Here is a 57671-nt window from a genome sequence, read left to right on the forward strand (position 1 = left end):
GCGCCGGATAGAATTGGGTTCTCCCGCATATTGCGTGGTGATGCTCACTATCATTCTAGGTTGAGAACCCGAGCGCGCAGCAGTTCGAATCCTGCCCTCCCATACATGGATCTCTTTAGCATTTTGATACGACAGACATGCCCTTCGACCGGGCTGGTGGTCCAAGGTGATGTCACCGCAGCGTGGATTGCATCGTAGTCGCGGCGAAGGCTGATCGCGAAGCGAGCAAGCGGTGTTTCGGCTGCGTCCGTCAGAAGCTGGCTCAGGTCATCATGGCCACGACGCCGTAAAAGTCTGTTCATCCGTTTTGCCCATTTGATCGCAGCACCCAAAGCGGGTTCGGCGGCCAGAAGGTGGCGCTTGAACAGGCTATCTTCAGGGCTCAGGGCTCTGCGATCGGCCATCAACAGATGGGCAAGCCCATAGCCGCTTGGCACGGGCCAAGCCGGAGGCAACGGGAGGTCAGCGATTTCGGGAGCTTGAGCCTTTCCCCTCCGGATATTGGTCGCCCATTCCCGGACAAGAGAAGGCCGGCCACGAAAACCCAAATCGTTGAGTTCGCGCCAAAGCTGCGTCGCATTACGACACCCCTCACTCCAACGCCGCCCAAGGTAGAGCTTGAATGGGTCGAGGATGCTATCTCCCTTCGGTTGCAACCACCGTGGTGCATATCCAAGCCTCTGCCATCGCAGGATGGTCTTCCGGTCGATGCCAAGCTGCCCAGAGATCTGCACAGTCGAGATACCAATGTTTTTCAATCTGACCATCTCAGCATGGAGTTCCTCACGGCGGCTGTGTGACGCAAGGCCGGCGCGTTGCGCTCTCGTCGGCGCCGGGGGAAAGGCGTAAACAGCCTTCTGTGTAGTTAAGGGCTGTTTGGCAGCGAGATAGGAGCGCACCTGGCTCGCAGCACGGCGAGCAGCGGCATTATGCCGGGCGCCGAGAGCTTGAACGGCGTCACCCAGGTTACGCAGCAAATGCCAACGGTCGGCCACCTGGATAGCCGAGGGCGCACCCTGGCGGATTCCATCGGAATAGGCGCCAGCTCGGTCACGCGCGACAATCTCGACCCCAGGGTGACGGGTGAGCCATTTGGCAACGGTTGCGGCTTCTCTGTCCGGCAGAAGATCAATCACTTTATTTGTCTCGAGGTCGACGAGAACGGTGCCGTAAAACCGCCCACGCTTCCACGCCCAATCGTCGATGCCAAGCACGCGCGGAGTAGGCGTCACATCGGTTATACGGCGCCCGGACGCGAGACGAAGCAAGGTATCAGGACTGACGGGTGTCGACATGCGAGAGGCCAACCGGGCTCCAGCTTCGCCGCCAAGCGCTAAACCAAAATGACGTTGCAGGTCTCTCAGTCGGGCCGTTCGTTGGCTCGACCGCGGTGCGACGTCTGGCAGTGATTCTGCAAAAGTTCGCCTGGGGCACTGTCGGTTGAGGCAGTAATAGCGCTTGCCATGAACGCGAATGATCACAGAACGCCCTTGCCACGGCAAATCGTGCAGATGTCGAAAATACCAACTGTGCAACCGCCTGGATGGCGCGGAACACTCTGGGCAGCGAGCATTACGTTCGCGGCCAGTGGCTTCAATCATGACCGCTTCCGCCGTTGGCCTGACGCGGGTTACTTTGAGGGTTGGAGAGATGAACGGCAGAACCTTTTGCGACACCGGGCAACACCATGGACGTAAATCCATGTCTGTCTCCGATTCACGGCATCAGTACAAGCCCACCACCACGGAACCTGCGGGAGAACCAGTGTTGCTCCGGTATCAACAGCCTCCCGTTCCCACTACTTGGAATCGATGTCGACAACGACAGCGTCTTCATGAACGAAACCGTAAAGGACTATTGCACGCAGTATGGCATCGAACTAACGCGCTGCCGCCCATATCGCAAAAACGACCAGGCCTGGGTTGAGCAAAAGAACGGCGCAGTGGTGCGGCGTGCGATTGGCTACCGGCGATATGAGGGGTTGGAAGCTGCGCGTCTCTTGGCAAAGTTTTATTCGGCTTTCCGCCTCTATGTGAACTTCTACCAGCCTTCCTTCAAATTGCTCAGCAAAGCTCGGGACGGTGGGCGGATTATAAAGCGGTACCATACGCCAGCCACACCCCAGCAACGGGTCCACGACGATCGGCGCGTGACCGAGAGTGCCAAAGCAGATTTGTTGAAGGAGCGCGTGTTCCGGGACCCAATTGAGTTGTTGCGGTCTATACGCCAGCTGCAGGAGGAGTTGGTTAACCTCTCGGACGGGATCGTGCCGGGCAGCCATGGAGCCCCTGATGCGGTTACTCTGGAAAAATTCCTGGCAGGATTAAAGACCGCTTGGGAGAATGGCCCAGTGATCCGGCCGACGCACCGTCGGAAAGCAAGTGGGCCAAGAGGGCGGCGGCGCCCTGACCCAGTGGAAGCCGTCACAGCCGAATTAATGGGATGGTTTGCCGAAGAACCCTGGAAAACCGGGCGGCGGTTGCTGGAACGGCTTCAGACGACCTATCCCGACAAATACCAACCAGGGCTAATACGAACCATTCAGCGCAGGATAACAGGCTGGCGTGCACAGGCCGCAGACACTCTGTATGCCGCATCAGAGGATCCGTCCCCATTGCCGCCCGATCGGGCGGCAATGGGGACGGAGATGTGAGGCAACTGGTGCGATCGCGTGAGGCGACAATCAGACGCTCGGGAACATCTCTCAATGAGGCAATACGTTCTCACCTTGATCGCCGCGCTGCACTCACTTATCTCGCGTTACCATAATATTAAACGCTTCACGGCCCTTTTCGGATATTTGAGCCATGTCTGGTTCTCCAACAGCAAAACCGAGTTTAATCAAGTTGGAAATGGCTTTCCCACTCACATCAGTCGCACAAACAAAATGCTGATTATCTGGCAAGTTGTTTAAAGCGACGAGAGCGATCCATTCTTCATCGCAAATTTTGGGGACGGTCTGTTCAGACGTCTCGCGCAATTCAATAGCGCAATCTTCCTCAGAGGCATAGAAACTAGTCATTTTTGAAGCACCCTTAGCATCTGGCACCCAAGGAATTCCTGGGCAACGTCAGACCAGCAACCTAAAGTCTGAACTATGGAGCAAATTCGTCACTGCTCCGCAATTCATCAAAAGGCTTAAGGTCAACATCTTGACGACGTCCCCGTTGCGAATGCCGCAAGGAAAAAGTATTGCGAATAGCCGAATGACAACACACTCTGGCGATAGATCTTGCAAGATTTGTAATTTCCTGACTTGAAGCGATGAAAGAAGCACACTCGGCTTCATACAAGGAACACGCTTAATAATAGCCGAAAGAATCTTCCGTGTTGTAGGATCAATTTTTGATTTTCCGGGCCGAAAGGAATGGGAAGTGGTAAGCTTTGCCATGAGACGCTTAGACTTCATCACACGTCATGGGTAAAGACCCGCTCCGATGGGGAGGCGTTCCCGTATATCCAAATCGCTGGATCTCCGGCAGCGACAACCCTCCGATCCTGCAGCCCTCGCCCCAACAGACCCCACTAGCGGCATTCCCGTCACTCAAAGGCATTTGGAGGCAAAAAGGCGCACAGGTCCTCGGTTGGAGCTGGTTGCTTATAATATCTTAATTGTGGCTTTGATTTCTGCCGTGAGCGTTTGTCGGGGCATGATGCAAACTGATAGCGTATCTGCTTTAGCCGCAAAGCAGCGCAGGTTCACATCCTTTCGATCGGACCAATTGCGCGGATCAGACGCGCATGCCCCACAAAGACTTGGTTTACTCAAGATTGACACTAAATACTTCTAAATTTCAATCAACGTGCGTTGCTATTAGCTAACTACGCCACCGGCCGATCCTCGGCAAGGAAGTGTTCCTTAAGCAGTCCCCTTTCGTGGCGCTAAAGTACCTTCAGGTTCTCAGCGGCCATTTTTCCGCTACTATCGTGCGCAAAAGCGTCAAAATGGATTTTTTGGCCCTCGGTAAGACCTGATAAACCCGCTCGATGGACTGAAGCGATGTGGACAAACACATCTGGGCCAGGACTGACCGGCCGGATGAAACCAAAGCCTTTCTCCAAATTGAACCATTTTACGCTTCCTATGGCCACGATATTTCCCCTTTGAGCAGCTTATTGTTCTGACCGCTTAGCATAGCGAGATGCTTCATGCTTAGATTTTGACGGGCATTCGTCAAGCCGCGTTCACTCTTAAAAATGAACGGACGGCTAGTTATGCCGCGCCATCGCCCCGCTCTCACTGCGCCATAAACAAGTCGGTGTCGCAAGCGCGACGCTGTCCTTCAGCTCGGAGGGGTTGAAGGGGTTCGGTAGAAGGTCTATGGCTGCTTCGATGCAGTAAAACGTAATTTTAGACTTGCCGCATAGCACAAGAAAACCGTCAAGTTGATCTTTTCTGATCTCCTCTGACAAACGTGCCAAGATCGTTGCTGTCGCGATTACCTGCCGTTCGGAGATCAGTAACCAGGATTTCGAGTGCTTCGGAATGCCTCAGGTCGCGCCCTGCATCGTCGGCATCATTAGATCCAAGTTTCCGTTGGCGACTGGACGCGGGGTTTTGTGTCTGAGCCCTTCACTGGCACGTTACTTGAATGCCTGACGCACCAATCTGACATCTTTTTGCGCAATGGCACGAGCTTCCGCCGCAAACGCTTTGCCCGTCGTCGCCAAAGCGTAGCGAAGAAGCATTTGCCCAGGCCAGACAGTCTTGGGAGCACTCAGCCTGATAAGCTGCCGCGTATCAACCCGAGTTTTGCGGCTAAGCTCTGGCTCGACTAAAGAGAACGGGTCTGGCTCAGCTCTTCCTCACGGTCGCCCGCTAATAGCGATCTGAAGCGCAATGCCCGTTAAGAAGCCCTAGACGCCGGCACACCTTGTCGTCGCAACTTACAAAATAATTTGGCTGAGATTGCCATACGAAGATTATCGACTTTGGATAAATTTTGTCTCCAAGAACTACGCCGGCAGTTTGTTCAAGACAATGTCATGTTGCTAGCGCGATCCGACCAGTTATTGTTTTGCAATGATTTGATCCTAGCCTTTTATTCCATCTCGGCCGCCCCCTGTCAAAGTCTAGGCGTCTTTCGCAATGCTGCTTGAGAGCAAGAAACGATAAGGATTTTAACGTTTTGAGTCCCACGGCCCATCTTCCCGTTATGTTTGTCCAAATATCGCGAGCACGGCTTTCCACCACAACCTGGAAGCTACTCGCCCTAACCCAAAAAGCATGATCTTGAACGGTATTGTTTATGACTAGCACGGGCTGGCTTTCGAAAGACAAGAGCATGTCCTTTTTCAGCGGAATCATCTCGGCGCTTGTAAGACCTTGGGCTAAATTGAAAACGCCCACTCTCAACGAAATCGGGCCGAAGCTTGGAAAGGCTATTCTTCTTTTCGTCGCTATTCTTGCTGTCGAATATACGATTCTGCACTACATGGGAAATGACACGCCAATTTGGTTAACTAATGCGATCGCTGTTACCGCTGTATTCCGTAGCCCTACTAAATCTTGGCCCGCACTGATTCTGGCGGAATTCGGAGCGGACATAACAGCTGTCCTACTTTACGGCGACCCAGTCACCATCGCGGTCGGGACAGCCTTTACAGGATCGCTTGAAATCATTGTCGTATCCCTTCTCCTGAAGCGGATTTTCTCGCGTGCACCGCTGTTCTCAAATTTGGAACAAATTTCGTCCTTTGCCGCTGTTTGTATAACCGTTCCAATTGTCAGCACAGGTGCAGGAGCAGCAGTGGTGACATCATATTTCGGCGGTCACTTCCTTTCGACTTGGTTCAATTGGTATATCGCCGGCGCCTTCGACCTTTTAGTGATCACTCCTTTTTTATTGTTGTGGACGGATTCTGCGCAATGGCGCCAAATTTCCAAACAGGAATTGTTAAGAGTATCTTATTTGGGTCTTTTGGTTGGTTTAGTGGGATGGGTTGATTTTCGCCTAAATTTTGTTCCCGGCACCTATTTCAGCTTTCCTTTTCTTCTTCTTGCGGCCTTTCGTGGTGGAATTCTGGGCGCTGTCACGAGTTCCGTCGTCCTTACGATTGTGGCGACATCGCTGACTGTCACCGGATACGGCCCATTTCGACACTATCCAAACGTAAGCCATGAGGAGCAAGTGCTGTTTTTGCAGATTTACCTTGCCTTCGTGGTTTTATCGACGCTCCCGGTCGCCGCTATTTTGGAGCACCGTAAGTTACTCAACGCGGCTCAGGCGCTTGCAGACCAAACCCGCTTGGGACGGTACGATGTTCTAACGGATCTTCCGAATAGAGTATTGTTCAGTGAGCGTCTAAAGTTGGCGCAAGACCAGGCAGCTTACGAGCACGGGACAGCCTCGCTTTTGGTCATTGATCTAGATCGCTTCAAGCCGGTCAATGATTTGCACGGCCACATTGTCGGTGACCAATTGCTCCAACTTGTCGCGAAACGGCTGTCCGGCATCGTCGACAATCAAGAGACGACAGCAAGACTTGGCGGCGACGAATTTTCGATTGTCAGCTATCCTTCGAGTGAAGAGGCTGCAGAGCACCTTGCCGAGCGCATCATATCAGAAATAGGAAAGACTTTCGAAGTTCAAGGGCTCAGTATCCAGATCGGCTGCTGCATTGGTATCGCGATGAGTATGGGGGCGGCGATCGCCGAAACCACATTGATGACGCGAGCGGACGCAGCGCTTTACGATGCGAAAGCGGCCGGCCGGAACGGCTATCGGTTTTATGAACCTGGACAAGATATTAGATTGCGCGAACGTGCAGAACTTGAATCCGAACTAAGAGTTGCCCTGAAGCAACACGAAATCCAGCCCCACTATCAGCCTATTGTCGCTCTGTCTGACGGAACCCTGGTAGGATTCGAAATGCTTGCGCGTTGGAAACACGGAACCAAGGGCAATGTTCCGCCAAGCATCTTTATTCCGTTAGCCGAGGCCATCGGTTTGATTGAACAAATGACCGATCAGCTCATCCATCAGGCCTGCCAGGCAGCCTTAAGTTGGCCCGATCATGTCTTTATCGCGGTGAATGTTTCGCCCGTTCAGTTACGGCATCGCCGTCTTCCAGCCTTGATTGCGGCAGCCCTCACAGAGACGGGGATGCCAGCCACACGCCTCCATGTGGAATTAACGGAAAGTGCACTCATTGATGACTTTGAAATGGCAAGCAGTGTTCTTGCTGATCTCAAAGCCATGGGAATTTCGCTGTCTTTAGATGATTTTGGAACCGGCTATTCTAGCTTGCGGCATTTGCAAAGGCTACCGTTCGACAAGCTTAAAATTGATATGGAATTTGTGCGAACGATGAACTGCACTGAAGCAAGCCGCAAGATCGTAGCAAGTATAATAAATTTAGGACACAGTTTTGGTCTCCACATAGTCGCTGAGGGAATCGACAGTTTAAAAACGGCAGAGATGTTGAAACGGATGAACTGTGACTTTGGGCAGGGCTGGCTATTTGGCAAGGCAATGCCGCTCGATGAAGCGACATTGTTTTGTTCACAGGCGAATCACCTAGGAAAGTGATTTCCTTTGACTTGGACGATGACACCGCAAGCAACGATGCCAGCACAAGTAAGCGCGTGTTGACCCAAATGCCGGCACAGTGTCAGCGGCTTTTTCATGCAATTTGTGTGCACTCCAGAGGAAATTCAGGACATGGCGAATGTTTTGCCGATCTTATCGACGCCACTCGCGGGAGGATCACGGGGAAACGCGCCCACGACGGCGTCGATAAAGCTTCTAAGCTTCGGCGTCAGACGGCGATCGGGGCGAAATACGATGTGCATAGGCCGAGAGGGTGTCTCAAAATCCGGCAAGATCCTTACAAGTTGGCCCGCCGCCAAGGCCTGCCGCACGACGTCCTCAGCAATCAGCACAATGCCGAAGCCGTCGATTGCCGCCGACAACAGACCTTTTGCATCGTTCAACCGAAGCTGACCTCTGACTTGCGGTTCGTAGATCCGACCGCGACGAACAAAGCGCCAAGGGTAATCTGCAGGATGCGACCAATGTGCATGGCCAAGGCACTCGTGTGTCTTAAGGTCCGAAGGGTTTGTAGGGCTCCCCCTCTGACGCAGGTAGGTGGGTGACGCGCATGCAACCAAGCGAAATGGCGTTATTTCACAAGCTGAAAGCCCGTTTTCAGCGAGTGGTCCGGTTCGGAAGACGGCCTCGAAATCGTCATCTATCAGATCGACGAACCGATCACTGAGCACAAGATCGATGTCAACTGCCGGGTTTTCTCGAAGGTAGCGGGTCACCACAGGGATGAGACTGTCGGCCCCAAAAGATACCGGTGCGTTGACGCGCAGACGTCCCCGAGGCGTCCCATGCGCTTCCTCGGCGAGGGCGTAGGCCCAGTCGGTTTCAGCAAGCACTAGCTTGCATCTGTCGTAGAATTTTTTGCCGATCTCAGTGAGGCTCTGCTGTCGGGTAGTCCGGTTTATTAGCCGCGTGCCTAACCGCGATTCTAAATAATTGACATGCTTTGCGACCATTTGCGGCGAGATACCCAGACTGACGCCCGCCGCCGAAAAAGAGCCTAATTCCACAGTTTTCACATAGGCTGCCATGCCGGAAAGACGATCCATTCACTCCTCCTGGTTGAAAGTGTTATGGGCAAAAAGCCATTTATCTCAATTTGATTGATAATTACCTCTTCATTTAGCCGACGCAAGGCCGGCGATCAGAAAAAGGGCTTGATCATGAAAATCGGCATTATAGGTTCTGGCCAAATCGGCGGCACTCTTACCCGCCAATTCCGTTTGGCAAAGCATGACGTCTCGGTGGCCAACACACGCGGTCCAGCGTCGCTGGCGGCGCTGCTAGAGGAGACGGGCGCATTTGGAATCTCACTGAACGATGTCGTGAAAGGGCAAGACATCGCCGTGATTGCTGTTCCGACAAAGAGCATCCCGGATCTGCCTTCTAACTTGTTTGCTCATGCATCTCAAAACTTGGTTGTGATCGATGCCAGCAACTATTACCCGCAACAGCGCGACGGCTATATCGGTGGCATCGAGGGCGGCCTTACCGAAAGTGCTTGGGTTGAACAGCAGATTGGCAGGCCGGTTGTCAAAGCGTTCAATACGATCATCGCGCGCCATCTCCTCGAGCGCGGCAAGCCGGCTAGTGTGCCCGGCCGTATTGCACTGGCAATCGCTGGCGATAACCCCGCTGCCAAGCGCACAGTCGCACATCTTATCGATCAAATCGGCTTTGACGCAGTCGATGCGGGGCCAATAGCGGAGTCATGGCGCCAGCAGCCTGGTTCCCCCGGATATTTGAAGGACGGCGACGCCTACAATGTACAGAGCAATCTTTCGCAGGCAGAGAACCTACGCGCACCTGAATGGCGCGCCACCCCCAACAGCCCTGGCACCTACAACGCACCGGCGTGACGTCGGTAGCTCTTAATGTAAATCTTTCAGGTAATTCAAAAAATTCCCAACCCAACTGTGACACCATATAGGAAAAAAAGATGCTAGATCGTCGCCATTTCTTAGGGGCCACAGCCATTGGGGGAACCACTTTGGCCTCGCTTGTTGCGTCGCAAGCGATGGCACAGAGTGCCGGCACAACCGCCCCCTCTTCGGAGGAATCGTTGAGCGACCGGCTTAACAAGCCAGGCTCAGAGGCGGATTTTCTCGAGCGCCGAGCCGGCCTCTGGGATCTAAGGGAAACAGTATGGGCTGCTCCAGGGGCACATCCAACGACGAGCACCGGTTTAGTTGCCGAGCGGGTGATGATTGGATCATTGCTACAAGAGTTTATTCGTCCACTGGCCGATATGGCTCGCGTTTCAGTCAAGCGAACCGATCTTCTGTGCTACAATCGGTTGGACGGCAGGTGGGATTACGTGTCCTTCGACACACGGGATCCAGTTGGATTGATGCCAGCCTGGAGCCTCAGTCGCGGTGACCTTAACCAGATAGAACTCAGTTTTGCTCCCTTGGCGGTTGCAGGCGTTGGGAAAGACAGCACAGTCAGCTTCCTGCGGTTGCGACAGCTAACAATTAGTGATGGTCCCGATCGCGACAGGAAAGATCAGTATTTCACACTGGCCGACGGCACCGCCACTGAGTGGCTCGCTCACCGCTACCAATACGTTCGACGTCCATAATTTGTTCGCTGTCTAAAATATTTGGTCGTTTAGATTTCACCAGAAATTTCTTTTCGATTTCTGTTTTTAAATTGCTCCGATAGCAAGTGTAACTTTTCCATTTTTCTGATGAAGAAACTCAAAAGTGATTGCTCGCCCAAGGCTATAAATTGTCGGAAAATAGAGCTAGCATTTAACCAGTTCGAACATAATCAAAGATTAACAATAATAATATTAGCGAATTTCTGCCGCATACCGACAATTGCCTCAAAAGCAAATTGCACTCTTCTTCCAAAGCGACATCTTGCCATCCTTCCTGCCAGACTGGGTTGGTTAGAGTGCGGCATAGTAAATCCCTCGACGAAATGCATTTACGTCGACTAACCTCTTACTGAAAGAATAATCAGATGTCGGACGGAATCGTCGTCACTGCGGTTTGGATCATCAAACCCGACCGAGTTGATCAGTTTATCAACGCTCTAAAGCATATGTTACTTTGACCAAGACCCGGAAAGGTTTCCGGAAAAATTGAACTGATTCCTAGCGATTCCGATAACAACAGCTTCTTATTACTCGAGCACTGGGATAGCATAGACGATTTTCGGGCTTATACCTCTTTCCGAATCCAGACTGGGGATACGGATCGGCTGCTCGAAATATCGATCGACTTTGCAAAAATGGCTACCTGGCGTTGTCCACCTCTAGCTGCCGCAGCGAACTTGTGTCCTGGCCGAGAAAGACACCTCGGCGTGGCTATGATTCGCTGAGCTCCTGGCAGCACAGAAGGCAGCGCGTGGCGACACCCAAGGCGATTGCGATTGATTTGTGGGAGACTGAAGCAGCCGAGCTTGCCTCGCGGCTTCGTCGGCGCAAGGTATCTCGTGCGGATGCAATTCGGGCTGAGATCGTGTTGCTGGCGGCCGAAGGCGTAAGCAACCTTGCGATCGCGGAGTAGCTTGACGTGACCCGCGTGACAGTCACAACCTGGCGACGGCGCTTCGCCGAGAAGCGCTTGGATGGTCTTCTTGACGAGCCACGACCCGGGGCACTGCGGACCATCACAGACCAGAAGGTGCTGATGTGGTCACCGCAACACTGGAATGTTGAGTTTCAGTGAGAGCTGACCCGGGCGGATAGGATTGGGGATGCGGATAAAAACTTGGACTACATTTTAAACTCTAATGCCAAGACTTTGTCGATATTCAAGAGGACTGAGAGCGCCGAGGGATATTTTGATGCGCTTTCCATTATACCAGCGGTTGTAGGAATCAACGGCCTTAACGAATTGTTCTATTGTCGAGGTCTTCCAGTCTCGGGGATAGAATAGTTCAGTTTTTAGGCGTCCGAAGAATCCTTCACACGCCGCGTTGTCAGGTGAGCAACCCTTACGAGACATTGAACGAGTAAGATTGGCATCCGTCATCCGTGAGAGCCAACCTGGCCAACGATAGTGAGCGCCACGATCTGAGTGAACAACAGGCCGCGTGTCCATATCGAGCACCGTCTCGATAGCCGCATCCAGCATGGTGTTGACGAGCTCAGCGTCTGGATGCGCGCCGATGGACCAACTGATGACCAACCCATCGAAGCAGTCGATGATGGGTGACGGATAGACTTTGCCAGCCGGGATCTGGAACTCGGTTATGTCGGTCAGCTACTTCTCGTTCGGGGCAGTTGCCTGGAAGTCGCGATTAATAAGGTTCTCGGGCGCCGCGCTGATCTCCCCGAGATAGGACCCGTACCGGCGCCGCTTTGGTTTGGCAACGACCAGGCACTGCTGTTTCATTAGTCGCTGCACAACTTTCTCAGAGATCGTGACGTGCTGCCTGTCCAGCGACGCTTGCAGCCGACGATAGCCATAGCAGCGATGGTTCTGCTCGAAAATTTCAGTGATGCTGCGGCGAATATCACTATATTTGTCTGCTACGTTCACACGGGCCCGATGGTAGAAGTATGAGCTTCGCGCCAGCTTCAGCTGAGCAAGCAGGTCCGGCAGTCGATAGAGATCTTTGAGGGCGTCAACCAGCACTGTCTTTTCCCGATTACTCAGGAGGTGCAGGTCGACGCCCAGGCCTTTTTTTAGAAGTTCATTAGCCTTCTTCAAGAGATCATGTTCAAGCTGCAGTTGTCGCATATCGCCCCGCAGGGATTTGAGCTCGCGCTCTAATTCCTCTCGCTCCGGTGGTGATTTGTTATTGCTTTTCATAATTGCGGGAGCCTCACGGCCAAGGAGCTGGTTTTTCCAGCTATACAGTGTCGGCCTGCTTACGCCGAGCTTTTCAGCGACAGCCTGCGCACTTTCTTGTCGATTGCAGAGTTCGATGACACCCGCCTGCTTCAGGGCCTCGGCATACCTTGGACGGCCAGCAATCCCAACGGTAGCTTTCCTGCTCTCAGGAAGCGCCTCCCGAACCCACGCAGTCAGTCTCCCACGCCCGGGGTAGCCCAAGGCCCTCATTGTCGCAGCGATGCATCTGTCATGAGTGAGGTAGTGCTCAAGAGCCGCCTCCTTCTGCGCCTGCGTGAACTTGGGGTCTCGGACCTTACACCCCAGAGGCAAATCACGGCGTTGCTCGTATTCCCGGCACCAGCCCTTCAGGGCGTTCTTGGTCGGATAGCCCAGCTGACGAATTGTAGCACGGACACGTTTGCCGAGCTTGATGTAAAGCTCAACTGCCTGAAGTCTGTCTTTATACGAATACATAGACTACCCCCCACCTCCTAGGCAGTCCAAGTTTTTATCCGCGTCCCCTCACCGAGAACGTCCAAGAACCGTTGCGACTCGGATCCAACCATAATATTGTGGCGCCTCATGCATTTCGCGCCGGGGTCCATCATGGCACCAGACACTTCTGATGGCCCCCGCGGGGCAAAACCCCGTGCAAGCGTCCTCGTGACGGGTGCATCTAGCGGCATCGGCAGGGCGACAGCCCTCTATCTCGCGTCCCAGGACATGCAGGTTTTTGTCGCCTGCCGCCGTCTCGCGGATGGCGAGGCGCTTGCACGTGGCTTTTCGGACGGCCGGATCGTTCCAGTAGAAATGGATGTGACGCTGCCGGAAACGATCCTCCAAGCGCGCGCGGCAGTCGAGGACGTCTTAGGGGCGGGTGGCCTCGACGGCCTGGTTAATAACGCTGGTATCGGCTTTTCCGCGCCGATGGAGGTTGTTAGCCTAGCCCGGGTCCGTGATGCCTTCGAGGTTAACTTGTTCGGGCAGCTTGAAGTAATCCAGGCATTCCTTCCGCTGTTGCGCCCCGGCCCCGGCCGGATCATCAACCTTGGTTCGGTCGGCGCGCATATCACTATTCCCTTTGGCGGGGTTCTTTGCGCAACTAAAGCCGCTTTCACTTCTTTCAATGATGCATTGCGGCAAGAGCTACATTCCTCAGGCATTCGAGTTTGCCTGATCGAGCCGGGATCGATCCACACCCCGGCCGTTGAGAAAACTCTGGGCGGTCCCGACGAAGCCATCGCCTCATGGCCGGCAGGCGCGGCCGAGCGCTACGGCGACATGTTTCGGCGTTTTACCCACAGCGCACTAGCACGCGAGAATGCAGGAAGCCAACCTGATGTCGTTGCACGCGCAATCTATCATGCCTTGAGCAGCAAGCGCCCCAAAGCCCGATACCCTGTGGGGAAAGACGCTCGCCTGCTCGTAACTCTACCACGTGTCCTATCGACATCGATGCTCGACGGGTTGCGCCGCCACCTGTTCGGCATGCCGACAAGATTTGGTGGATGTTCGCCAAGCAAGGGAAATATCAACGACTAAGGTCTTTGTTTTCGGGACGTGTCCCATCCTATGTGATGCAGCATGAATTTGTGTGTCGATTGCAAGAGACACACAGACTTCACCGACTTGGCGACTTAAAACTAGCATGAGCCTGCGTCAGATAGCGAGGTTGCACTGCTGCAGCATCCGCGTGCCCAAATGCGGATCTCGGACATTGGGATTCAGGAACCGCGTGTCATGAGTATCACCATGATCGCCTTCGCCATGGCCTAATCCGCTTCTCAGATTCGCGCGGTTGCTTGCGGTTTGGTTCATCCCGCGTAGAAGGTCGGAGGCCGGCGATGTCTGCTAGAACGAGCCTATAAGGCGCGCCGGCACCCCCTGACATCAAGCTCCCAATACATGCTGGGCGGCATGGCATTCGCTATGATCTCGATGACGGAGTTGATTCGCCTCCTCCCCATTCATCGGTGCATGCTGAGCGGCGACGTGGGTAGCAAGACTGTATAACCTGCCCTTGCGACGTAGATTTCAGCCGGTCAACCTAATTATTCAGACCTAAAATCTTATTTGATATTTCTTTTTTTATTTAGGATTCGATTTTCTTGACATGTATATTTTACTGTTTCAGCGTGGTCAAAGCTTTCTAACAATACACATTGGCTTGACCAAATACCGTACTGACTTTCTCTATCGGCGGCTAGAGTATGAATCGGGTAAAGTTTAGCCGCCAAGCTAACAGGAAATTTTATGCGTCAGTGGGCAATTGATCTCTTGCGGCGATGGCCTGTTAAGCATCGCCTGCTGCTGGCGATAACCGCAATCCTTTTGCCCGCCGTTGTCGTTTCGCTTGTTCTCCAACTGGCTCTTCACGCGTCCAATCGTAGGTTCCAAGCCACCATTGATACAACGATCAAAGATTTGTTACCCGTTGCACGGCTTGAATTTCATATTGAGCAAGTTCGTTATGATCTCGAGCGCACAAAAGCGTCTCCTAGCCAGGCAGCACAGACGTCATTAGTTGATCGCATAAATGAAGATTTTCGCCAGCTGAAAAATCAGGGCCGCCACTCCCAAGATTTAGGAATTCAGATTAGCCATGCTTTTCAAAATTGGCAACAAGTGGAGCCTTTCGTAGAAAAGGAGTTAGCAGCTACTAAGCTCCTTCCATCGTCAAGCGAGCTTTCCCGTGATGACCAGAATCTGGAGCAAGTAATCGATCAACTGCAGAAGGTTCATGCGCAACTTTTATCTGCAGTCTATTCTCGATATAAATTTGCAAGAGGATCGGAGAATGATTTTGAAAAAGCGCTTATATTAACTTGGTTAGTAGGATTCTCAGTAGCAGGCGGAATGGTTTATCTGCTGTCATTGTCGATAATTGCACCTCTTAGAGATCTCAAGAACGCTACGGCCGCGGTGAAGCTCGGTCACTACGACGCTCGCGTTCCACAGAGCGGGCATGATGAGCTCTCGGAGCTTGGAGAGGCGTTTAACGGAATGGCGGCTACAATCGCCCAGTCGCATGAACAACTGTATGACGGGGCCATGCGCGATCCGCTGACTGGATTGCTCAATCGGCGAGGGCTGGACTTAGCTTTGCGGCAAGGGAGTGCCACATGGAAACCTCTTAGTCTAGTGATACTAGACCTGGATCATTTCAAATCAATCAACGACAGGTTTGGTCATGAAGCGGGGGATACTGCGCTCATAGAGCTTGGGCAGCATATGGTTAAAGTCATGCGCCCGGGAGATAGCCTTGGCCGCTATGGTGGGGACGAATTTCTTATGGTTTTTCCCGGGCTCGACGGCCGCATTGCAGTCGCCGTGGCGCAGCGTCTGATAGATCATCTGAAACAAAGTAATGAGGAACGCCTTTTTCCAATCGAGATCAGTGTTGGTGTTGCTGACAAGGGTTTTGAGCCTGTTTCTGCTACGTCCATTCTTCAGGCCGCTGACAAAGCCCTTTACCAGGCGAAAGCGGCAGGCCGGGGAACCGTTCGCGCGATCAATGTTGCAAGCTAATTTAAGTTTACCACTTCGAATGTAAGCGTCCGAAGAATGCATTTGCGGCCTTCGAGACGCATTTTAAGGCTGGCGTTTTAACTCGTCCACCAGGATGCGCTCGGTGGTTTCTGGATCGCATTGTTCTCTCACAAAGAGCTCCCAGATTCCACCCTCCCATGTGCGTATGTCTGCGAAAAGCTCCTGAAGCTCGTTGACGCCGTCCTCGGTTAAACCCGTTGTGCCATCTTCACTGCCATCGCTGACATAGAACATTTGTCCTTCGCTGACATTGTCCGGGTTGGCCGTAATTTCCTCGAGCAGTTCAAGGTTCTCCCCAATCATGGTGGCGACTTGTTTGAGCGTGTAAATATGCCTGGAGCGAGCCATCACCCTGCCTCGTGCACCGCTATCGGCGCCCAATTCCACGGCAATAGCTCATTAAGACGGTCCGTGGGATAATCCTGGATCCTGGCTAGGATGTCTATCAGATAGACCTCCGGATTATGGCCGTGCAATTTCACCGTCTCGATGATGGTCAGGATATCGGCGATGCGCTGGCCTCCTTTGTCTGACCCGGCAAAGAGCCAGTTCTTTCTCCCAATCCCAAGCGGACGCATTGCGCGTTCGGCTATAGAGTTGTCGAGTTCAACTCGACCGTCATCAATGTATACGCTCAATGCCGTCCATCTCGACAGGGCGTATCGCATCGCTTCTGCGAGCTTCTGTTTTTGTGGCAAGGTTGGAAGCGTCGTTTCAATCCACACCTTCAGTTCTTCAAGAACAGGTTTGGCGTGTCGTTGACGCATGCTGCGCCGAACATCCGCCGACATGCCGCGGATACGATACTCAATATCGTAAAGCACGCCGATACGCGCCAACGCCTCATCGGCAATTAATGACGGCTTCATCTTGATCATATCATGGAACTTGCGGCGCACATGAGCCATGCAGGCCGCTTCGATAATCTTATTGCCGTAAAGCTTCTTGTAACCGCCATAACCATCCGCGTGCATCACACCGCTGAAGTTGGCGAGGTGATCGGCCGGATGCGCGCCCTTTCGGTCAGGGCTATAGTAGTAGGCTATGGCTTTGGGCGTGCGATCTTGATAGCCGCTGCCATCGAACACTTAGACCCAAACTCTCCCAGTTTTGGTCTTTCCCGAATTTCAGCGCGCGCAGCTCGTCGTTGTTCTTCTTCAACTGGCCGATGAGCGTCTCAAGGCCGGTGATGATCCCTTCAAGGTGCCTGACTTTCGCGCGCAGGCCATGGACCGTCTCTGCATCCAGGGGCGTGTCGCCGGGTTCACTGCGGGCGGGATCGGCTTGGATCATCTTGCCGATTTTGTACCACACGCAGCCCACCTGGAGAAGAAAAACTCAGTCCAGATAAAGGCTTTTATCTTATAGAGACCGGTGCCGCTGCCAGGTTCTGAAGGTAGACCCGTCGCCACTCAAGGCCTTCAAAGAGAGCCGCTCCTTGAGCCGCCGAGAGACGCATACAGCCATCCACGATGGGCGGCCACCGGAAGGCAGCGCCCGCTAGCGACTTCCACACCATCACCAATCCAGTCTGATCCCAGGCGATAGTCTTGACCCTATCGGCTCGGCGAGACCGGAAGATGACAATTACCCCCGCGAAGGGATCTTCCTTGAGGACCTCCTTCGCTAATGCGGCCAGGCTCTCGCCGCCACGACGGAAGTCCACGGGTTTGGCCGCCACGACGATCCGAGCCCCCGCCGGGAAGCTGATCATGCCGGAAAGCTACTGAGCGCCTGCACAACCCGGACTAGAAGGCCGATATCCGTCCGGCCCGTGACGCGGACCGTCACGCCATTCACCGACAGATCAAGGTCGCCACGATCAGGACCACGCCCGTTGGCTCCGCAAGCCCAATCGACACATCCGCGAAGGTCATCTCGTCCGCCACTGGAACCACGAGCTCGCCACTACGCGCTTGTCGACGCCATTCGAAGAGCTGCTGAGGACTGATATCGTGCTGCCGGGCTACATCCGAAGCCGTTCGGCCTTTCTCAAAACTCTCGGCGACAATCCGGCCCTTGTCTTCCTCACTCCATCGGCGACGTCGGCTCGAACAAACCTCTCCACGAGGCAAAACGACCACCGAGCTTTTATCATTAAACACAACATTACCTACAAAAGCTGTCTCACAGCTTCCGTTGTCAGCTCGCCCGCACCGGTTTCGCTAGGCGCAGAAAAACGACCGCTTACGATAAACCGGCACATGCCCAGCAAGTCCGATCATGCTGCCTCCACATAAGCAACTAGCGACGACACCACCTTGAGATCGATTTCCGCTGCAATTCTCAGTAAGCGACCATTCCTCAGGACGATTTGAACGTCTTTGCTTTTCAACCGAACGCCGCTCCGTTTGGAACCGTCGCTGGAGCTCTCTGACCCGCCGACAAGCCAAACAGGGATGAACGATGCAATCTCGGGAGAGTTCAATTTGGGTGGCGAGAACTTCCTCCGTCAAGCATATATCTGTTGCGGAAGAACGTCCTGCCGCCGGGCGACATCCAAAACGGTGCCGTCTAAGCCGAACGCCTCTTGCAATATGAGAAGCTTCTGCTCTGTGGACCATCGACGCTGTCGCCCGACGGAATTTCAACCTTGGCCATTCCTACCTTGTTACGTCACAAATGAATCATCTATGACGCAATTTGTGCTACTTTCGCACCCAATCAAAATTGGCTCACCAGAGGCTCACCTTCGAATAAACTTTTAAGGAGAGACAAGAAAATTTATTTTTGAATTCCAGATCCAGGGTATTCACCCGTCGCTAAGGCTTTTCAAGCCCCGCAGCAAAACTATTAATTTTCACGTAAAGCGCAGCTCATTCTGGGAATGGTGATGATTCACAGAGATTCGTGCCAGACGGCCGCGGCCTTCGGACTAAGCATGCGTGCCGAGATAATCCATTTTACTCCCGATTTGAGCAAGAGAAGAGATTCGCTACCGTGCTGCCTAATTTATTTAAAGATTGAAAGCCATACTCCATGGAGAAGCGACGCAAGAGTAACCGAAGCAATAGCAATGATAAGGACGAGAACAACAACCGGCGTCCATCTTGGGAGACCGGCCTGATCCAGACGCTTCTTTAAGCCGTTTGCGATCACAGTTGCTTTGATCGGCGCTGTCACCAACGTCACATCGGGAAGCCATTCCGGAAGCGGCAGAAGTGCCGCAACTTCAGCCGCCTTTTTCTGGTTTCCTTCGTTTGAAAATGAAGCTGGACTTGAGTCTTCAATAATTTTAATTAGACGCGTTATGGTAATCTCTCTTTGCTGTCTTCCCCATCGAGCAGCCTCTGACCATGGGTCGATGCCCGAGCGTGCGAAAATTGACAGCATTGTTAATGAGGAGCCGTTCGGTTCGGTAGCTATACTAGCATACAGGAATGGGTTAAACGCTGACTGAGGAATGATACCTAAATCTCGATTGGACACACAAAGCTCCCTATTAAGATATAAAACGCGCCATCATCAAAGCCATCGGTTCGTCGGCAATTTAAGCTTCACGCCTATAATCCTCAAATGCCTGGTTAGATGCTTCCTGCCGCTCTACAATGGCGATCTCCCGCAATTCGGTAAGGCTTAGGAGGTAGCAAAGAGTCGATTCCGCTCCTTGATTTTCGTTCATACGGTCTGGATGAAGACCGTCATGGCAACCGCCGCTAAGGGAATTTGCCAGGGTTAGCGCCAAGTCGTTAGAACCGTGGAACCACGCAAAGCTGCGCATTGCCCGCTCTTGCCACACCGCATCCCCGTTACTGCGCCATGCCGCAAGACACGCTGAAATTGTTGCCGTTGCTTCGATAGGCTGTTGATCGAAGGGTTTCGGCAAGGTCATATATTGGCCGAACGTTTGAGTGCCAACTGGCTGAAATTTTCCTGTCGCGCTCGTCTGTCGTGCGATAAGCCAATCTAGCGAACTGAGCCCGGCCTCAACATAATCAGAGTTGCCGACGGCAGCGCCCGTGACGATTAATGCCTGAGGCAGGCGAGCGTTGTCATAGGAGAGTGAATGTTCAAACCACGCCCATGTCGGCGTTGCGGTATTATGTCGGAGCGACATTAGCCGGTTCGCCAGCCGTAAACGCATATCCTGTGCAAAACTGTCGTTGGGAATAGACGAACAATAATGGTCCAAACCTAGCAGGGTAGAGGCCCAAGCCCGTGGTGATGTGAAATTATCGGCGACAGGCAGGGCAGCAATAAACAGTTCTAAAGCCCACTGGCGATAGGACGGGTCTGGATTAGATGCCATGAAGGCGGCAAGTGCCCATAGCGTTCGTCCATGACTATCCTCTGATCCAGCCGAGTCGAGCCATTCCCGTCCGTAGCTCATAAAATTTCGGAATCTCTTTAGATCGGCATTCCATGCGTGCTGGATGAAAGCGATAAATTTCTCCACCAGAGAGTCTGGTAGTTGAATCTCCCCCAAGCCGTTGAGGGCAGAAACAAGGATGAGAGCCCTGCTGTTATCGTCTGTGCAATAGCCGTGTGCCCGATTGGGAACCGCGTGCACCGCATGTTGAAGAAGACCTGTATCGTCGCACATTCTAGAAAGGTGAATGAAGGACAATGGCGGCAGATCATTTGGTAAGAACGGTGCTGCACTGCTGATGTCGGATATCCCAACGTCGTCTAGCTGTGGAGCTTGACTAGCATCGAAAGCGGCCAGCATTCGCTTTGCTGTACGCGGCCATGTCATTGGCCGGCTAGCCGCGTAAGCTCTGTCTCGCATCATTTGTCTTCGAGCATCGCTTGTCAGCAAGGCTACGATAGCATTTGCGGTAGCTGAAGAATCGCCAAATGGCACTAACGTACCACGGTTATCTGCCAATAGCTCTCGAGCATGCCAATAGGGCGTGGAAACTACTGGCTTGCCAAGCCCAAAACTGTAAGCCAGAGTTCCCGACGTCATTTGGGCTTCATCGAGATAAGGCGTGACATAGACATCGCACATCGAGATATACGTTAGAAGTTTGGGAACATCCACGAACTGGTCAAGGAAAATGATGCTCGACTCCAATCCAAGTGCTTTTGTTCGATCGATTAGTCTAGAGCGATACGCTTCTTTATTCGTACGAATTAAATTCGGGTGTGTCGCCCCTAGCACGACATAGACTGCAGATGGGCACCGTTCCAGGACTTTTGGCATAGCGTCGATCATGACTTCAATTCCCTTGTTGGGAGACAAAAGCCCAAAGGTCAGGATCACCTGCTTATCAGGGAAGCCACAAATGATCTTAGCGGCCTCCGGTTCCACGAAAGCAAAATCGGGGATTCCGTGCGGGATCACTTCAATTTTATTTTCTGGTGTCTTGTATACTGAGCGGAGAAGTTCATGGCCCTTCTTTGCCATAACAATAATCTTTGAAGACCGCGCAATAATTTTCTCCATAACGTTGCGCTGGCCTGGGGAAGGGAATTCAAGCACTGTATGGAATGTTGTGACAACAGGCATAGCCAATCGGGATAAAAGTCCCAATATGTGACTGCCAGCCTCCCCACCAAATATGCCAAATTCGTGCTGGAGAGATACAACTTGCCACCTTCCTAAATTAAGAAAGTCGGCGGCCGCCACGTAATCATCTATGCATTGATCATTTATTTCAAAACTTACTGTCTCTGGATAGTCGTATTCTTCATCAAAGTCGTTCATCGCGACAATACATGTTTCAAGTGCCGGCTGCGATGAAGCGACTGCTCGCTGAAGATCTGTAGTAAAAGTAGCGATGCCACATTTACGGGGAAGGGAATTTCCAATGAACGCAACACTTTTTATCGAGGTCAAGAAATATCGCCCTATTTTGAAAACAATATTGGCGCTCAATATAAATAATTAGCAAATATTTAATTATTAATCATTTAAATAAATTACACGAAATTTCGATAGTTAGATAATTTGTTTTAATTATATTGGATTTTCCCACTGAGATTTTTATTTTCTGCGGTTCTATTGTCGATGTATGGTGCGGGTCTGTGAGCAGATTAGAGGGACTGTGAAAATGGTCGGGGTGGCGTGGCGCGGGATATGGACCCAAGGGAACCGAGGCCAACTGGCCAGCATTGCAGGCAAGAGCAAGTGCTATCCAAGTAATTTGACCGGCGAAGAGTAGGAACGAATCCGGCCGCTTCTACCCAAGCGCCGAACGTGGTCGCAAAATCAACGTCGATATCTTTGAGGCTCATAAACGAGCGACATCACCCCGGAATATAGGGCGACATCAGATCGGAACGGTGGGCGACATCGCGTCGGAATGTCTGGACGACATCATCGGAATACGCAAAAAACTGACATCCGTTCACGGACTTCCATTAAAATCTGCGTTGGGTGGCATTCAGTTCGATGGGAACGGCTGCGGCAACATTCCATGCCCCGTCGGTTTCAGCTTGATGACCGATGTCCAGGAGGGAGTTCAGCCCGCCTCCCCTCTTGCTGGACGAAATCCCTAAAGTTCTTGGTGATACGCTCCACTCGCACCTATAGAAAGGCCCGGGGCGCGCGCTAGCCCCAACGGACTATTGCGGAACGATCCCAGGCCAATGCACGATAACAACGTCGTAGCCAGTGAGGTTCTTCGCGGGGAGCTCGGCGATCTCCGCTGGGTGAGCGTCCGAATGCCAGGAGGGACGCCTGAGGCTTCTTGACTGAGGGCTAGGCGTCCCGACGCTCGCCGCCTAACATTCCTAGATGCCTGATTGTGAGTTGCCACATAGATTTTTAGCAGTTTCCGAATGTCGGTTGTGGCGCCGTCGCATAAAATTTCCGAAAGCAGCATCGTCAGAGTTCGGCCTTGTCAGCGACTATACTGCACGAGTTCCGCGTCGGCCCTCAAATACAGCGGATGCTTAGGAGAACCGTCGGCGTTCTGACCAAGGCAGAGCAACGTGTGACCATTGTTTCTGAGGGCCGTCTCGACACCTTCGGTATAATGCGCCAGCGATGAATGAAGGCGCCCCCAGCACGCGACAATGATTTCGGCTTTCGAAGCGAGCCGAAGGATCGCGGGCAGATTGGCCTTGCTGACCGGAGAATAATCCAACCGATGTAGAGTCTTTGAGTCCGTGATACGGACATCCAGGACATTGGCCTTGGCATAGCCGCATAAGCCCATTCTCTCGGCTCGCTTCCATTCCCTTAGGCAGGTTGGATCATCGACCAGATGCGAGGCGGTCGATGGGTTCATACCAATAAATAGCGCGTAGCGGTCAGTTTCTCCCCACGTTCGCCAGAGCTCCTGGCGGTAGCGGCCACATTTGCTAAATTTGGCACGGCCAATAACGTGACCAGGCAGAGGAATGCTTGTTTTCCCGCCGGGCGAATGGACTGCCTTCGGAATTAGCGTAGTCGATGAAGCCATGATATGGCCCTTAGCCAAAATGAGACCGCATGAGAAGTTGTGGAACGTAACCACAATACCAGATTGCCAAAAACGCCATCAGCCGCCGCCCGGGCAAGTTGGCTCTCACTTGTCTCACATCTTGGCTCAAATTAGCTATGTTCCTTTAATGGGTCTTCCTCAGATTGTGGACACCGCCGCAGGCTCTCGGCGCCCTAACACACTGTGGTGTTTGAACAATTCAGGCTCAGAGGCAGCAGGGAAATTGAATTGCTGGTGAAAGCTCGGATACGATGTTTTACCTGAGCTCTTTCAATGCCTTGTGCAAGCATCAAGGTCCTGTTTGCCCACAGTTTGAGGCAGACCCGCTTTACGGAATATTGGCACCCGCCGTGCCAGCGTTAGCCGCCGGGCGATCGAGGCGCTCGCCGAGGCGGATGCCTTTGCTAGTCTCGGCCAGGGCCGCGCGCCGTCATGTGGGATGCCAAGGCGATCGAGCGAGACATCCCGCCCCTGCTCCGTCTTGCTGAAAGCAGCCTCGGCGACGCCCCCTTGATTCAGGAATCGACCGCGGTCTTGCCGGCCGAGGCGGCCGGGCAGCCCGTTGTCATGGATTATACAGCGACCAGTCTGACATTGCGCCAGCACCCTTGCCCTTCCGCGTCCGATGCTGACGGAGCTCGGCTTCCACGACACAAGGCCTCTTAACACCGCGCGCACCGGCACCTCTATCCGGCTACCGCGGCTCGTACTGATGCGACAGCGCCCTGGCACCGACAAGGGTATCGTCTTCGTGACGCTCGAGGACGAGTTCGGGATCGCCCACCTGGTGATCTACACCAATGTCGGCGAACGGGTCCGCTCGGCCATGATCGATGCGAAGCTGATTGTGGCCAAAGGCCGTATCGAACGCGCAACCGAGCATGCCAATGCCGATCACCCATCTCATCTGCGTCGTCTCTTCGACCGCAGCGATCCCTTGCCGACGCTCGGCGTTTCGGAAAGCAATCCTCGCTGGAACGAAGCCAATCTCGGCCGCGCAGATGAAGTGCGCCGGCCCAATCCCGGCTCAGTGCACCCCAAAGCTGCGATGCCGGCCAGCAGGGATTTTCGATTATGGCACTAAAAATCGAGCCAATCCGCCAGCAGCGCTTGCCGAATGGCAGCATCTACGCCACCTCTGCATCAACCAAGGATTGGATGTCTATGAAACCGGACCTCGAAACGGAACTGCATGCGACTGTCGCAAGTCTGCGCATCAAAGCGTCCTGCCATTAGCTCCTCTTGCTCGCCCTTCTACCGGAGCTCGAGGTGCACCAAAAGCGAGCCTTGCAGGAGCGGCTGTCCGATATGGAGCGAGCGGAGGTCGCAACGTCAAGCTTTGACGATGAACTCCAGATGGAAACCGAAACCATGCGATGGATCCGCGCCGTGCGTGAAGCGCTCGAGGTCTGAACGCTTAATCTTTGGTCCCGACGTTCAGAAAACAGCGTACTCGAGTGCAAATCCCTTGATTACATAACCCGCGTCCAACCTGTACTTTGGACAACGAATACTTTCAGCGGGATTGCCACAACTGAAACCGTGGCAGAAGCCCCGCTGACTTTAACTCCAACCAGTTGGCGCTAATTGAGGGCTTTCACCGAGGTTTCGACATCGTCAGGTGTGACGCCTTCCCATCCCTGCACGCGCTCAGCAGCGATAGCGCAAGCTTTCGCGCGGGCATCCAGGAAGCACGATGCAGAAATTCTGGTGAGACTTACTGCCTCACTCTGGTCTGCTCCGGTGTGTCGTGAAAGTTCAACATTATAGATCGGCATCGAATTTTTCCGTTTGGCTAGAATTGAAATCAGGTCAGTCGACTAAAACCACCAATCAGTTGACGAACGAGGGCTACACGCTCGCCCGCTCAAGATACGGGGCTACCTCGAAAGGGGATGCTAGAAATGTCGTGAGGAAAACTACCTAATAAGTTTAATGGCCATATGGATTATACGAAATCTTGGGAGAGACTGATCAGATCGGAAGCGGCCACAGTGACGATATCGATCGTTTCAACCGACCGATGCGAGGCCTGCCAGCGAGCGGTCGGTTCTAAGGGTTTCGATTGCTCGTAAGGCTGAGCTTTGACCTCAGGCAGCATGACGCACCCGGACCTGCAGTCCTCGGACCGGCTTCGAATTGCGTGGGTGCCTGGCTGCCAGCGCGATCCGATTTTGTCGCTAAACATATCGCGCAGCAGCACCAGAGCGGTGACTAATCGATTTGGCGGCACGCTTCAGGCTTAGCCCAATATCCTCACGATCAAATTGGCCGTCCGGCGCGACGCTCCCTTTGTGCCCGGACAATGGCGTAAACCCCGGTGTTACCGATGCCGAACGAATGGATTCATGGCGGCCACTCATCTGATGCTTCAACCGTCTGCACTGATTATCGAAGTAATTGCCTCTCTAATTTAGGCCCACGACCAACTTTGTTACAAAGCATAGTAATTAAGCGCCGCTCAATCACCTTAAGATGATTCGCGGATCGTCCGCTTCTAGTTCTAGGTTAGCTAGAGTTCTTGTAAAGACCACTAATATTGGCAAATTAGCATGAGCCTTCCAGATGCCACTCGGCGGACGATTCTTGGCAGCGCTGCGACCCTGGCGACACTGCCGGCTGGGTTAAAGGCACAGGCTGGCGAAGTCGACAATCACCCTGAAAAATTTGGTCTTAAGTCAGTCATCCTACAGGTGAACGGGCAACAGTTTAGCCTAGATATCGAACCAAGGGTGTCTCTCCTCGATGCCCTCCGCGAATATATCGGTTTAACAGGCACGAAAAAGGGCTGTGATCACGGTGCCTGCGGCGCTTGCACCGTTCACATCAATGGTAGGCGGATTGTTTCCTGCTTGGTCCTGGCGGCGCGTAGCGAAGGCAAAGACGTTGTTACGATCGAAGGCCTTGCTCACGGTGATGAGCTGCATCCAGTGCAAGCAGCTTTTTTACATCACGATGGTTTTCAATGTGGTTACTGCACTCCAGGCCAAATCATGTCCGCGGTAGCTCTTCTCGAGGAAGGGCACGCAGGTTCGGCAGACGAGATCCGTGAATGGATGAGCGGCAATATCTGCCGCTGCGGCGCCTATCCGAATATCGTGACCGCGATTCAGGATGCATCCGGCCAACTGTCTGAGAAAGCCTGAGATGCAAAGCTTCTTGATCACCGATCCGCCCAGTCTATCGGATGCCACGATCTTAGGTGGCGTTCCAGGGGCGACCTTCATTGCGGGTGGCACTGATGTGATGCAGCTCTTAAAAAACAATGTCATCGCACCGCGCCAGCTGATTGATCTTGATAAGCTCAATCTTTCTAACATCACAAACGATCATGGTGAGTTAAGACTTGGTGCCCTTGCAACCATGGCCGATGTCGCTGCTCATCCAGTAATACGAGCAGATTGGCCCGCAATTTCTCAAGCGCTGCTACTCTCGGCGTCACCACAAGTTCGCAATATGGGAACCATGGGTGGCAACCTCTTGCAACGGACACGTTGCTTGTATTTCCGCGACAATGGTTTTGCCTGCAATAAGCGCGCGCCTGGGAGCGGCTGCCCGGCTATCGCAGGAGACAGCCGTGACCTTGCCATTTTCGGGACAAGCTCGCACTGCATCGCAACCCATCCTTCCGATCTGCCCGTCGCTTTGATGGCGTTCAATGCAGAAGTAGAACTGCAAGCGCCCGGGGGTGCTACGCGTCGACTTCCTTTGTCAAAACTCTATCGCCTCCCTGGGACAACACCTCATATTGAGACCAATCTTCAGCCGGGCGAGCTGATTACGGCTGTCATACTGGCGGCTCAGGGCGTTAGCCGTCGTTCGACCTACTTGAAAGTGCGTGACCGTACGAGCTTCGCTTTTGCGCTCGTCTCCGCAGCTGTGGCGCTCGACATCGAAGACGGCACAATCAGGGATGCGCGCGTCGCCCTTGGCGGGGTCGGCACCATGCCATGGCGGGCGCCTCTGGTAGAGATAGCGTTGCGGGGACAGACGCCGAACGATCAAGTGTTTGAAACGGCGGCCCTCAAGATTGCGGCTGGGGCAGAAACCACGCAGATGAATGCTTTTAAGATCAGGCTGGCACAGAGAATAATCGTGCGCGCCTTGCAAACAGTCTCTGCCTGAGGACCGTGCAAATGTATGTTGGGCAGGGCGTTGATCGGATCGACGGCAAAGCAAAGATCACGGGTGGCGCAAAATATGCGGCCGAATTTGATCTCCCTGGCACGGCTCACGCGGTCCTAGTCCAAAGCACGATCTCTGCTGGCAAGATCACAGGCTTCGACCTTGTCTTGGCGGAAGCAATGCCGGGTATTCTTGCGATCATCACGACCGACAATGCTGAGAAACTTGGCAATCTGAAAGCCGCGCCACAAAAGGTAACCTACCCGCTACTCCAAGACAGCAACATCAAATTCAACGGTCAGCATATCGCAGTTGTTGTGGCTGACACTTTTGAACGTGCGACGGCTGCGGCTGCGGCCGTTCGCGTGAACTATCGAGCGACGAGGGCGGTCAACACGATGGATCAAGCCATTTCTCAATCCGTGACGCCGAAAGAGTTCTCCAACGGCCGCGCTAAGCCAGACAGTCAAGTTGGTGACGCTGCCCCCCTCCTCCCAGCCGGCACGCTCCGCGTCGAGCAGACTTATACAACGCCCATTGAGCACCACAATCCAATGGAGCCGCACGCTACCATTGCCAATTGGTCTGGTGGCCAGCTCACCGTCTGGACAGCAACGCAGGGTATCAGTGGCGCGCAAAAAGCCCTGTCCTCGCTCTTTGGCCTGGAGCCAAAGAGCGTCACCGTCATATGCCCTTATGTCGGCGGTGGATTTGGCAGCAAAGGCAATACCTGGCCACCGGCTGTCCTGGCAGCGATGGCGGCCCGGCGTGTCAACCGCCCCGTTAAGCTCGTCGTGACACGCGAGCAGATGTTTACTTCTAACGGCTACCGCCCCAGAACAGTGCAGCGGGTCAAGTTGGCTGCAAGCCCGGACGGCAAACTGCTTTCGGTCCGGCATGACGTAAAAACACAGACCTCCATGCCAGAGGTCGGAGAATTCGCCGAACCGTCTGCGCTTATTACGCGCATGCTCTACGAAGCTCCCAGCATTGGCACGTCGCACCGCCTCGTGCAGGTCAACCATGGCTTGCCGACCTACATGCGTGGTCCCGGCGAATCTTCCGGCGCCTTCGCTATTGAGTCTGCGATGGATGAAATGGCGGCCGCGCTCAAGATGGATCCGATTGCGTTCAGGCTCAAAAACTACGCTGAAAACGATCCGACGGCGAGGCTGCCTTTTGCCAGTAAAGCCCTTCGCGAATGCTACGCTCAAGGTGCCACAGCCTTCGGCTGGGAGAAGCGAAATCCGATACCGCGTTCCATGCGCGACGGACATCTACTTGTCGGCATGGGCATGGCCACATCCAGCTATCCGACAAATCGTATGCCGGCCTCGGCCTCCATCCGTTTGACGGCAGATGGATCGGCATTGGTGCGCTCTGGCACCCAAGATATCGGCACCGGCACATACACGACACTGGCGCAAGTCGCAGCAGACGAACTTGGGTTGCCCCTCAGAAAGGTCAGAACGCAATTGGGCGACAGCCGACTGCCGAGTGCTCCGGTCTCTGGTGGCTCTATGACGTCAGCAAGTGTGGTGCCTGCCGTTCAGGCCGCGGCGCAAGGCATGAAGTCACAGCTCTTCGCTTTGGCGATCAACCACGGTGGACCTCAATGGCGGGGCATTTCTCCTGAAACGCTGGCCCTTAGCGAGAGTGCTGTCATCGGCCCGACCGATCGCCTCAGCATCGCCCAGATATTTGCACGTGCGAAAATCGCCCAGTTAAATGCTACCGCTGGCGCGCATCCAGATTCGGATGCACAAAAATATTCTAAACATGCTTTTGGAGCACAATTTGCCGAAGTTCGGGTCGATCCAGACCTTGGTATCGTTCGCGTTAGCCGTTGGGTGGGCGCGTTCGACTGTGGCCGCATCTTAAATGCGAAAACGGCTAGAAGTCAGCTCATCGGCGGTATCATCTACGGCATGGGTATGGCGCTTTTTGAAGAGACGCGCGTGGACCCTAATAGCGGCCGGATTACCAACGCCAATATTTCGGACTATCTCGTGGCCGTTAATGCCGACGTCCCCGATATTGAAACAATCGTTGTCGATAGCGTCGACCCGATCAGCAATCCTCTGGGAACTAAGGGCATCGGAGAGCTTCCAATGGTCGGCGCCGCACCCGCGATTGCGAACGCGGTCTACCATGCCACCGGCATTCGAGTGCGGGATCTACCAATCCGCATAGAGAACCTTCTGGTATGAACACTTCGTAGCCGGCCAGATTGCAAAATGAAGCAGTTCTTCGTCGTCCCCTTAAAAATCTGTAGCTCTCAGAAAGGCCATCATACACAATAATCCTAGATCCTCAGGCGGCTAGCCAATATTTTTGAGGTCTGATCATTTCTAACCCAAGTTGGAAGCTGCACTGCAGTTTTGACAGCCGCTAAAATCAAACAAAGTGCATCGAGACATTTCCATGAAATACACGAGATTTGGTCGTACTGGTTTGCATGTGTCCACTCTATGCCTTGGAACCATGACACTCGGCTTGCAATGTGACGAGGTGCAAAGTCACGCTATCCTCGATGCTGCCGCAGATGGAGGAATTGACTTCCTTGACACGGCAGATGTCTACCCATTGGGCGGAACACAAGATACGAAGGGCCGAACCGAAACCATCATCGGCGACTGGCTTTCCCGAAAGCGTCACGACTTTGTACTTGCCACCAAGTGCGTCGGTGAAATGGGCCCAAAACCTTGGGACAAGGGCATGTCTCGTAAGCATATTCTCGACGCTGTGGACGGCTCCCTTCGTCGCCTTAAGACTGACTATATCGACCTGTACCAACTTCACAGCTATGATCCCGCGACCCCCTTGGATGAAGCTCTTGAAGCTCTCGACACCATCATACGCAGCGGGAAAGCGCGTTACATCGGCGTCTCTAACTGGCCGGCTTATAAAATTGCGCGCGCCCTAGGCCGTGCTGAAGCTAGAAGCCTCTCCCGCATCGATTCCGTGCAGCCTCGCTACAATCTTCTGTTCCGTAGTTTTGAACGCGATACCCTGCCACTTTGTGCCGAAGAGCAGATTGCCGTTATCCCTTACAATCCACTTGCGGGCGGCCTTCTGACTGGAAAGCATAACCGCGCGGCGCCGCCACCCGAAGGCACGCGTTTCAAATTGGGTAGTGCTGGGTCGCGCTATCAAGACCGATACTGGCAGGAGCAAGCGTTTGACGCTGTGGAAGCCCTTCGCTCCGTCGCGAAGGAAGCCGGATTGAGCATGTCAACTATGGCAATGCGGTGGGTGCTCTCCAATCCAGCAATTACGTCGCCCATCATCGGAGCCAGCCGGCCTGACCAGCTTGCCGACAGCTTGGCAGCAGCTGAACAGGGGCCACTTTCGTCTGATCTTAAAATTAGATTGGACGAAATTACGCATAGTTGGCGGGCAGTTGACGTCGAGCGGTAACCATGTGCCGCTGGCAAATTCGTTAAAATTAAAATCAACATGCAGGTTGCTTTGTGCCGCTCCCATATTCCTGTAGCAGGTTTCGTATGAGGCAAAACTGATGACTCGTCGAGCATTCTCCGGTCACCCGTTGAGAGAACATTTCAAAATCCCGAGATCGCAATCAATCTGGTCTGCCAAACTGTCAGAACGTATTTTTAGGCTCGTTCCTTTGAAAAGATCAAAGAATGGGCCAATCACTCAATGGCCTTACTAACAAGGAACAACCATGAACCTCGAGTTATCTGGAAAAATAGTTCTCATCACAGGTGGGTCGAAAGGCATCGGCCTTGCCTGTGCTCAAGCTTTTCAGGCCGAAGGGGCGCGTGTATCTATCGTGTCTCGCCAAGAGGAAAATATTGCCCGCGCGCGCAACGTCCTGGGCGACGTATTAGGCATTTGTGCCGACCTATCGAACCCTCTAGAAGCCGCTCGGATGGTGGATCGAGTAGAACATGAGTTAGGCCCGGTCGACATACTGGTGAACTCAGCCGGCGGCGCCAAACGAACTCCTCCGAGTGAATTGACACCAGAGATTTGGCACGCCGCCATGGATGCGAAATACTTCACCTATATAAATGTGATAGACCCGCTGTTAAAGCTCATGGCAGAGCGAAAATCTGGCGTCGTAGTCAATGTCATTGGGAACGGAGGAAAGATTGCGTCGGCAATCCACCTGCCCGGTGGTGCCGCAAACGCGGCGCTTATGTTGGCTACTGCAGGTCTTGCTACCGCGTACGCTAGCCACGGAATTCGTGTAGTTGGCGTAAATCCCGGACTAACCGATACTGACCGGGTAGCAGAAGGAATGGCCTCAGACGCGCGAGCGGGGGGAATCTCGGCCGCAGAAGCGTTAGATCGTGCAATTGCCAAAATACCGCTAGGGCGTATGGCGGCTCCCTCGGAAATTGCAGATGTCGTGGTGTTTCTCGCCTCGAAACGGGCCAGCTATGTCACAGGCGTAAATATAACTATGGATGGTGCCGTCTTCGCGTCGGTAACGTAATGGTGTGTAACGAATAAATGCCTATAGCTCCGCATGTAATGCAAAAGATGGTACGGTGGCACTCGATTACGAGCGGCCCGAGATTCTGAACGTTCTGCCAGACCGTTAGCTAGAAGCATTGGCTCAAATGTTTATTTAAAGCCTGACCGCACGAAATTAACGTTCGCTCATGATATTGGTAGCATATCCATATTCTCTCAAGCTGTCCGAATGCGGGCCGACGCCGGCAACGGTGCGGTTCATCGCTTGCAACCGCCAACTCATCCGCGGCTACTGCGCGCGGTTGGCGACCTTTACCGCGTCACCCGCGCTTAGCCATTCTGGAGGGCTATCAATAAGCCTGTCTGAAAGCGACAGACCGCTCAAGACTTCGGCCTGATCGCCGAGATCGCGCCCGAGCGTCACGGTTTGGAATTTTACCTTATCCCCGTTGCCGAGCAAGGCGACGCGCACGCCATTGGCGTCGAGCACAAGCGCCGTCGCCGGAACGCGAAGAACATGCGAAGCCGCCGGCAGGGTGAAAGAGACTTCGGTAAATGTGCCGGGCCAGAGCTTGTCATCCTGATTATCTGCCTGCAACTCGACCTGCACAGTGCGAGATGCCTCATCGAATGCGTTTGCGGTCGTCACTAGCTTCGCTCTGAAAGTCTCATCGGGATATTGCGGCAAGCTTAGCGTTGCACCCAGCCCTGGCTGCATCTTGGATGCAAAGGCCTGTGGCACCTGAACGTAAATCCGCACCTTTTGCACGTCCGAGACCTGAAACAGCGCGGAACCGGCGCTTCCCGCGGAGACGAGATCGCCGATATCGACACGCCGCGCCGTCACGATACCATCAAACGGCGCGACGATATTCTTGTAGCGCTGAAAAGCTTCCAACTGCCCGACATTCGCCTGGGCCGCCTGCACCGCCGCCTGTTTCGCGATCGCGTCGGATATCTTCTCGTTCTGATCTTGCAGGGAAACGGTCTGGGACTTCAGAAGCTGAGACCAACGGTTTGCCGTAACCGTAGCTAACTGTTCTCCCGCGACGGCGCTTGCGAGGTTAGCCTGAGCCTGAATGAGCTGCTGATCGAGATCAGGCGTATCGATCCTTGCCAGCACCTCACCCTTGGTCACATGGGCGCCGATATCTGTGCTCCAGGACTTCACGTAGCCGGTGACGCGTGGGTAAATTGGTGCAGCGTAGTATGCTTGTATGGTGCCCGGCAGTGTAATCTGGCGTTCCTGTTCGTCGGCCTTAGGTTCGACCAGGGCGACCGTCGGCACCGCCTGGGCATTCGTCCAGACAGCCAGTGCCGTTTCAGTATGCGCACGGGCTGAAATTCCCCGCACAACGAGGAGAACGGCACCGACCACTATGATGATGCCGGTGACGCCGACCCACCAGGGACGAATGGTCCGTACGGGTGCGTCTGCTGCACCATGCGGGTCGGACTGTGCTTTGGAAAACCCGCCGACATCGTCCGGATCGGGGGATGGGTGTTGGGACATGAGAACTCCGTTCTCGCCGAAATCAAATGGGACGCGCCGCAGCCATCGCGCCCGTCGGGGCTTTCAGATGGTCGCGTGCGTGGACAAGAGAGAAGACAAGGGGAACGAAGAACAGGGTCGCACATGTCGCGAAGATCAGGCCACCGATCACGGCCCGCCCGAGCGGTGCGTTCTGCCCCGGTTCAAGCGCCATCGGTGCCATGCCGATGATCATGGCCAACGCCGTCATCAGAACGGGGCGAAAGCGGGTGCTTCCCGCCTCCATGACAGCCTGCACGGAGTTGCGGCCAGCCGCCAGCCGTTCCCGGGCAAAACTGATGACCAAAATACTGTTCGCGGTCGCTACCCCCATGCACATGATAGCGCCGGTCAACGCAGGCACTGACAGCGTCGTGCCGGTTACGAACAGCATCCAGACGATGCCAGCCAGTGCAAAAGGCAGCGCGAGCACGATGACGAAAGGATCGATCCAGGACTGGAAGGTCACGACGATCAAGAGGTAGATCAACACGATAGCGAAGCCGAGGCCGTAATAGAGCTGCGCCTAGGCGCTGGCCATGGTGCTGACCTGCCCGAGGAGACTGACGGAGGTCGCACGCGGCAGGTCATGCGCCGTCTCGGCCAGGACTTGGCGAATGTCGCCCGCAATGGCACCCAGATCGCGCCCTTGCGGAGTGGCGTAGATATCGATGACCGGCCGCGTATTGTAATGCGTGACAACCGCATCGGTGGGTCCCGGCTGAATTGTTGCCAGTCCGCCGAGCAATTGGGTGGAGCCGCCGGCACGAAGCGGCAGATTGTCGAGGTCGCCCAGTGAACTCATGGCGTATTGCGGGGTCTGCACGGCGACTGGGTAGGACACGCCGGTATTTGGATTGAGCCAGTAGATCGGCGTCGTTTGCGTGCTGCCGCCAAGCGTATCCAGCATATTGGTGGCAGCATTGCCTTCCGTCACCCCGACCAAACCGGCGAAGGTGCGGTTCAACGCGACATTAAGCGTCGGCGTCTGAAAGGCTTGCTGGATGCGCGCATCGGCAACGCCCGGAATGCGCCGCAGCCTTGCCAGAACTTGGTCGGCATAGGCACGGCTCGTCGTCAGGTTATTGCCGACAATCTGCACATCGATCGGAGCGGGCAGGCCGAAATTCAGGATTTGCGTGACGATATCGGCGGGCAGGAACGAGAAGACTGTGCCGGGATAGTCCACCGGCAACTTCTCGCGCAGCATTTTGACGATATCCGCCGTTGGTTGGTGCTGGCCTTTTAGCGTGATCAGCACATCGGCATCCGCGACGCTGACAGTGCCGGAATTGCCGTAAGAGAGGTTGATGCCGCTGATCGGCAGACCGATGTTATTGACGATGCTGCCGATCTGGTCCGACGGCAGCGAGGCGCGAATGGTCCGCGTCACTTGTTCGATCAGGGCCGTCACGGCTTCGATCCTGGTGCCGGTCTGCGCCCGCACATGCAATTTTATTTCCCCAGAATCGATATCCGGAAAGAAATTCTGGCCGAGATAAGGCACGAGCCCCGCAGACAGGACGATGACGGTGAAGAAGCCACCGATCACCAGCAGCCGGGTACGGAGCGCCAGAGCAAGCATACCGCGGTAAAGGCCGCGGATGAATTCAAAACCCTGTTCGAACTTCTGCTGGAACAGTATGAACGGATTGCCGCCCGCCGCCTTCTTCACGCCATGCGGCTGGCCCATCGCGTCGCGCAGCAGAAAATTCGCCATGGTCGGCACCAGCGTGCGCGACAAGACATAGGAACTGATCATCGCGAAGACGACGGCTTCGGCGAGTGGGCGGAAGAGATAGCCGGCAACCCCTCCGAGACCGAACATCGGTGTAAAGGCGATCGTGATGCAGAGCAGTGAGACGGTGGCCGGCAGCACAATCTGCTGGGCTCCATCCATAATGGCCGGCTCTATCTTCTTGCCCTGCTCCAGATGAAAATTGATATTCTCGATGGTAACGGTTGCATCGTCGACGAGAATGCCGACGGCAAGTGCCAATCCTCCCAAGGTCATGACATTGATCGTCTCACCCAGTAACGACAGGATGGTGATCGAACTCATAATAGCGAGGGGGATTGAGACCGTTATAATGAGAGTCGAGCGCCAGCTTCCAAGGAAGAGCAATATCATAATCGCGGTTAGCCCGGCAGCGATCACACCTTCCCGGATGACCGCCGTGACGGATTCTTTAACAAAGATCGACTGATCGCCCACGGCGCGCATGTCAACGCCGGGGGGAAGAAGCTGCGACACCTGGGGAAGAAGTTTTTTAACGCCCGCGATGATCGCAAGTGTGGAGACCGAGCCATTTTTGAGCACGGTCATGAGCACGCCGGGCTTGCCGTCCAACTCGACACGATTGGTTTGCGGTGGACTGCCATCATAAACGGTGCCAACGTCACGCATATAGATCAACGTGCCATGCGCCACCTTGATTGGCAGCTCGCTGAACGATGCCATGCGCAAGGGCGAGTCGTTGAGCGACACCGTATATTCGAACTTCCCAATCTTTTCGGTGCCCGCAGGCGTGATCAAATTCTGCGAGGTCAGTGCGTTCACCACATCACCGGCCGACATCCCGTAGGATTGCAGCGCCTGCTGGTTCAGGTCGATCTGCAACTGCCGCGCTGCGCCGCCGTAGGGTGCCGGGATGGCCGAACCCTGCACCGTGGTGATCTGAGGGCGGATAAAATTCTGCGCGAGGTCATTTAACCTGGTCTGGGAGTAGCGGTCGCTCGACAATGCCAACTGAATAATCGGCACGCTGGACGCATTATAGCTGAGAATAATCGGAGGCGTGATACCTGCCGGCATTTGCTTCAAGACTGTCTGAGAAATCGCCGTGACTTGAGCTAGGGCCGTATTGATATTGACATTGGGCTGAAAGAAAATTTTGACGATGCCATAGCCAGCTAAAGACTGGCTTTCGATATGCTGGATGTCATTAACGGTCGTCGTAAGCGAACGCTCATAAATCGACACAACCCGCCCAGCCATGCCGTCCGGCGACAAGCCCGTGTAACTCCAGACTGCACTGACGACGGGAATGCCGATATCAGGAAAAATGTCGACCGGTGTACGGATAGCCGATATCACGCCAAAAATCATGATGAGGATCGCCATCACGACAAACGTGTAAGGCTTGCTCAGCGCTATTCGTACGATCGCGATCAAGATTGAACCCTTGTTATCGGGCCGCGGCACTTCACTGAGCATTTAGCTCAGACGTGTCACCTCCCAGTCGCTTCCTGCCGTTGTTGTAAGAGGAAGCCAATGCAACAGGAACGGGATTTTTGTTACCATACGTCACAAGCACTGCTTATGCCCAAAACCAAAATTTGTGTGGGCAGAAAAACTTAAGGTGTCGCTTTACGCCCGACGCGACCAAGTCTAGTTCTGGCCAAAATATTCTCCACCCTTTTGTCCAGAAATAGCTCGACATGGTGCTGGCAAGCGTACCGGGCTTAGGGACAATTACGGCTTATGCCTTGATAGCCCATTTGCCTGAGTTGGATCGATGAAGGAAGGCCAGGCCGTAGCTCTCGTCGGCTGGGCTCCTATGAAACAACAGTCTGGGATGACACATTTTCGCCCGCCCTACAGCCAGCGGCAAACATGGGAAAACTGCGATCCCCGCCGCATGCGAAAGCTCGCGGTCTTCGCTAAAGACGTATTCCGAGATAGACGCTTGACGAAACCGTTTTGATCAAAACTGATATTCCTGAGAGTGCCATTAAGATCACGGCGCAGACTCAACGGCACAAGGCGGCACTCCCGGGCTTTCATTTACCCACATTGTCTCGGTATGTCTGCAGCCAACCGTATATCGCAGAGGCAGGACAGCCCGCGCGATGAGACGACATTGCCTGGCGGTAGTTCGCTCGCTCGAAAAAAAGATAGCCCGCCAGCCAGGCGATTTGGTTAGGTATTAGGACAAGCTTTGCGCAGAGTGTGATTGTGCCGGTGGAGCCTGCCGACCTCAATCGTCTCCATGTCTTCCCTGCCGGTTTTGGCCTCGAGCCTGAGCTCCCACAGCATGACTGCCGCCATATCGCCGAAAGCCGCCATCTTCCTGGCCCGGCGGCATTCTGACCAGAATTTTTCCACTCCCCCTTCCCACTCCCGTTAGGACCTTCGCTCAGGCCATGTCCTTCGCCACCGGTCCGTTCTTCCCTGGACCTTTGCGAACTTCTCCAGCCGTTGTTCCAGTCAGCAGAATTTCGATGACCTGAAAACCGATGGTGTCCGCATTTGGCCCGCTTGCGAGAACGACACAACCAGATTGGGACGGACTAGATGTGTCCGACCATTGTTGAAACCCAATCCAGCTTGTGAAGCCCTCAGGTTGGGCGGACGCGGACCGAGATTTGGAGGGACTTGTCCTAAGAACCAGCTATTACTGACAATGACGGTGTCGACTCCGGAATAGGGAAGAAGACCCCAGTTCGGTTGTTGGAGCTGCAACGCAAGTCCTGGATTAGAGCCTAACTGCCCCATGTTCCACAAAAGCCATTGCGCCATATCTTCTGCTGTGCTGACTAATGACCCAGAACCAAAATCCATAATCGCGCCAGACACAGGATCGTACATGTCTTCCTGCGCAGGAATCGGGAACGGCCCACTGTCGGAAAACCCTAGCGGGAGCGACGAAATCATTGATGCCTCGTAAAGCGTGGTGTTCGGCATGGTCAGAGAAAGATGGCTGAGCAGGATCACCAATTGACTATTATACATGCTCAGAACGTCATCATTGACACTACTGCACCAAAGAGCCGCAAAAGACAGCAAGTCAAATGCCAGATTCGAGTAAGAATAAACAACCCCGCAGTTTGATACCGGCTTGTTCTCGGGTGGAAATTTTGTGTTGAACCAATGGCACAGTTCTTTCAATGACTTTCGCGCATCTATGCCAAAATTCGAATCATTGTCTGGTGGGAACCCCGATGTATAATTCGAAAGAGCCTGGATAGGCATGTTTAAGACAGATTCTGGAAATGGCAAAGTTACCTGATCTTTAAAAGACCCATCGAGACCGCCAATTCTGTCGAGATACATCGTGGCGGTAAAAGTCTTGGTAATAGATGCAATTTCGAACTGCGTGACCGGCGACAGGTCGAGTGGACTACCGTCGGACCGCATCGGGCTGGATGTGGCATAAATATATTTGATTCCTCCGCCCCATTCAGGATCGACGGCCGCAACCACAATCGCCATTCCAAGCACAGCGTGTCGATCAACGACGGCTTGTATACTCTCCAGCTTCGTCATTGCATGCTCCCTAATTTCGTTTTTGATAGTCAATCATAATACCGGCCGACAGGAAGACACGCTAACGAAATGTTTCTCAGTCAAGAAGATCTGGCGTCAGTCAATAAGCCCCGAGCGTCCTCGGCTGTCAACATTCCTAAAAGGCCGAATTCTTGCTTTTCGCCGGTCACCGGTTCCTTTAAGCCAAGATTATTATTACAAGGATCACAAACACCGAATGCTAGATACAATCAGGGGCACGAACTCTGCTGGTATTTGAGACAAGCCTATCTCTCGACCCGGTCGTCCGTTTTAATAGAGTCCCGCTATCACGGCCGCTTTATCTTGACTTCAAAATAAATATCGAATCAACGGAACAGGGTCCAGTTTTAACGGAACATTTCCCCCTCTTAACCCCTTGAAGTTATTTGGACTGAGTCCTGGCCTTACGGAATATTGACACCTGCTTGGCGTGACGTCGGCTGCGGTCGACCGCTTTGTGGCCCGTTTTGAGGCCGCGCACGGTGCACGACTGTTCCGGCGTTCGACCCGCACACTCTCCCTAACGCCGGACAGCGAGCGTTTTCTCGCCGAGATTCGTGGCCCAGCCCTCGCGCTCGTGGCCGCGGCTAGCCGTCTTGGGGCACCGCTCGGGGTCGCGGGCACGGTGCGCGTGACCGCCGCTCCCTCGCTTGCCCCGACTCTTTTGCGCGCCTTGGCGCCACTTTTGGACCTTCATCCGACATTGCGCCTGGAGCTTGCCCTCGACGACCATCAAGCTGACCTCGGCGGTGGCCGTTGGGATCTCGCGGTGCGGATCGCACCCGGATAGCCGACGCCAGCGTCCTTGTCCGGCGTCTCACACCTTTGCCGCTCGTCACCCTCGGCGCGCCCCTGCCTATCTCGCAAAGTACGGCGTGCCACACACGCCCGAAGACCTTGTACAGCATCGCCTGGTCGGCGTGCGTTTTCCGACGACAGGGCGGATGATGCCCTGGCTATTTCGCGCGCCTGACGGCACGCGCCGTCTCCAAACCGATTTTGCACTCGTCGTAGACGGCTCGGATGCCGCGCGGGAAGCGACGGCGCTCGGGATCGGAATCGCGCAGGCTGGCTCCGAGAGCATGGCGACGCTACTCGCCATTGGCGGCCTCGTGACGGTGCTGGACAACCATGCGCCACCACCCTGAGCCGTGTGGATGCTGCGGGCCCCGGGGCCCATAGGATCGACGCTTGCCACAGTCATGGCAGCGTTCGTCGCAGCCTTTCGGCAGAAGGGGACATAACGACCCAAGATAAGCAATCAGAGTTTTAAGAAGACCTTTGAAAGCGGACGTTTTCAACGAGCTAACGAGATGGCGATTACCCACTGAGGCCTTCTGACAGTTCAGAAAAAGCCAGCTCTAAATTCAGTTTATGGTCGCCAAATTCAGTTTCTGGATCAATCATCCCAGTATTGGCTTCAATCAACTGCCGCCTGATTTTGAAACCGGGCATCGTGGGAACTAGCCGCATGCTTAGCGCCTCTAGCACCTGGCGAAGCTGCTCCGCGCATTTTCCTCCGGAGTGGCCGCCGTAGGTTACAATCATCGCCGGTTTTGCCGACCATTCGTTATAGAGATGGTCAAGCGCATTTTTCAGCGGCGCTGGGTATCCCCAATTGTATTGCGGCGTTACAAATACGAAGGCATCCGCTCCACCAACCTTGTGGCTCCAGGCGCGTGTAAGTTCGCTCTCGTAATTGTCTCCAGCGGCCGGAATGCCAGGTTCATCATCCATGGGCAGCGGCCAATCCTTTAGATCGACGAGTTCGAAGGCATGAGGAATGGCGGATCGTCCAACCTCGGCCACCCATCCAGCAACACAAGGCGAGATGCGGCGCGCGCGCGTGCTTCCCCCTACTACCAAAATCTTCTTCATATTTGCCTTGACCGTTCTATTGTGTTCATTATGCACATAATTATGATGGAGCGCCCCCATGTCAAGAAAAAATGTGCAAAATACACTTACATCAGAACTCTTGAGGAAGCTGCACGCAGCGGTTCTCGATATTGTTGCAGTCATCAACAGACCCCAAGGCGATGAAAAGCTCATTCGCGAAGCGGCCATTCCCCTTGAGCGAGCGCTGTTTCCTCTCCTGATACTTATTGAGCGGTTCGGGCCGATTCCCATCGGTGAACTCGCCGACCGCGTTGGCCGAGACTACACCACGGTGAGCCGCCAAGTGGCGAAATTGGATAGTCTGGAGCTTGTAGCACGGCAGCCAAGGCAGGCCGACCGCCGCGTAACTGAAGCCGTGATCGCGCCTAAGGGAAAGGAGATGGCTGATGCAGTCGATGCAGCAAGGGAGAAGATGGTGCGGGCACTCTTAGCGACATGGAATGTTCAAGATGTTCACGAACTTGTTCGGCTTCTAGAGAAGTTTTCCTCTGTACTCCAACAGAATTGAGCAGCGCGGCGGCCTGCCATTCAGGATGTTAGCAGGACTTCTCACGACCGAGGCGCCACAGCCCCCTAAATCCGCCGCGGTAGAGCCTCCGCAAAAAATCGGTTACCCGACGCAAACGGACGGGAAGAAAACGGCGTTTTGGCCAAACCAGACTTACATCCCTGCTGTCCTCAATATAGTAACCAAGGATAGCGATGATGTTTGGATTCTGGAGTTCATCGACAAGCGAAACCTTCGCGAATAGGCCAATTCCGACTCCGGCCAGGACAGCGGCCCGGATGGTTTCAACGCTATTAGAAGAAAGGTTCCCCCTCACGGGCCACTCCGGGTCGCGGGAATAGATGATTGGAGCTGGCGACGCGGCACCCGCTGCCGCACAATTGTAGTGGATCTCGAACGGCGTTCGATCGTGGATGTCCTGTCCGATCGCTCTACGGCCAGCTTGGCGCGCTGGCTCAAAGAGCATCCGACTGTGAAAGTCGTCAGCCGAGACCGATGCGGACTTCCAACTCGCCACGCGCTTTCGTGGTATCCTGCGTAGCAAAGATCCAACGAAGCTCGAGATCTGGATCGCAGATGTCCGGCTCTCAGGTTTTTCAGTCCTTAGGCGTTTTGCGCAGATTTTAGAGCGAGACATCGATGCGGTTCGAAACGCTATAAGCGATGAATGGAGCAATGGGCAGACCGAGGGGCAGATCAACAAGCTTAAGGCGCTTAAGCGCTCCATGTATGGCCACGCCGGCGCGGAACTCCTGCGCGCCAGAATGCCGCCACCTAACGCATGATCATTTCACATGATTCGCGACAGAGCCAGTTTGATACAATGCAACACTGGCCCCTATCAAAAAACGCCAGCCGGTCGAACCGGCTGGCGTTTTGCATGTCGCGATTCAAGGCTTTCGCGGCCCTGACCCTGAGCACCCTGCTTAGCTGCCGTCGGGCAGCGCGTAGGCGCGAATATAGTCACCCAGCTTGGTGTTTACGTCGGTATCGCCGCCATCAACCGTCAGGATGTATTGCTTGCCCTTCTCGGAATAGGTCATAGGCGTGGACTGGCCGCCCGCGGGCAGACGGTCGGTCCAAAGCAGATCACCGTTCTTGGTATTGAAAGCGCGAATGTAATAGTCGAGCGTCGAAGTCACGAAGCTCACGCCACCGGCGGTCGCCAGAGGCCCACCTAGCATCGGCGTGCCGAGGTTAAAGGGCAGCGGGATCGGCGTCTCATCCTGAATGCTGCCGACGCGATGCTCCCAGATAACCTTGTTCGTGCGCAGGTCGAAGGCCGCCAGATTGCCCCAGGACGGCGCCAGGCAGGGAATACCGACCGGCGACAGGAAGGGATGCAGGTTGACGCCGAAACGCGCGCCGAACATCGGCTGCACACCGGTTTCAGTGCCCGCAGGGAGGCTGGCCGTGGGCGCCGCCGGGTTCTTCGGGCCGCGCGGAATCAGGTGCGACACGAAAGGAATGTATTGCGGGTTGGCGATGGCGATCTGATCGGCCTGGTCCACCGAAATGCCACCCCATTCAAAGGTGCCGTAGTCACCAGGGAAAATAAGCGAACCCTTCAGAGACGGCGGCGTGAACGGACCTTCATAGTTCATGCTGTGGAACATGATGCGGCAGGCCAGCTGGTCGAAGGTCGTGGCGCCCCACATGTCGGCGCCCGTCAGCTTCCTGCGCGGACGGAAGGAGAGTTCCGAATAAGGCTGCGTCGGCGAGGTATGATCGCCAGGCGCCGCGCTCTGCGGAACCGGCGTTTCAGGAGCCGGCACGATCAGATGGCCGCTGCGGCGATCCAGCACGAAGATATTGCCGGTCTTGGCCGGTGCATAGAGCGCCGGAACCACACCGTCCTTGGTCTGGACGTCGGCAAGGCTGAACTGGGACGGCATATCCATGTCCCAAAGATCGTGATGCACCGTCTGATAAGACCAGACCAGCTTGCCGGTCTTGATATCAAGCGCCACCACAGACGCACCGTAGCGCTGCTGATCCGGCGTGCGATCGCCGCCCCAGATATCGTCGGCCGTCGAACCGAGCGGCAGGTAGACCATGCCTAGTTTTTCATCGATGACGCCGGGCATCCAGGAATTGGGGGAGCCGGCCGACAGCTGATGCGTGGCGGAAGGCATTTCGTTCGGGTCGTGGTTACCGGCGTCGAAAACCCAGACCAGTTTGCCGGAATAGACGTCATAGGCGCGGATCGCGCCTGACGGCACATGCTTCGACCAGTTGTCGATGACGGCACCGCCCATGACCAGAACCTGGCTGCCGACGGCCGGCGGTGAGGTCGCGGAGTAGAAGCCGGCGGTCTCGTAGGGGCTGCCGTATTTCAGGTCGACCACACCATGGTCGCCCCAGTTCTCGCACAGCTGTCCGTCATCGGCATTGATCGCGTACATCAGGCCGGTTGCGGTCGGCAGGAAGATGCGGCGCTGGCAATCGTGCGGAGCGGGCTTGCCGTCCAGCGTCGTCGCACCGGGCTGCGTCTCATGATAGCCGACGCCACGGCAAGTCAGATGCTGGAAGGTGCGGTTGTCCACGACATGCGGATCGAACTCCCACTTCTTCTTGCCCGTGGCTGCATCGATCGCGAAGACCAGGTCATGCGGCGTGCAGGCATAGACCGTATCGCCGACTTTCAGTGGCGTCACTTCGTAGGTCGTCTGACCGGAATCATTAGGGCCAGCGATATCGCCGGTCTCAAACTGCCAGGCGAGCTTCAGCTTGCCGACATTGGCGGGCGTGATCTGGTTAAGGCTCGAAAAGCGATCGCCCGCATTGGTGCCGCCATAGGAGGTCCAATCAGCCCCGGCGACGTTACCCTGCGGCTGCTTGGCGTCGAAGGCGACATCACCGTGGATTGCCTGCACGTCCTGCGGCATCGCGATGCCGAGGGTGATGACTGCCAACACGACCGTCGCGCCAAGCGCGTATTTGCCGCTCTTGCCAATGATCTTGTTGCCGACGAAAGGCAGCAGCAGCCAGACGCCGAGCGGTGCAATGACATCGCCGCGCGGGGCGAGCTTCCAGAAATCGAAGCCCACTTCGCCGATCGCCCAGATCAGCGTGCCGATAAGGATAGCCGCATAGAGCCAGAAGGCGGCAGCGCGGCAGCGCCAGACCAGGACGGCCGTGACCAGGATGGCGATGCCGGTGATGACGTAATAAAGCGAGCCGCCGAGGGCCGCCAGCCAGATACCGCCGATACCGAAGTAAAGTCCGATCAAGGCAAATACGAGGCTGGTGATGATGAGTATTATCGGTGGTCGCGTCGACACAGGGGCTGTCATTATTTGACTCTTATTCAGGGAGAGGTTGGTTTCGCGTTCTGCCGGTAGACAAAGTCCGGCGCGACGGAGGGGCGGGCCGCGATCAGCCCTTGCAGGGCATGATGATGCGGAGATCGGGCACAAACGGGATCGGTTGCGGCGGCGTCACCCAAGAGGGCCAGCGCCTGGCAGCGGCAGCCGCCCCAGTCCTGTTCCTTGAGGGCGCAACCTTGACAGGGTTCGGGCATCCAGTCGGTGCCGCGGAAGCGCTGAAAGGCTGGATCCCGCAGCCAGATATCGGCAAGTGATGTCTCGCGGATATTGGGAAAGGTGATGCTGGTGATAGTCTCGGCCGCGTGGCAGGACAGCGCCTGCCCGGTGGGCGAGATGACGATGAAGCGGCGGGCCCAGCCATCCATACAGGATTTAGGCTGATCGCCGTGATAGTCGGGGGTGACATAGTCGATTGCCATGCAACCGGCATAAAGCACCCTCCCCGCTTCGACCGCCGCGGTCGCCGCCATCAATTCAGTCGCATCCGGCAGAAGGGCATTGCGATTGATCAGGCCCCAGCCATAATATTGCGTATGGGCGATTTCGACCCGCTGCGCGCCGAGGTCGGATGCCAGTGCCATCATGGCCGGCACATCGTGCAGGTTCTGGCGATGGATGACGAAGTTGCAGGTCAGCGGCAGGCCAGCTGCCTTGATCAGACGCGCTGCGTCCAGCTTGCGCGCCTGGGCGCCCTTCATCCCGCCGATCCGCTCGGCTTCCGCCGCGTCGGCATGCTGAAAAGAAAGCTGCACATGATCGAGCCCGGCATCGACGAGAATGCCAAGCTTCGCCGCATCCATCGTAACGCCGGAGGTGATGAGATTGACATAGAGGCCGGCGGTTGATGCCGCACGGATGAGATCCGGCAGATCGGTCCGCAGCATCGGTTCACCGCCCGACAGATGCAGATGCAGCACACCCAAGGCTGCCGCTTCCGCGAAGACGCGAGACCAATCTTCAGTCGATACTTCCTGCGCAGCCCGCGCCATTTCCAATGGATTTGAGCAATACGGGCAGCGTAGCGGGCAGCGATGCGTGACCTCGGCCACCAGCGCCATGGGCAGCGGGATCGCGCTCATGGCACCGCTCTCCGGTCGATGACAATGCCACGGTCTGCGAGATCGGTCAGCAGTTCCAGAACATCGGCCAGGATGACCTCCGAAGGCGCCTGGAAACGTACCGCCAGATCAGCCACGATGCCACTGACAGTCCGCGTTCCATCGATGGCGGACAGCACCGCCTGCGCGCTTTCATCCGGCATCATGGCGCGTTCCGGGGTCAGCAGGACCCAGACAGAGCGGGCGGCATCGAAGCGGCATTTGATGCCGCGAGGAAAAGCCGGGATGCTGTCTGAGGCGATGGTCATGCTGCCCTCAGACTGCCGCCGGCTGGAAACAGCCCGGGGGCACGAAGCCCGGCGCTAGATAAGCAAAATAAAGCGCATCCAGCTGCGACCATAGAACGTCGCATTTAAAGCGGAGCGCTGCGAGCACGGCTTCCTGTTTTTCAGTATCCGTCGCGTGGCTTTTCACATAGTCCAGCGCGAAGGCCACGTCTTTCGGCGCCTGCGACAGGCGCGGGGTGAAATAGGCGAGCGTGCCCTCATTCACGAAATCATAATGCTGCAGCATGCCGGCGACGCGCTCGCTGATGATGGTCGGCGAAAACATCTCGGTCAGCGACGACGCAATCGCCTCCAGTAGCGGCCGCTCCTGCACGAAGCGGACATAGGCATCGACCGCGAAACGCGTGCCTGGAAGAATGCCGCTGGCGGACTCAACATAATCTGCGTCCAGGCCGACGCCTTCTGCCAGTTTCAGCCAGCGCGCGATGCCGCCCTGGCCGGGCGCGTCGCCGTCATGGTCGACAATGCGGCTCCGCCATTCGCGGCGCAGGTCCGCAGTCGGCAGTCGCGCCATCAGGCTGGCGTCCTTCGCGGGAATGCGGCTCTGATAGTAATAGCGATTGAGTGCCCAGGCCTGCACCTGCGCCTGGGTAAGCTTGCCGTCATGCAGCAGCCGGTGAAAGGGATGCAGATTATGGTAGCGTTCCGCGCCGATGGCACGGAGCGCAGCTTCCAATGCGTCAGAAGAAAGAAGCGTCATAGCTGCACCGTCATGCCGTCGAAGGCGACATCCCAGCCGGCTGCGATAACCATTGCATGTTCCGGCGAGGCGCGATCGAGAATGGGATTGGAATTATTGATATGAATAAGGATCTTGCGGCCGACTGATATATCGGCAAAGGCATCAATTGTGCTGCCCTCGCCGCTGACAGGCATATGGCCCATGCGGCGGCCCGTCTTTGGCCCTAGGCCAGCCCTGATCATCTCGTCATCTTCCCAGAGCGTTCCATCAAAGAAGACAAGATCGGCATCCGCAATGCGTGACCGGACAGCCTCCGTCAGATGAGCGCAGCCGGGAATGAAAACCATGCGCTTCGCGCCGTCGCTGATATCCAGCCCCATGACGTCTTCATCGGATTGCACGTCCTGCCCTGCCGTTTCGAGAAAGAGCGGGACCTTGCCCGGTACAGGAAACAGGGTTGCCGTCAAACCGCTATCCTGCCCATCAGGAAGGCGAAGCGAAGATGGCACTGTCGTTGCAATCGTATGGCGCGTCACAAATTCCGATGACAGAGCATTAAATATTGGATTTTCTGCCAAAACATCCAGCACAGGCGGCGCCGCATAAAGATCAAGCTCATGGCGTTCGCGCAGGCAAAGAAGGCCGGTGATCGTATCGACTTCGGCCGCTGTCAGAACGACACCGGCAATTGGCGATGAGCGCAGGCCTTCCCGCGGATGCAGGACTGGCGTGGACAAAATCTGCTGCCGCAAATCCGGTGACGCATTCAGCAAAAACCAATGCCGCTGATCAGCACTGATCGCCAAACTCGTTTGACTTTGCGGAGGGCAAAGCGGATCGGCATTGCGCGCACGACCGCAGCGAACGGCATTAGAATTCCACTGCGGGAATCCGCCACCGGCCGCCGCCCCAAGGACGGTGATGAATATCATGGAAAAAAAATCGGCTCCCAGACGGGAGCCGATATATTACTTCTTAGTCGCGCAAACGTAGCTGTTGATTTCAGCGCCGAGCGAGACTTCGACAATGCGGGGCTTGTTCCAAGTCATAATACGACCTTCCAAAAAATGAACATACGTTAATTAGGATGCTAACTAACTTAACGCAAGACAGATATTTGGTTAGGCATTTTAGCTTTGCAGCGCCGGTACTTTCAGCAACAGATGTTTTAAAAAACTTAGCCTTAATAACAGAACTTCTGAAGGACCCTAGTGTGTTGGAAAATAATTATTTTATGTTTTGCCACTCAGCTTTATAATAATTTCGTGGATCGGCAAAATATATTCGTTATTGTTTGATTGTACGCGGACATGGCTGGCAATTTTGTCGCCATCGCAAAAATGTGACTGAGCGAACGAGGAGATGGCGGCGATTAGACTGACGCCACCTCGTCCACTGGGGCATCTTCGATAGTATGGACTATTTCGCTCGTCGCGGCCGCCGGACCCGGCCCGAGGATATCATTTAGAATGAAAGGATCGGATATCGCTTGGTCACCGTGCAGGGTCGCCACAATTCACGCGGATATATACTAAACGGTTTATGTGTTGATTTTCACTGAGAGCTGGGCTGTTCCACATTAAGCGTGCAGGTTGCGAGCCCTGATTTTTAACTTTTTCATATGCTGCAACAGGATTTCTGTTCCAAAGGTCCGCCTTAAGTGCTTCGCACTGAAGCACCCGCGATCAGCCCCGAAAGCTTATACAGAACAATATGTAGCTTCGATTCGATGGGATTTCTTGCACGCTTTATGCGAAAGAACCGAGAGCTGACCCGGGAAGGATGAATAGGGGATGCTCTCAATGAAAACCAACAAACTCGGGGCCGATGGAAACAATATGATCGTCTTCGACAAGAACATCCCCAACCGGAAGGTTGCCGATGTCCTCGTCCATTGAGGCGATAATACCGTTCTTATAAAGAACACGCGCATGCTTCTGTGTAGTCATGCCCAATCCCTTGCTGATTAAGGCGGAGTATCAAAACCGTCGCCTTATGTTATGATACCGCGACGAGCAACCTTATGGGGCCGCAGCAGCCTGCTCGATGACCGAAACCACAAGATCGGGGTGAGAAAGAAAGACCGTATGGCTGGAGCCGGGGACTTCAGTCACTTTCGCGCCGGCACGTTTATACATCCAACGTTGCAGGTCGGGACTGATGGTGTGGTCCGCTTCGGGTAGGACTGCCCAGCTAGGCTTGGTCTGCCACGCAGCCGCCTTGACCGGGGCCGTGAAGGCCTGAACCGCCAGAAACACTTGTGAATCCGCCATAAAATCGGCGACATTTGCGGGTGAGTCCGCCGCAAAATCGGCCCGATATTTGTCCGGATCCAGGTAAAAATACGCACCGTCCGCGGTTTTTTTGACGTCGTTATTTGGTGGCGGAAACTGCTTCATGGTCTCAAGCGTTGCGGTACTTTCGCCTGGCTTTGGCATAAGCGCGGCCAGATAGACCAGCGACTTTACTTTTGGGTCGACGCCTGCGCCGGTAATCACCTGCCCACCCCAGCTATGACCAACGAGCACAACCGGGCCATCCTGCATGTCGATCACTCGCCGGGTGGCGGCGATATCGGCGGCAAGGCTCGTCTCAGGCTCTTGCACAACAGCCACATGATAACCTTTGATAGTCAGGCGGTCATACACGGGCTTCCAGCCGGAACCGTCGGCAAAGGCGCCATGCACCAGCACGACGTTGTGGATAGGGGCCGCCTGACTGACATCGGCGAACCCCACCGCGCCAAGAAGGGCGGCCGAAGCCATCAGAGTATGAAATTTTGACATAGTTTTCCTCTTTTAGATTTGAGAATGATTCGGCATAGAATTGGAAGATAGTTGGCGCCTAAGATTATTTGGCGCGTTATTCGACGATGACACTACCTATTTGGATCAAAATCATCGTTGGCTGCGCTGGACTGGCACCTTCTGCAGTACGGCGAACAACACGTCTCAAAGTTGGAAAAAGCAAACCGCCGAAGTTTGTATGGTCATAACAGTAGTGAGTTGCGACGCCGCCGGCGACTTCCGTCACATAGTCGATACGCTGTAGGAGGCCACGATTATCAAAATAGAAGATCTGTTCCGGGCAATGCGTCGGGATTTCTTGTGGAAATTTGACATGTAACCGCCGCCAGATAGCATTGCTCTCTTGATGCGGAGACAGTTCGTTTAGCTCAAAACCCGGATATGTGAACAAGAACGGCGTACAGAGATAGTTCCACGTCGCATAGGCATTGAAGTACAGGAGCTGCAACGGATCCCAAATGGTGGCCAGCACATGGCCCGCAAAACTATCTCTTGGATTGACACGCTCCTCGATGACACTTCCATCATTGCCCGTGATCCAAACGCCGTCGGGGCGAAATTCTCCGACATTGCCGGCGCCTTGAAATGGCGTGATCGCGACAGACGGCGTGCGTGTGTTGATACGCAGGAGGGCCTTTATCCCGTCTGGTTGACCCTTAAGGCGATAAAACGGTCCCGTCAGAGATACCCTTGCGTGAAGGGATGTCACGGCTTGCCAACGCTCCAGCCCACCGTGGGCGTTAAGCGCCAATTCCAGCAGATCGCTCATCATTGTTTCCAGTCGCCCTTATTGATTGCGACCATAATTTATTGACTTTAGTGGCGATTGCAATTAAAAATATTCGTGATGATGCGTTGGAGCAAAAAATGAGAGTTTCTAAAGAGAAAGCAGCGGAAAATCGAGGTGCGCTCCTCGATGCCGCTAGCCGCCTGTTTCGCGAAAAGGGCATCGGCGGTGTTGGCGTCGCGGAAGTCGCAAAAGAGGCGGGGCTGACGCATGGAGCGCTTTACGCCCATTTCTCGTCTAAAGACGCCCTCGCAGCAGAGGCCTTCAATATTGGGTTCGCGGCTAATATGGCAGCGATGGCAGCGTGGAAGGGTGAACGGGAGCCGACGTTCGAAGAATATGTGCGAGTGCTTTTCTCGGAAGGGATGCGGGATAAGCTCGCGACTGGTTGCCCTATGACGGCGTCCGCGAGTGATGCGGGAAGGCAGGGTGAAGCCGTCAGTGCTAGTTTTGCTCGCTCCTTCAAAGAAGAGACACGCATGGTCGAGCTCGCTCTTGATCCGGCCGTCGAGCCTTCGAGGCGGGCAATATTGGCGATCGCATCTGTCGCGGCTCAAATTGGAGCTATTGCCGTCTCCCGTGCGGTCGTGAAAACCGACCCTGCATTGGCATCTACGGTCCTGGAGGCCGTCCGTGACACAATCATAGAGGCCCACAGAGCCCTCCATCATCCCTAGGTAATGTTGATGCATCGACACTCTTTCCTGCATGCAAATTCCAGACGCCAACGCAAAGGAGCGAGTCAAAAGCTCCAGGGTGCTAATTACTATCCTCGACAAGTACATCGGTTAGATTTTTCGGTGACTGGTGCTTCTCATTTTAGACCAGCATTATTCACGGTACGTTTTTAACTGCTGACTACCGCATCAAGCTCCAGATAAAGTCATAGGAAAGCGACAGACCTCTGACGAGCATTGATCGCGGCAGTGAAATCGTAATGCACATCATTGTGGCGAGCGAAAGCGTGGGCACAACCCGGATAACTATAGATGACAGATAACGGTTTACCTTCGAGCTTTCTCGATTTTCTGCTGCGCGGCATGGGGTATGTATTCATCGTCTTCACCGAGATGAAGCATGAGAGGTAAAGAAATTTTAGGAGCTTCAATAAGATGTTGATCTATGCAGCCGCCATAGTAAGCAACAGCCGCATCAACTGGAACGCGCACTGCAGACAAAAACGTCAACAGGCCACCCAAGCAAAATCCCATGACACCGACTTTACAGGGGAGATTGGTCGAGCGCCCGCGCCGCAGCCACAGTCGCTGCTATGTCCGCAGACCCTGCCTCAAGATCGAAGGTTTGGTAGACTTTGAAACCTTTTTCTCAATGCTCTGCAACAGCAGCATCCAAATCGACATTGGGCTCAATACGCCAGAAGAGGTCCGGTGCAATCGCTATGAAGCCGTCGCGGGCGAGTTCATTGCACGTTGTTCTGATATCAGAGTTTACACCAAAAATTTCTTGGACGACCGCAACCACTGGTACTGGTGTGATGGCAGGAAGCGCCGCGTAGGCATTAAAAACACCGTCCAGCTTGGAAACTTTCACCCGGCATCTCCCTTTGTTGACATAGTCGTACTGTCTTGCCAAGGCCAGATAGCTAGGTCATTGGGCCAGGATCGGACATAGCTAAAAATGACAAAAATGCCGCAAGAAAGGACAAGAGGAGTGATCGGAACCCAAGAGGAATCACAACGTGTGATAAACGTCGGTTTACTTCTATACACCGGCTGCCAGATCGCAATGATTTATGGCATGACTGACCTATTGGAAGTCGCCAGTCGATTTTCTAAGGATCGTGGTGGTCCAATTTTTATAGTTAAAAAATGGAGTAAAGGAGATGATGGATCTATCATATCTTCATTCGTAGTTGAGCGACCGGAAGAAGCTCGTCCCGATATAGTGGTGGTTCCTGGACGTGTGACCGGCCCCGCAACCCAGATGGAAGCTTTGCCATTTATTGACTGGATCAAGACCCAATATGGACAGGGAACCGTGTTAGCATCCAGTTGCGCTGGAGCTTTCATATTAGCGGAAACGGGGCTGCTATCAGGCCGTACCGTTACGATGCATTGGGTGGATGTTGAGGCGTTCCGATCCCGATTTCCTACTGTCGAGCTTGCGCCGGATCGCATTACGATAGAAGAGGGTGATCTTATCACCGCGGGAGGGTTGATGGCTTGGACCGATCTTGGACTGCGAATTGTCAACCGGTTTCTTGGTCCAACGATCATGTTGGAAACAGCAAAATTCTTTCTTGTTGACCCCGCCGGGCGCGAGCAACGTCATTATAGCTCCTTCATGCCGCGCTTGACGCACGGAGATAGTGCAATCTTAAAAGTTCAACAGTGGCTGCAGAAAGGCGATTCACTGGAAACAGCGCTACCTGACTTGGCCGCACGTGCAAATCTCGAATCTAGGACATTTACTCGCCGATTTAAATCCGCAACGGGTCTGACGCCAGCCGAATACGTGCGTCAGCTTCGAATTTCTAAAGCGCGAGAACTCTTACAATTCACGCGGCACTCTGTTGATCAAATCGCTTGGGCTGTTGGATACCAGGACACGAGTGCTTTCGCGCGTGCTTTCGTCAATTTGATCGGTATTTCTCCTCGTGAATACCGTCGCCGCTTTTCGGCTGAGGATAAGATGTGACTACTGCGGTGATGATGTAGTGTAAAAGAACGCTTTTCGCATACGGATTTCGGCAACAAGCTAAAAACTTATCGAACATGATTGCGCACTTCAGAAGTCCGATTGCCGGCCTACGTTCAAAGCGGACATTTAATAGGTGAAGTGCAAAGACCGCTCTCTAATCTCGTTTCCCATATGTGGCACGATTGGCATGTTTCCCTCCGGTGAGTGCCGTCTTGCGCTAGCGATGAGGGCCGAAGGAAAGTTCTGCCTTCAGGCATCGAAGGTGGAAAGTGTCCAGGATGGAGATAATGGACACTCGTGAGCGGCCAAAGCGTCGGCATCGGCATTGGCCCGAGGCGTTAAAGCGAGAGATTGTAGCGGCGCCCGCAGTGCCAGGGGCGTCAGCTTCTTGGTGGCGCGGCAATACGATGTCAACACCAATCTTCTCTTCACCTAGCGCCGACAGGGCCAGCGGTTAGTACGCCACTTCAAAGGCCGGACACATGACCGCACTCGTGCCGAAGTTGGATCTTGCGAAGACCTTGACCTACACGTGCCGTCCACACATGACATCTCTATATTGCTTCTACATTTTCGAGCAAGCTGCAGACTTGCGGGCCAAGCTCCCGACGGAGCTTTTCAACCATGCGCCGCTGATACTCATCGGGCGCTTGGCCAGCCGGTGCTCCGACGCTTCCATCCATCCAAGCTGTCCTCACCGCTGCACTTTTCTATATCATACGTTATATAAATGAGCACGCGAGCCGGGAAGGATAATGCAACAGAATAGGAATCACATTTTTAGGAAGACGCAGATTAGGACAGAGGCGATGTCAGTCCTTACGTCGAGCGCGTGCGTTTGTGCGGCTGGCCGATGCCGGATCAAAATGCGGATCGACAAGGTTGCTGACCGTGAAGCCGGTTGCCACCGCTATCCTGTAAAGATTATCGACGCCGATATTCCATTTGGCCGATTCACACTGGCTCAGATAGGGCTGGCTAAGATTGGCGCCCAAGCAGAGTTCTTGCTGAGTTAGGCCCGCGTATTCACGCGCAGCCTTCACATTGCGCCCGACCCATTGGCGAATGCCATCTGGCTCTGGCTTATTGACTCCGCGCACGATTGATCTCCATACCCACCGCTATTCGGGAAAACCGCTCTCTTCCCACGTCCTCAGGCGTGTTTTTGTCACAAGACCCGATTGCTGTCCCGCCTCAATTTGGCGAGCCAAAGCGCCGTTTGGGTGTAGCGAGAGGCGCGGGCGAGCTTGGCTCGGTGCTCGGAAGAACCTTCGGCGAGTACGGGTTTCGCTCATTTGAAGAGATCGGGGTGATTTTTGACTGCTTCCCGGTGGTTCATCTCGCGGCGGATCTTGGACATTCCCGCACGGAGGTCGGCCGTCAATTCATCGAATCCGGCAGATCTCAGCTCAGCGACAGCGTCGGATATGGCTTTCAAGGCCTGCTTCAGGGTCTGGTCTTTCTGGCTCAAGGCGATACGCGGCTCCAATCGGCGTGACAGAGTGCCGCCGATCAAGGCCGGTGTCGAATGCCGGGCCGTTTACACGGGGCCAGGGCCTCTTCATCTTAAGGTCGCAAGGGAGGGCAGCCCGGCTATGCAATCTTTACTCAGTCACCAAAGGCCAAGAGGCGATCCGAGCCTTTACAAGGCGATGACCGACGGGACAGGCAATTTGCCGCCGTTGCCCGGCATCTTCCCCGACTATTCGGCTCCGATCGTCCGAAACCAGCCCGGCGGCCGCGAGCTGACCATGGCGCGGTGGGGCATGCCCTCCCCCGCCATCGCCCTGAAAGGCCGCAAGACCGGCCCCGGCGTGACAAATGTCCGCAATAGCCCTCACCCACTGACGCCGGTGGCTTGGTGTTGAGAGCCGCTGTGTCGTGCCCTTTACAAGCTTTGCGAAGAATGAGGTGCTTCCGGACGGCAGCCATCCGCCGGATTTGGTTCGCTGGAATCTGGACCCGATTGACCTGGTCCTAAAGCTGAAGGAGGGTGAAACCACCGATGATGTCTTCGCCTTTCTGACGACCGAGCCAAATGCCGTGGTCGGTAAATACCATCCTAAGGCTATGCCGGTGATCCTGACGACCCAGGAGGAGATCGACGTGTGGATGGAGGCACTTCCGCTTGAGGCAATCAAGCTCCAGCGCCCATTGCCCGACACCGCCCTGATGGTCGTGGCGCGAGGCGCCAAACAGGATGGTATCAGCGAAGAGCCAGAGCCCTTTCGTTTGACACCGTGACGCTGTGCATTGTCACGAGAATTGACATTGTCTCGCGCATTGCAGCGATTTGATACCTATGCTTGCTGACGCGTGGATGCTATTTTGGCAAATGGTCGTGAGGCTTAGACTTTTCCTGATAAGAGGTTTGATCAACAGGATTCACTTCGATATCAGAGGAAGCGAATTTCACAACTGGCCGCGCAATCGCTTTGAACGCAATTTGAAGAGTTTTGAGTTGGGCCAACATAACCCTCCTCAATGCGTGTGTATCACCGAGCCTCTCGTGGCTTTTCTCGCCTGCAGGTCACAAAGCCGATTTGTTGCAACGATGCTTGCATAGGCGGTCATATTGCTCTGCATCGATCCTCACCCTCTGTGTTGTGCGGTGCGAAAGATACTGACCAATCGGCGAACTGCAATAAGACGAATTGGGCCGCGCTGTAACGTTGATGCGAGATTAACTTAGAATGTTCCCTTACAGGATCATCAAAGTTAGACGAATGTAATGGAACCTCGGAATTTCGTGACATTTGATCAGCGGTGCCGCTCCTTGTCATGCGCACAAGGTTTAAATGTCTTGGGACAGGAGAAGCTCGCCTTATATGACCAAAGAGATCTTGGTCACCTGAGGCATCTAAGCCGACAATCTAACACCATAAGTCTTTGCCGGAAGGCGTCTTTCGGGCGAGACCTTCGGTTAGGTAAGGTTAATCGGTCGTGCGATGGCAATAGCCGCGCTTGGTCTTGGCCCGCGTGATGGCAGCCAGGGCGTTCACGGCGGCGCCGGCATCATCGTGCATGTCGAACCGCTGGCAGCCGCCTGTGCCAATCCGGCCCCATTGGCGCATCAGCAGCGCTCCGCCGAAAAGATCGGGCCAGACTTCCATGCGATAGTAACGCCATTCGTTAAGCTCGGGGCGAATGCGGCATAGCGACACGTGTTCTGGGAATAGCGCCAGTTGGACAGGCGCAGGATGGATCGATTTCGGGTTCCTGTGGCGCTTGGGTCGCTCCATAGAGCGAGTCTATTGCGATTTATGTCAGCTGCAACAGGCATCTTAGCGTCCTGACTATCGTGGCCGGAGACACTGCCGACCGAAGGTGAGCTACCCTGTCGCCACGCGGGGCCCAACCGCGTCCAAACAGCGAGCGGCTCGACCTTCCAGCATGAGGCTGGGCGATCAGGTTTAGGTCGATCAATACCGCACGAACTCAAATTATCCCTTAAACCCCATAATCTAAACAAACTGATGAAAGAATAACATACGTCGAGCTTCAGCTCTAACGCGCTGGTCGTTTCGCTAGGTTCCTGGTCAACGAGGCGGTGGTTGGCACCGCCAAACGGAGCGTATCACGGTCAGGAATCTGGAAATCCACCATGAAGACCATGTTTTTGGCGGCTGCTCTGAGTATCGACATGGCCGGCACCGCTCTGGCCGGTAACAGCACCGTATCGCCGCGCCAGCGGCCGTCCTATCTGGCTTAACCGTTCGGCAGCAGCCTATGGAGCTTAAGCATTCGTATCCCTCATTAGGCACTACGCCAGGGTGGCGTGGCTGATCGTGGTCGTTGTGGTTCCAAGACGTGCATCGGCCAGGGATTGCGACCATGCCGGAGCCATTCAAGGCTGTCCTTCCAAAAGCCGGCGACGTGGCTATCGTGGAACAAGCTGAAGTGCCCGATAACCGCGCGGTCGTAATCTGACGGTTGGAGGAGCACGGCCGTTCGCGGGGCGCCGGTGTAGTAAGCGAGGGTACGGCGGATTGCTGCAACGGTGCCGAGTTCGTCGTCGGCGACCGCGACCGCAAGGATCGGTGCCGTCACCGCCGTCATGCGGGCCAAGACCGACCGCCGCTCGCGGCGTGGATGGCTGCGCTCGAAACGTGGCCCCCGGAAGCTCCATTCGGTTGCGACGCCGGATGGCAAGTCTTCTGACCATCCAAGACGACGGCCGGGGAAGTAGCCGCACAGGAGCGTAAGCGCAGGCATCGCAACGTGCCACTTCAAAACTAGCCGCAACCGCCGCGCGGCAGTGTAATCGCCCCACCAAGCATACTGGGCGCCGACCGTAAGCATCCGATCGACCAACGGTGCGCTTTCCGCCAAGCCTGGCAGGAAGCCTCCAACGCTGTGGCCGACTACGAGCAGCGGCGCTGAGGTTGCACGTTGCCGGAGGAAGCGGAGGACGGCATCGAAGTCCAGCTCGCCCCAATCCCGCCAGCGATAGTTGCATCGCGCCAGGCGTGTCGGGCGAGAAGCACCAATCCCGCGATAGTCGTATGTCAGCACGTCGAAGCCATGGCTGGCGAGGAACCGTGCGTAGCGGTGGTAGTAGCGCGCTAGAACGCCGGTCGCGGGATTGACGATGACTGTGCCGACCGCACTGCTACCGCCAGGTATGCGCCACAAATGGCCGCCGAGCTGCACACCGTCGCGGCATGGGATCTCTACCACCTGCCCAACCGGGTCGGTCATAAGCCGCCTTCCAGCTGGCCTGGGACACCCGCGACAAGCGACCGGACGACCTCGGTCAGGACGTCCCGGAACGCTTCGCTAGCCGGCGAGAGCACGGGACGTGTCAGCATACGCAACTCGATCGGCGGCAGCCTTGGAAGACGCAGGGCTGTCCCGACATCATGTATGAGTTGGGGCACTCTGTGCCCGGTCCGGACGGTGATCCCTTGCCCAAACCGCAAGGCCGCCCAGACACCGG

General features: G+C 54.9%; 52 protein-coding genes and 6 pseudogenes (1 of these 58 running past the window's edge). 24 read left to right on the top strand and 34 right to left on the bottom strand.

What is annotated here, in order from left to right; translation table 11 throughout:
• Positions 1–50: 50 nt before the first annotated feature.
• Positions 51–1703 carry an ISL3 family transposase gene (locus tag ASILVAE211_RS21615; protein ID WP_227323448.1) on the bottom strand — a complete coding sequence of 551 codons (1653 nt, stop codon included), beginning with the start codon at positions 1701–1703 and terminating at the stop codon, positions 51–53.
• A gap of 131 nt (positions 1704–1834) precedes the next feature.
• On the opposite strand from ASILVAE211_RS21615, the gene ASILVAE211_RS21620 reads away from it, so the two are divergent.
• Positions 1835–2653 (top strand): hypothetical protein, encoded by an 819-nt coding sequence (locus ASILVAE211_RS21620; protein WP_227323449.1) that lies wholly within the window; start codon positions 1835–1837, stop codon positions 2651–2653.
• Positions 2654–2746: 93 nt separating this feature from the next.
• On the opposite strand, the gene ASILVAE211_RS21625 is transcribed toward ASILVAE211_RS21620, so the two are convergent.
• Together ASILVAE211_RS21625 and ASILVAE211_RS21630 are read right to left on the bottom strand one after the other, a co-directional pair.
• Positions 2747–3049 (bottom strand): hypothetical protein, encoded by a 303-nt coding sequence (locus ASILVAE211_RS21625; RefSeq protein WP_227323450.1) that lies wholly within the window; start codon positions 3047–3049, stop codon positions 2747–2749.
• 833 nt (positions 3050–3882) lie between these two features.
• The gene (locus ASILVAE211_RS21630) at positions 3883–4092 is read right to left on the bottom strand and encodes a cold-shock protein (protein WP_227323451.1); all 210 of its coding nucleotides are present in this window, start codon (positions 4090–4092) and stop codon (positions 3883–3885) included.
• 1193 nt (positions 4093–5285) lie between these two features.
• On the opposite strand from ASILVAE211_RS21630, the gene ASILVAE211_RS21635 reads away from it, so the two are divergent.
• Positions 5286–7532 carry a putative bifunctional diguanylate cyclase/phosphodiesterase gene (locus tag ASILVAE211_RS21635; protein WP_227323452.1) on the top strand — a complete coding sequence of 749 codons (2247 nt, stop codon included), beginning with the start codon at positions 5286–5288 and terminating at the stop codon, positions 7530–7532.
• A gap of 125 nt (positions 7533–7657) precedes the next feature.
• Here ASILVAE211_RS21635 and ASILVAE211_RS21640 read toward each other — a convergent pair whose 3' ends face one another.
• Positions 7658–8599, bottom strand: a complete 942-nt coding sequence (locus tag ASILVAE211_RS21640; protein ID WP_227323453.1) for a LysR family transcriptional regulator — start codon at positions 8597–8599, stop codon at positions 7658–7660.
• Positions 8600–8713: 114 nt separating this feature from the next.
• Here ASILVAE211_RS21640 and ASILVAE211_RS21645 point away from each other — a divergent pair, with 114 nt between their 5' ends.
• The 4 genes from ASILVAE211_RS21645 to ASILVAE211_RS26530 all read left to right on the top strand — a co-directional run bounded on the left by ASILVAE211_RS21645 (position 8714) and on the right by ASILVAE211_RS26530 (position 11227).
• Positions 8714–9409, top strand: coding sequence for an NADPH-dependent F420 reductase (locus ASILVAE211_RS21645; protein ID WP_227323454.1), 696 nt, complete (start codon positions 8714–8716; stop codon positions 9407–9409).
• A 203-nt stretch (positions 9410–9612) separates the two neighbouring features.
• Positions 9613–10131, top strand: coding sequence for a DUF1579 domain-containing protein (locus tag ASILVAE211_RS21650; protein ID WP_227323455.1), 519 nt, complete (start codon positions 9613–9615; stop codon positions 10129–10131).
• A 772-nt stretch (positions 10132–10903) separates the two neighbouring features.
• Positions 10904–11065, top strand: a complete 162-nt coding sequence (locus tag ASILVAE211_RS21655; RefSeq protein WP_227323456.1) for a hypothetical protein — start codon at positions 10904–10906, stop codon at positions 11063–11065.
• Between the two features lie 15 nt (positions 11066–11080).
• Complete coding sequence (locus tag ASILVAE211_RS26530) at positions 11081–11227, top strand: hypothetical protein (RefSeq protein ID WP_406566087.1); 147 nt, start codon at positions 11081–11083, stop codon at positions 11225–11227.
• Positions 11228–11281: 54 nt separating this feature from the next.
• Here ASILVAE211_RS26530 and ASILVAE211_RS21660 read toward each other — a convergent pair.
• A pseudogene (locus ASILVAE211_RS21660) lies at positions 11282–12814 on the bottom strand (IS3 family transposase).
• A 132-nt stretch (positions 12815–12946) separates the two neighbouring features.
• Here ASILVAE211_RS21660 and ASILVAE211_RS21665 point away from each other — a divergent pair.
• Both ASILVAE211_RS21665 and ASILVAE211_RS21670 read left to right on the top strand, forming a co-directional pair.
• Positions 12947–13882 carry an SDR family oxidoreductase gene (locus tag ASILVAE211_RS21665; RefSeq protein ID WP_227323457.1) on the top strand — a complete coding sequence of 312 codons (936 nt, stop codon included), beginning with the start codon at positions 12947–12949 and terminating at the stop codon, positions 13880–13882.
• 711 nt (positions 13883–14593) lie between these two features.
• Positions 14594–15868 (top strand): GGDEF domain-containing protein, encoded by a 1275-nt coding sequence (locus ASILVAE211_RS21670; RefSeq protein ID WP_227323458.1) that lies wholly within the window; start codon positions 14594–14596, stop codon positions 15866–15868.
• Positions 15869–15931: 63 nt separating this feature from the next.
• Here ASILVAE211_RS21670 and ASILVAE211_RS21675 read toward each other — a convergent pair whose 3' ends face one another.
• The 9 genes and pseudogenes from ASILVAE211_RS21675 to ASILVAE211_RS21715 all read right to left on the bottom strand — a co-directional run bounded on the left by ASILVAE211_RS21675 (position 15932) and on the right by ASILVAE211_RS21715 (position 23241).
• The gene (locus ASILVAE211_RS21675; protein WP_227323459.1) at positions 15932–16237 is read right to left on the bottom strand and encodes a hypothetical protein; all 306 of its coding nucleotides are present in this window, start codon (positions 16235–16237) and stop codon (positions 15932–15934) included.
• Positions 16237–17010, bottom strand: a pseudogene (gene tnpC / locus ASILVAE211_RS21680) (IS66 family transposase); the annotation flags it as partial. The pseudogene tnpC and the gene ASILVAE211_RS21675, both read right to left, overlap by 1 nt.
• Positions 16919–17203, bottom strand: a complete 285-nt coding sequence (locus ASILVAE211_RS21685) for a hypothetical protein (protein ID WP_227323507.1) — start codon at positions 17201–17203, stop codon at positions 16919–16921. The pseudogene tnpC and the gene ASILVAE211_RS21685, both read right to left, overlap by 92 nt.
• 43 nt (positions 17204–17246) lie before the next feature.
• Positions 17247–17603 (bottom strand): IS66 family insertion sequence element accessory protein TnpB, encoded by a 357-nt coding sequence (tnpB, locus tag ASILVAE211_RS26535; RefSeq protein ID WP_227323460.1) that lies wholly within the window; start codon positions 17601–17603, stop codon positions 17247–17249.
• A gap of 82 nt (positions 17604–17685) precedes the next feature.
• Positions 17686–17994 carry a transposase gene (locus ASILVAE211_RS26150; RefSeq protein ID WP_406566086.1) on the bottom strand — a complete coding sequence of 103 codons (309 nt, stop codon included), beginning with the start codon at positions 17992–17994 and terminating at the stop codon, positions 17686–17688.
• 347 nt (positions 17995–18341) lie between these two features.
• Positions 18342–18452: pseudogene (locus ASILVAE211_RS26540) on the bottom strand (transposase); the annotation flags it as partial.
• Positions 18453–18841: 389 nt separating this feature from the next.
• Positions 18842–19318 carry a hypothetical protein gene (locus tag ASILVAE211_RS21705; RefSeq protein ID WP_227323461.1) on the bottom strand — a complete coding sequence of 159 codons (477 nt, stop codon included), beginning with the start codon at positions 19316–19318 and terminating at the stop codon, positions 18842–18844.
• A 61-nt stretch (positions 19319–19379) separates the two neighbouring features.
• A complete protein-coding gene (locus tag ASILVAE211_RS21710; protein ID WP_227323462.1) occupies positions 19380–21539 on the bottom strand; it encodes a glycosyltransferase family 4 protein in 2160 nt (719 codons plus the stop codon).
• A 1138-nt stretch (positions 21540–22677) separates the two neighbouring features.
• Complete coding sequence (locus ASILVAE211_RS21715) at positions 22678–23241, bottom strand: DUF1643 domain-containing protein (protein ID WP_227323463.1); 564 nt, start codon at positions 23239–23241, stop codon at positions 22678–22680.
• A gap of 733 nt (positions 23242–23974) precedes the next feature.
• On the opposite strand from ASILVAE211_RS21715, the gene ASILVAE211_RS21720 reads away from it, so the two are divergent.
• Both ASILVAE211_RS21720 and ASILVAE211_RS21725 read left to right on the top strand, forming a co-directional pair.
• A complete protein-coding gene (locus tag ASILVAE211_RS21720; protein ID WP_227323464.1) occupies positions 23975–24346 on the top strand; it encodes a hypothetical protein in 372 nt (123 codons plus the stop codon).
• Positions 24337–24498, top strand: coding sequence for a hypothetical protein (locus ASILVAE211_RS21725; protein WP_227323465.1), 162 nt, complete (start codon positions 24337–24339; stop codon positions 24496–24498). Before ASILVAE211_RS21720 ends, ASILVAE211_RS21725 begins: the two co-directional genes overlap by 10 nt.
• A 347-nt stretch (positions 24499–24845) precedes the next feature.
• On the opposite strand, the gene ASILVAE211_RS21730 is transcribed toward ASILVAE211_RS21725, so the two are convergent.
• Positions 24846–25040 (bottom strand): hypothetical protein, encoded by a 195-nt coding sequence (locus tag ASILVAE211_RS21730; RefSeq protein ID WP_227323466.1) that lies wholly within the window; start codon positions 25038–25040, stop codon positions 24846–24848.
• A 774-nt stretch (positions 25041–25814) separates the two neighbouring features.
• Between ASILVAE211_RS21730 and ASILVAE211_RS21735 the strand changes: the two genes are divergently transcribed.
• The 5 genes from ASILVAE211_RS21735 to ASILVAE211_RS21755 all read left to right on the top strand — a co-directional run bounded on the left by ASILVAE211_RS21735 (position 25815) and on the right by ASILVAE211_RS21755 (position 31852).
• On the top strand, positions 25815–26408 hold the full coding sequence (locus ASILVAE211_RS21735; protein WP_227323467.1) for a (2Fe-2S)-binding protein: 594 nt from the start codon (positions 25815–25817) through the stop codon (positions 26406–26408).
• 1 nt (position 26409) lies between these two features.
• Positions 26410–27387, top strand: coding sequence for an FAD binding domain-containing protein (locus ASILVAE211_RS21740; protein WP_227323468.1), 978 nt, complete (start codon positions 26410–26412; stop codon positions 27385–27387).
• Between the two features lie 11 nt (positions 27388–27398).
• Positions 27399–29597, top strand: coding sequence for a xanthine dehydrogenase family protein molybdopterin-binding subunit (locus ASILVAE211_RS21745; protein WP_227323469.1), 2199 nt, complete (start codon positions 27399–27401; stop codon positions 29595–29597).
• Between the two features lie 214 nt (positions 29598–29811).
• Complete coding sequence (locus ASILVAE211_RS21750) at positions 29812–30807, top strand: aldo/keto reductase (RefSeq protein ID WP_227323470.1); 996 nt, start codon at positions 29812–29814, stop codon at positions 30805–30807.
• A gap of 268 nt (positions 30808–31075) precedes the next feature.
• Entirely contained in the window at positions 31076–31852 is a 777-nt protein-coding gene (locus ASILVAE211_RS21755; protein WP_227323471.1) for an SDR family oxidoreductase, read from the top strand.
• Positions 31853–32122: 270 nt separating this feature from the next.
• On the opposite strand, the gene ASILVAE211_RS21760 is transcribed toward ASILVAE211_RS21755, so the two are convergent.
• From ASILVAE211_RS21760 to ASILVAE211_RS21770, 3 genes and pseudogenes are all read right to left on the bottom strand, one after another.
• A complete protein-coding gene (locus ASILVAE211_RS21760) occupies positions 32123–33346 on the bottom strand; it encodes an efflux RND transporter periplasmic adaptor subunit (RefSeq protein WP_227323472.1) in 1224 nt (407 codons plus the stop codon).
• A gap of 22 nt (positions 33347–33368) precedes the next feature.
• Positions 33369–36581: pseudogene (locus ASILVAE211_RS21765) on the bottom strand (efflux RND transporter permease subunit).
• 993 nt (positions 36582–37574) lie between these two features.
• Positions 37575–38633, bottom strand: a complete 1059-nt coding sequence (locus ASILVAE211_RS21770; protein ID WP_227323473.1) for a serine hydrolase domain-containing protein — start codon at positions 38631–38633, stop codon at positions 37575–37577.
• A 451-nt stretch (positions 38634–39084) separates the two neighbouring features.
• On the opposite strand from ASILVAE211_RS21770, the gene ASILVAE211_RS21775 reads away from it, so the two are divergent.
• Together ASILVAE211_RS21775 and ASILVAE211_RS21780 are read left to right on the top strand one after the other, a co-directional pair.
• The gene (locus tag ASILVAE211_RS21775; RefSeq protein WP_227323508.1) at positions 39085–39444 is read left to right on the top strand and encodes a hypothetical protein; all 360 of its coding nucleotides are present in this window, start codon (positions 39085–39087) and stop codon (positions 39442–39444) included.
• Positions 39404–39802 carry a LysR substrate-binding domain-containing protein gene (locus tag ASILVAE211_RS21780; protein ID WP_227323474.1) on the top strand — a complete coding sequence of 133 codons (399 nt, stop codon included), beginning with the start codon at positions 39404–39406 and terminating at the stop codon, positions 39800–39802. Before ASILVAE211_RS21775 ends, ASILVAE211_RS21780 begins: the two co-directional genes overlap by 41 nt.
• A 172-nt stretch (positions 39803–39974) precedes the next feature.
• Here the strand turns inward: ASILVAE211_RS21780 and ASILVAE211_RS21785 are convergent, their stop codons facing one another.
• Positions 39975–40532 (bottom strand): NADPH-dependent FMN reductase, encoded by a 558-nt coding sequence (locus ASILVAE211_RS21785; protein WP_227323475.1) that lies wholly within the window; start codon positions 40530–40532, stop codon positions 39975–39977.
• A gap of 58 nt (positions 40533–40590) precedes the next feature.
• Between ASILVAE211_RS21785 and ASILVAE211_RS21790 the strand changes: the two genes are divergently transcribed.
• On the top strand, positions 40591–41061 hold the full coding sequence (locus tag ASILVAE211_RS21790) for a MarR family winged helix-turn-helix transcriptional regulator (protein ID WP_227323476.1): 471 nt from the start codon (positions 40591–40593) through the stop codon (positions 41059–41061).
• A 28-nt stretch (positions 41062–41089) separates the two neighbouring features.
• Here ASILVAE211_RS21790 and ASILVAE211_RS26545 read toward each other — a convergent pair whose 3' ends face one another.
• Positions 41090–41377: a LysR substrate-binding domain-containing protein gene (locus tag ASILVAE211_RS26545; RefSeq protein ID WP_227323477.1), complete on the bottom strand. Its 288-nt coding sequence runs from the start codon at positions 41375–41377 to the stop codon at positions 41090–41092.
• Positions 41378–41383: 6 nt separating this feature from the next.
• Here ASILVAE211_RS26545 and ASILVAE211_RS21800 point away from each other — a divergent pair.
• Together ASILVAE211_RS21800 and ASILVAE211_RS21805 are read left to right on the top strand one after the other, a co-directional pair.
• Positions 41384–41566 (top strand): annotated as a pseudogene (locus tag ASILVAE211_RS21800) (transposase); the annotation flags it as partial.
• Between the two features lie 28 nt (positions 41567–41594).
• Entirely contained in the window at positions 41595–41846 is a 252-nt protein-coding gene (locus ASILVAE211_RS21805) for a transposase (protein WP_456304499.1), read from the top strand.
• 141 nt (positions 41847–41987) lie between these two features.
• On the opposite strand, the gene ASILVAE211_RS21810 is transcribed toward ASILVAE211_RS21805, so the two are convergent.
• From ASILVAE211_RS21810 to ASILVAE211_RS21850, 8 genes are all read right to left on the bottom strand, one after another.
• Positions 41988–44357: a membrane-bound PQQ-dependent dehydrogenase, glucose/quinate/shikimate family gene (locus ASILVAE211_RS21810; RefSeq protein ID WP_227323478.1), complete on the bottom strand. Its 2370-nt coding sequence runs from the start codon at positions 44355–44357 to the stop codon at positions 41988–41990.
• A gap of 14 nt (positions 44358–44371) precedes the next feature.
• The gene (gene pqqE, locus ASILVAE211_RS21815; RefSeq protein ID WP_227323479.1) at positions 44372–45469 is read right to left on the bottom strand and encodes a pyrroloquinoline quinone biosynthesis protein PqqE; all 1098 of its coding nucleotides are present in this window, start codon (positions 45467–45469) and stop codon (positions 44372–44374) included.
• Positions 45466–45756 (bottom strand): pyrroloquinoline quinone biosynthesis peptide chaperone PqqD, encoded by a 291-nt coding sequence (gene pqqD, locus ASILVAE211_RS21820; protein ID WP_227323480.1) that lies wholly within the window; start codon positions 45754–45756, stop codon positions 45466–45468. Before pqqD ends, pqqE begins: the two co-directional genes overlap by 4 nt.
• A 7-nt stretch (positions 45757–45763) precedes the next feature.
• Positions 45764–46495, bottom strand: coding sequence for a pyrroloquinoline-quinone synthase PqqC (gene pqqC / locus ASILVAE211_RS21825; RefSeq protein WP_227323481.1), 732 nt, complete (start codon positions 46493–46495; stop codon positions 45764–45766).
• Positions 46492–47409, bottom strand: coding sequence for a pyrroloquinoline quinone biosynthesis protein PqqB (gene pqqB, locus ASILVAE211_RS21830; RefSeq protein WP_227323482.1), 918 nt, complete (start codon positions 47407–47409; stop codon positions 46492–46494). The genes pqqC and pqqB overlap by 4 nt, the downstream gene beginning before the upstream one ends.
• Before the next feature lie 867 nt (positions 47410–48276).
• Complete coding sequence (locus tag ASILVAE211_RS21840) at positions 48277–48426, bottom strand: hypothetical protein (RefSeq protein ID WP_227323483.1); 150 nt, start codon at positions 48424–48426, stop codon at positions 48277–48279.
• A gap of 72 nt (positions 48427–48498) precedes the next feature.
• A complete protein-coding gene (locus ASILVAE211_RS21845) occupies positions 48499–49263 on the bottom strand; it encodes an alpha/beta fold hydrolase (RefSeq protein ID WP_227323484.1) in 765 nt (254 codons plus the stop codon).
• A gap of 76 nt (positions 49264–49339) precedes the next feature.
• Positions 49340–50053: a hypothetical protein gene (locus ASILVAE211_RS21850; RefSeq protein WP_227323485.1), complete on the bottom strand. Its 714-nt coding sequence runs from the start codon at positions 50051–50053 to the stop codon at positions 49340–49342.
• 2 nt (positions 50054–50055) lie between these two features.
• Between ASILVAE211_RS21850 and ASILVAE211_RS21855 the strand changes: the two genes are divergently transcribed.
• Positions 50056–50748 carry a TetR/AcrR family transcriptional regulator gene (locus tag ASILVAE211_RS21855; protein WP_227323486.1) on the top strand — a complete coding sequence of 231 codons (693 nt, stop codon included), beginning with the start codon at positions 50056–50058 and terminating at the stop codon, positions 50746–50748.
• Positions 50749–51075: 327 nt separating this feature from the next.
• On the opposite strand, the gene ASILVAE211_RS26155 is transcribed toward ASILVAE211_RS21855, so the two are convergent.
• Positions 51076–51333, bottom strand: a complete 258-nt coding sequence (locus ASILVAE211_RS26155; protein ID WP_319799622.1) for a dienelactone hydrolase family protein — start codon at positions 51331–51333, stop codon at positions 51076–51078.
• Between the two features lie 64 nt (positions 51334–51397).
• Entirely contained in the window at positions 51398–51622 is a 225-nt protein-coding gene (locus ASILVAE211_RS26160; RefSeq protein ID WP_319799621.1) for a dienelactone hydrolase family protein, read from the bottom strand.
• A 120-nt stretch (positions 51623–51742) separates the two neighbouring features.
• Between ASILVAE211_RS26160 and ASILVAE211_RS21865 the strand changes: the two genes are divergently transcribed.
• A complete protein-coding gene (locus ASILVAE211_RS21865) occupies positions 51743–52729 on the top strand; it encodes a GlxA family transcriptional regulator (RefSeq protein WP_227323487.1) in 987 nt (328 codons plus the stop codon).
• A gap of 815 nt (positions 52730–53544) precedes the next feature.
• Here the strand turns inward: ASILVAE211_RS21865 and ASILVAE211_RS21870 are convergent.
• A complete protein-coding gene (locus ASILVAE211_RS21870; protein WP_227323488.1) occupies positions 53545–53832 on the bottom strand; it encodes a helix-turn-helix domain-containing protein in 288 nt (95 codons plus the stop codon).
• A 65-nt stretch (positions 53833–53897) separates the two neighbouring features.
• Here ASILVAE211_RS21870 and ASILVAE211_RS21875 point away from each other — a divergent pair, with 65 nt between their 5' ends.
• Complete coding sequence (locus ASILVAE211_RS21875; RefSeq protein ID WP_227323489.1) at positions 53898–54230, top strand: hypothetical protein; 333 nt, start codon at positions 53898–53900, stop codon at positions 54228–54230.
• A gap of 65 nt (positions 54231–54295) precedes the next feature.
• Positions 54296–54976 (top strand): annotated as a pseudogene (locus tag ASILVAE211_RS21880) (SOS response-associated peptidase family protein).
• 689 nt (positions 54977–55665) lie between these two features.
• On the opposite strand, the gene ASILVAE211_RS21885 reads toward ASILVAE211_RS21880, so the two are convergent.
• The 3 genes from ASILVAE211_RS21885 to ASILVAE211_RS21895 form a co-directional block, all read right to left on the bottom strand.
• Positions 55666–55974, bottom strand: a complete 309-nt coding sequence (locus ASILVAE211_RS21885; RefSeq protein ID WP_227323490.1) for a WGR domain-containing protein — start codon at positions 55972–55974, stop codon at positions 55666–55668.
• A 514-nt stretch (positions 55975–56488) separates the two neighbouring features.
• Complete coding sequence (locus tag ASILVAE211_RS21890) at positions 56489–57433, bottom strand: alpha/beta hydrolase family protein (protein WP_227323491.1); 945 nt, start codon at positions 57431–57433, stop codon at positions 56489–56491.
• On the bottom strand, positions 57430–57671 hold the end of the coding sequence (locus ASILVAE211_RS21895; protein WP_227323492.1) for a LysR family transcriptional regulator. The gene runs 661 nt beyond the window's last position; 242 of the gene's 903 nt are visible here — the last part of the coding sequence; its start codon lies off the right edge, out of view; its stop codon occupies positions 57430–57432. The genes ASILVAE211_RS21890 and ASILVAE211_RS21895 overlap by 4 nt, the downstream gene beginning before the upstream one ends.

Origin of the sequence: Acidisoma silvae (assembly GCF_020618775.1) — a bacterium.
Lineage (GTDB): Bacteria > Pseudomonadota > Alphaproteobacteria > Acetobacterales > Acetobacteraceae > Acidisoma > Acidisoma silvae.

Bases quoted from the DNA above. Each gene is read 5' to 3' on its own strand.
- ASILVAE211_RS21615 (WP_227323448.1), bottom strand. From the start codon at position 1,703: ATGGATTTACGTCCATGGTGTTGCCCGGTGTCGCAAAAGGTTCTGCCG.
- ASILVAE211_RS21620 (WP_227323449.1), top strand. From the start codon at position 1,835: ATGAACGAAACCGTAAAGGACTATTGCACGCAGTATGGCATCGAACTA.
- ASILVAE211_RS21635 (WP_227323452.1), top strand. From the start codon at position 5,286: ATGTCCTTTTTCAGCGGAATCATCTCGGCGCTTGTAAGACCTTGGGCT.
- ASILVAE211_RS21640 (WP_227323453.1), bottom strand. From the start codon at position 8,599: ATGGATCGTCTTTCCGGCATGGCAGCCTATGTGAAAACTGTGGAATTA.
- ASILVAE211_RS21645 (WP_227323454.1), top strand. From the start codon at position 8,714: ATGAAAATCGGCATTATAGGTTCTGGCCAAATCGGCGGCACTCTTACC.
- ASILVAE211_RS21665 (WP_227323457.1), top strand. From the start codon at position 12,947: ATGGCACCAGACACTTCTGATGGCCCCCGCGGGGCAAAACCCCGTGCA.
- ASILVAE211_RS21670 (WP_227323458.1), top strand. From the start codon at position 14,594: ATGCGTCAGTGGGCAATTGATCTCTTGCGGCGATGGCCTGTTAAGCAT.
- ASILVAE211_RS21675 (WP_227323459.1), bottom strand. From the start codon at position 16,237: ATGGCTCGCTCCAGGCATATTTACACGCTCAAACAAGTCGCCACCATG.
- tnpB (WP_227323460.1), bottom strand. From the start codon at position 17,603: ATGATCAGCTTCCCGGCGGGGGCTCGGATCGTCGTGGCGGCCAAACCC.
- ASILVAE211_RS21710 (WP_227323462.1), bottom strand. From the start codon at position 21,539: ATGAACGACTTTGATGAAGAATACGACTATCCAGAGACAGTAAGTTTT.
- ASILVAE211_RS21715 (WP_227323463.1), bottom strand. From the start codon at position 23,241: ATGGCTTCATCGACTACGCTAATTCCGAAGGCAGTCCATTCGCCCGGC.
- ASILVAE211_RS21720 (WP_227323464.1), top strand. From the start codon at position 23,975: ATGCGACAGCGCCCTGGCACCGACAAGGGTATCGTCTTCGTGACGCTC.
- ASILVAE211_RS21725 (WP_227323465.1), top strand. From the start codon at position 24,337: ATGGCACTAAAAATCGAGCCAATCCGCCAGCAGCGCTTGCCGAATGGC.
- ASILVAE211_RS21730 (WP_227323466.1), bottom strand. From the start codon at position 25,040: ATGCCGATCTATAATGTTGAACTTTCACGACACACCGGAGCAGACCAG.
- ASILVAE211_RS21735 (WP_227323467.1), top strand. From the start codon at position 25,815: ATGAGCCTTCCAGATGCCACTCGGCGGACGATTCTTGGCAGCGCTGCG.
- ASILVAE211_RS21740 (WP_227323468.1), top strand. From the start codon at position 26,410: ATGCAAAGCTTCTTGATCACCGATCCGCCCAGTCTATCGGATGCCACG.
- ASILVAE211_RS21745 (WP_227323469.1), top strand. From the start codon at position 27,399: ATGTATGTTGGGCAGGGCGTTGATCGGATCGACGGCAAAGCAAAGATC.
- ASILVAE211_RS21750 (WP_227323470.1), top strand. From the start codon at position 29,812: ATGAAATACACGAGATTTGGTCGTACTGGTTTGCATGTGTCCACTCTA.
- ASILVAE211_RS21755 (WP_227323471.1), top strand. From the start codon at position 31,076: ATGAACCTCGAGTTATCTGGAAAAATAGTTCTCATCACAGGTGGGTCG.
- ASILVAE211_RS21760 (WP_227323472.1), bottom strand. From the start codon at position 33,346: ATGTCCCAACACCCATCCCCCGATCCGGACGATGTCGGCGGGTTTTCC.
- ASILVAE211_RS21770 (WP_227323473.1), bottom strand. From the start codon at position 38,633: ATGACGAAGCTGGAGAGTATACAAGCCGTCGTTGATCGACACGCTGTG.
- ASILVAE211_RS21785 (WP_227323475.1), bottom strand. From the start codon at position 40,532: ATGAAGAAGATTTTGGTAGTAGGGGGAAGCACGCGCGCGCGCCGCATC.
- ASILVAE211_RS21790 (WP_227323476.1), top strand. From the start codon at position 40,591: ATGTCAAGAAAAAATGTGCAAAATACACTTACATCAGAACTCTTGAGG.
- ASILVAE211_RS21810 (WP_227323478.1), bottom strand. From the start codon at position 44,357: ATGACAGCCCCTGTGTCGACGCGACCACCGATAATACTCATCATCACC.
- pqqE (WP_227323479.1), bottom strand. From the start codon at position 45,469: ATGAGCGCGATCCCGCTGCCCATGGCGCTGGTGGCCGAGGTCACGCAT.
- pqqD (WP_227323480.1), bottom strand. From the start codon at position 45,756: ATGACCATCGCCTCAGACAGCATCCCGGCTTTTCCTCGCGGCATCAAA.
- pqqC (WP_227323481.1), bottom strand. From the start codon at position 46,495: ATGACGCTTCTTTCTTCTGACGCATTGGAAGCTGCGCTCCGTGCCATC.
- pqqB (WP_227323482.1), bottom strand. From the start codon at position 47,409: ATGATATTCATCACCGTCCTTGGGGCGGCGGCCGGTGGCGGATTCCCG.
- ASILVAE211_RS21840 (WP_227323483.1), bottom strand. From the start codon at position 48,426: ATGACTACACAGAAGCATGCGCGTGTTCTTTATAAGAACGGTATTATC.
- ASILVAE211_RS21845 (WP_227323484.1), bottom strand. From the start codon at position 49,263: ATGTCAAAATTTCATACTCTGATGGCTTCGGCCGCCCTTCTTGGCGCG.
- ASILVAE211_RS21850 (WP_227323485.1), bottom strand. From the start codon at position 50,053: ATGAGCGATCTGCTGGAATTGGCGCTTAACGCCCACGGTGGGCTGGAG.
- ASILVAE211_RS21885 (WP_227323490.1), bottom strand. From the start codon at position 55,974: ATGGAGCGACCCAAGCGCCACAGGAACCCGAAATCGATCCATCCTGCG.
- ASILVAE211_RS21890 (WP_227323491.1), bottom strand. From the start codon at position 57,433: ATGACCGACCCGGTTGGGCAGGTGGTAGAGATCCCATGCCGCGACGGT.